Genomic DNA, 57,671 nt, shown 5'->3' with positions numbered 1-57,671 from the left:
GTTGCAGTGGTTGTACCGGAAGAATCTGGAATGTGTCTGCCAGAACCGATAATAGCCATAGATGACCGTCAAAAGCCAAAAATAACAGTAAAGTTAAGAGGTTAAAGATTCGTGCCAATATAGGCATATTGGGGCCGCCGGAGGGATCAAAAAAAGTAGCGAATGAGAGCCCCATTTGTAAACCAATCACTTCACCGGCATGACGCACTGCGGCAAAGGCAATTTGCATTGTCAGGCCAAGTGACGCCCCAATCAGGATTTGCTGGAGCGTCACCCAGAATGCCGCAACCGAGAAAATAGGCACTTGCGCAGGTTGCAGGTTTGGCATCAATAGCAGTGTTACCATCACTGCTAGTCCAATTTTGACTTTCTTAGGCGCCTGTTTTTCACTGAATAATGGCGCAGTACTGAACAGCGCAAGCACCCGAACCAGCGGCCAGAAAAATTCACTGACGAACTGGATCAGCATTTCACTGTTAAAAGAGATCATAATTAGCCAATTATCACAGGGATGCTGCTGTAGAGTTCACGCATGTAGTCCAGAAATAGGTTTAGCATCCAAGGTCCGGCGATAACGGTAGTGACAAATACCGCCAGAATTTTGGGAATAAATGAGAGTGTCATTTCGTTAACCTGTGTTGCCGCTTGCAACAAGCTCACAATTAAACCACATAATAAAGCCGCTAATAGCAACGGCGCAGCCAGCGCCAGCGCGACTTTCATGGCTTCTGTTCCCAATGCCATGACTGATTCAGGAGTCATAATGTTTGCCTCTTTTCAGGTCAACCGTAAAAACTTTGTGCCAGAGAACCCAGTAGTAATTGCCAGCCGTCAACCAGTACAAATAACATGAGTTTGAAGGGCAGTGAGATGGTGGCGGGGGGCACCATCATCATCCCCAATGCCATTAATACGCTGGCGACCACCAGGTCAATAATCAAAAATGGGATAAACAGCGTAAAACCAATCTGAAAAGCGGTTTTCAATTCGCTGGTGATAAATGCCGGCATTAATACTCGCATAGGAACAGAATCGGCAGTTTCAAATGGCGGCTGATCAGCAAGACGAGCAAACAGCGCTAAATCGTTTTCCCTTGTCTGACGCAACATAAATTGCCGTAATGGTTTAGCGCCATTTTCTAACGCGGTTTCCAAACTAATTTTATCTTCGCTGAAAGGCAGATACGCATCTTGATAAACTTTATCGAAAACCGGTGACATAATGAAAAACGTCATAAATAGCGCCAGCCCAAGTAAAACCTGATTAGGCGGCGCCGATGGCGTGCCTAAAGCATTCCGCAGTAAACCCAATACGATGATGATGCGGGTAAAACTGGTCATCATGAGTAAGGCTGCGGGAATAAAAGTCAGCGCGGTGATGAAAACTAACGTCTGAACTGGTAGTGACCAGCTTTGTCCGCCGTTTGCCAGCGGTTGACTGATGATGCCCGGCAACTGTGCCGCGGCATCCAGCGGTAAAATAAGCGCAGCGAGTATCATCCCCAGGCGGCATGACAATGCAAACTTATCCCTTGTCATAAAGAGAGAACTACTTTTTCTCATCATTCTTGCCTTGTCGCATCAGCGTGTTTTTTAAAATCTGACCAAACAGTGCCGGTTTTATAACTTGTCCTTCGGTGGTATTACGGTCGGATTCAGGTATTGGCATCTGATGTAATAAATTAATTTGCTGAGCAGTGACACCCAGTACCAGCCAGTTATCTTCAACTTCTACAATGACGACACGTTCACGCTGTCCCAGAGAACAACTGGCTTTGATACTCAATTGTTGCTGAGTTTTCCCTTTATTGGCAAACAGCCCCATGCGGCGTATTAGCCAAGTGAGGGTGAAGATTAACAGCAACACTCCCGCCAGTGCGCTGCTGACCTGCATCAGCGTCTGACCTGCGGGAAGTGGCGCGGATGTGGCGACTTGAGTAACCGTTTGGGTTTGCGCGGCAGGTTGTGCCGCGCCATTATGCAGAGAGGGCTGAAAAGCCATATTAACGACTCAGGCGACGCATACGTTCAGAAGGGGTGATAATATCGGTGATACGGATACCGTATTTGTCGGATACAACCACAACTTCACCCTGAGCAATCAGATATCCATTGATTAAAATATCCAACGGCTCCCCGGCAAGGCCATCAAGGGAAACTACTGAACCTTGAGATAATCTCAGTAGTTGTTTGATGGTCATTTTTGTCCGGCCTAATTCTACGGATAATTTGACCGGAATATCCAGGATCAGGTCGATATCCGATAAGTGGGCCAGTGTATCCTGAGGCTCCAGAGATTCAAATATTGCCGCGCTGCTGTCCGAGGTTTGTTGTTGCGCGGCCTGTTGTTCCAGAGCTTCTGCCCACATATCTTCGGCAGATCCGGTTGCAGCGGTATCTGTGGGTTGCTTAGCATCACTCATTGGGCTGTTCCTCATCCAGAGCATTTAAAACAGGGTTAATAAGATGTTCGACACGCAGGGCATATTGCCCGTTTAATGTTCCGTACTGACTGGTGAGCACCGGCACACCATCGACGTGAACGATCAGGCGTTCGGGTTTATCAATAGGTAAGATATCGCCCGGCTGAAGTTGCAGGATTTTTGACAGCCTCAGCGGGATATCAGCAAAGTTAGCGACCAATTCCAGTTCTGAATGCTGAACCTGTTTTACCAGACTTTCCCGCCACAGGCTGTCTTCTTGCCGCACATTGTCCAGCGGTGGATTGGTTAGACGTTCCCGTAGGGGTTCGATCATGGCAAACGGAATACAGATGTTAAATTCACCACTCAATGCACCAATTTCCACTTGGAACGGCGTTGTCACCACAATATCGTTCGGTGATGTCGTAATGTTGGTGAATTTCACCTGCATTTCAGAGCGAATATATTCCACTTCAATTTTGAAAATGGCGCTCCAGGCGTCACGATAGGAATCCAGCGCCATACGTAACATCCGGTTAATCACGCGTTGCTCAGTGTGGGTGAATTCACGGCCTTCTACTTTGGTCGGGAAACGTCCGTCCCCGCCAAACAGGTTGTCTACCGCGATGTAAACCAGGCTTGGTGCGAATGCAAACAGCGCTGTTCCTCTCAACGGTTTTAGATGAACCAGATTAAGGTTGGTCGGTACCGCCAGGTTACGGGCGAATTCATGATAAGGCTGAATTTTTATGGCGCCGACGGTAATGTCAGGACTACGGCGCAGCATGTTAAACAACCCCATCCTGAACTGACGGGCAAAGCGTTCATTAATAATTTCCAGTGCTTGCAGACGTTCCCGAATAACACGGCGTTGGGTATTGGGATCATAAGGGCGAACCTCATTTTCCCCGGACGCGGTATTTTCTGCATCGTCACTGGCGCTGTCGCCATTGAGCAGAGCATCAATCTCTGCCTGTGAAAGAATATTGTCACTCATGGTGATTATCGCAGAATAAACGTGGTAAACAGCACATCGGTGATGACCTGATCCGGCTCACCGGGCACCAAGGTTGGGAGAAGTGTTTGCTTGATGTCGTCCATCAGACGCAATTTACCGCTGTCATGAGCCAGTTCGGCCGATTTCTGGCGTGATAGCAGTAACAACATACGACTACGAACTTCCGGCAGATACTCGTGGAAACGCTGGCGAGTTTTTTCATCGGCTAAACGTAAAGTCACGCCAATGTAGAGCACTCGGTCAAAGTGATCTTCATTGTCGATCAGGTTGACGGTAAAAGGCTCCAGAGTCATAAAGACAGGGACTTCTATGGCTTTGGATGCTGTAGAATCACTCTCTTTTGCCTGCTTAAGCGCCCACCAACTGTATCCCCCGATGGCGGCGCCAATAACGGCAATCAGTACTAACAGTATCATCCCAAATGGGTTTTTGCGTTTATGCTCGTAGCTATAGTCAGACATGGACAGACAAGTTCCTGTTTTTGTTGCGGATAAGCGCCCTCGCGTTCCGTGGCGGACTGACTTATCCATCAATATCGATGATCATTATCCCGCGTATTTCCGTAGGCAATAGCTGGAACAAACGGGGAAAAAACTACTAACTCGTTCGTTTGTTGTGAATCTGGTTTATACCCGTTATCTTTCAAGTTGCTGTTTTGTCGGCTGCTTTCACTTACCTCAGCCATTTAGTCACCCAGTAACATAGTTATTGATGCTGCTGGGGATTCGTTCACTTGCCGCCATGCTGCAACTTGAAATTTATTGGATCTTGAAACCTATTGGATATAGTTCGTACAAATACTTTCCACTATCAGGCGAAAATATCCACACCTCCCCGAACCGATGCCAGTTGATGAGGGGTTAAACGTACGGTGGATTCAATGGCGGAATGGGTTTCTGAGGCGGTATCAGCATTGCGGCTTGCGGTTCCGCCTGAATGTTGTGAATCAGAGCGTTGTTCTTGTTGCCACGGACTGGCGTTGTCACTGCTGACACTGCTTTGGGTCAGTTGAATACCACTTTCTGCCAGTGCGTGGCGAAGTCCAGGTAATGCGGCTTCCAGTGCCGCCCGGACATGGCTGTGAGCCGATGCCAGATGTAATTGCGCTTGATTATCTTCAACCGACATACGGATTTGCAAGGCGCCTAGCTCCTGTGGATGCAGGCGCAACTCTGCCTGTTGCAGGCCGTTGCGGTTAAATAAAATAATTTGCTGGTTTAATTGCTGTTGCCACTCTTCACTACCCAACTGGACATTCAGTAAGGGGGTAGAGGCACTGGATAACTGAAACTGGGCTGTTTGGTTGTGTCCTGCGGAGAGCAGGGGAGAGGTTGTTACAGTGGCGATTTGCTGATTTTCAGTGGCGGTTGGTGCGTGCTGGATCTCAGCTTGAGCGGTGGTCTGAATCAGTGCGGATTCGCGTAGATGATTTTGCGTTGCACTTTCAGGTTGAATACCGTGTTGAATAGCTGCTGAGGCAAGCTTGGGTTTTACTGGCGAATGTTGCACCAGTCCATTTTCAGGTTTGGCTTTAAGAAGCATTTCCGCTTTTTCTGCTTCCTGTTTTAGCTGTTCTGGAATCGCTGTCAGAGGGTTTTCCTCAGTCGATAATCCCGTAGCGACTAATTCGTTAGCGCTAATTTGACGGTTTTTATCATTATGTTTGATGAGCCCGTCAGGTTGGAGGCCACTTTTCGAGTTTTCAGGTTTGATAGCTAACCCGGATAATTGTATGGGTAAACTTGCCGCCAGTTCTTCTGCTGACATAAGTTTCTCATCAATGGAAACCGGTTGTTTGTTTGCATCGGCTTTTACATCAAGGGGAATCTGCGAGGAGGTAATAGACTCCGTTGGTATTTCATGTGGAATAGATGGTTCATTGGAAATAGATAGTTCGTTGGAGATAGATAATAGTGGCGACAAACCGTTGTCTGTATCATCTGTAATCTCTTCTTCTTTGGATGACATTTTTTCTGATTTGACCCCGCCTTTTTGCGCCAGTTCGGTTTCCAGATTAAGAAACTGAGCAAAAGCCGAAAGCTGATCGGCATCAGTAAGTGAATCACTACGAGTTGGCTGATTTTCTGTCGGTTTCAGGTCGGCAGGCAAAAGAGTGAGATTCATTATTTATTTCTCCATTGTGCGCTACGTTGGGCATACTCATCCATCTGTTTCTGCTCCGTTCTGTTCTGATGTAATCTTCGGTTGTTATCTGCCCGTTGTTGCAAAGTATCGAAGGCGTTGAGGCGCCGCTGTTTTTCCCGCCACTGTGATAAAGCTGTATCAAGCCGCTGTTGCCATTGATTGAGCTGCAATTTGTGCTGTTCAATCGCTTTTTCCAGCGTTTTCATGAATTGCTGATAATTTTGCCAAGTGGTGCATGGCATACCATTACTCAATGTGTCATTCAGTCGCTCCCGGTATTCATCCTGATAGCCCATCAATGTCGCGAGTTGTTGCTCCATTTGCTGATGGTTCTGACGAACTTGTGCCAGGTGAGTGGCGGCTTTTTCCACTGCATTTTGTGCAAGGTCACGCAAGGTCATGAGAGGTGATTGTTGCTGCATCTTATTCCTCGCTTTAATGGCAACACCCAGAAAATCGTTACGTTACGTAGGTAACAACTGTTGTAATTGAATGCAGGCAGCTTCATATTCACTGCGTTCTTCAATATCTTGCTGTAGAAATTGGGCCATGTAGGGATAGAGCTCAATGGCTTTATCCAATAGCGGATCACTGCCTGCCGCGTAAGCGCCGACGTTAATCAGATCACGGTTACGTTGATAGCTTGCGAGTAGTTGCTTGAACTGCTGTACCCGCCGGTAGTGCTGCTTATCAATGAGTGAGGTCATCGCGCGACTGATAGAGGCTTCAATATCAATGGCCGGGTAATGCCCTGATTCTGCCAGCGAACGGGAGAGGACAATGTGACCATCCAGAATTGCTCGGGCAGCATCGGCTATCGGGTCTTGTTGGTCATCACCTTCGGTGAGTACGGTGTAGAACGCGGTAATCGAACCGCCGCCATTCACCCCATTTCCTGCACGTTCCACAAGCGCAGGCAGTTTGGCGAAAACCGAAGGCGGATAACCTTTGGTTGCCGGAGGTTCGCCGATTGCCAGGGCAATTTCACGTTGCGCCATACTGTAACGGGTCAATGAATCCATAATCAGTAATACATGTTTACCTCGATCACGAAAATCTTCGGCGATACGGGTGGCGTAGGAGGCGCCTTGCATGCGCAACAGCGGCGAGATATCGGCGGGTGCGGCGACAACCACTGAGCGAGCTAAGCCAGCGGCGCCAAGGATGTTTTCAATAAAGTCTTTAACTTCTCGGCCACGTTCACCGATCAAGCCGACGACAATCACATCAGCTTGTGTATAACGCGCCATCATGCCAAGCAGGACACTTTTACCTACCCCGGAACCGGCAAACAACCCCATACGTTGCCCGCGGCCTACAGTCAGCAGGGCATTAATCGCCCGCACGCCGACATCCAACACATCACTGATTGGCGTACGTTGCAGAGGATTGATTGGCGGTGTGGTGAGTGGGGCGCGATAGCCGGTATCTGGCGAAGGAAACCCATCCAGTGGACGACCGGCGCCATCCAAAACTCGTCCTAACAGTTCCGGGCCAAGGGGTAACTGGCGCCCACTGCCACAATCTTCACTGTATGGGCGGGCGTATACCCGGGCGCCGGGTACAATGCCTTCCAGATCTTCCAGTGGCATGAGAAGAAGTTTTTCGCCATTAAAACCGACAACTTCACTTTCAACTTCTTCAATATTGCTGCCATTTTGTCGCTCGATCAGACAGGTTGCCCCCAGAGGCAGATGTAAACCTGTCGCTTCCATAACCAGCCCAGTCGCTCTGGTCAGACGTCCATAACGACGAACCGGCGAGGTTTTCGCTAATTTCTTCTCAAAAGCATCCAGTGTCGCCAGCCAGCGCCCGAGTCTTGCTGTCATTACAATTCCCCCGGCGCGGCCAGTCGGCATAATTCATGCCAGCGGGTTGCCAGACTGGCATCTAAATCGCCTTCCTCTGCGCTGATTTTACAACCGCCAGGATGTAGCTTGTTATCTGCCAGTAAGCGCCAACCGTGTAGTGATAGCGTATTGCCTAGCTGTTGTTCAACCATTGGCATATCTTGTGGGTGAACCCGCAATTGGGGTTTACCGCTCAACATCGGTTCCTGTTGAATAAATTCACGGATCTGATTGAGCAGGGCAGTGCCATCACAGATCGCGGGCTGACCTAAGATCTGCTTTGCGGCGGTCAGTGCTAGTTGCATCAAGCGGGAGGCAATGATCGTGTCCAGTCCTTCCAGTGAATGTTGGAAATCCGCTAGCAGATTTTGCCACTGCTCGGTGATAGGTTGCTGTTGCTGAATAGCCTCTTTTCGTCCCTGTTCCAAACCGGCTTCTAAGCCGACCTGATAGCCTTTTTCATAACCTTGTGCTTGACCTTCGGTAAATCCCTGTTCATGGCCTGCTTGTCGGGCCTGCTCTTTCAGGTTATCCAGCATTGCCGCCTGTTCAAGGATTTCATTACGCTCCGAGTCTTCTTGCGAGTCATCAACGGGCTCTGGTTTGGCCCGTAGTTTTTCCCACTGTGTGAGTTCGTTTGGTTTCCAGGGTTGCCAGTCAGCATGGTTTAACTTATCAGACATAGCTATCGTCGCCACCATTCAGGATAATCTCGCCGCTTTCTGCCAGACGACGAACAATAAGCAGAATCGCTTTCTGTTCGCTCTCCACTTGCGACATCCGCACCGGACCACGGTTTGCCAGGTCATCGCGCATAATCTCTGCGGCACGTTGAGACATATTGTTGAGGAAATGATCACGCAGTTGCTGGTTGCAGCCTTTCAGCGCAATGAGCAGGGAATCCGTGGTGATTTCCTGCAACAGACGCTGGATACTGCGGTCATCCACATCGATAAGATTTTCGAACAGGAACATTTCATCGATGATTTTTTGTGCCAGCTCATTATCGTAGGCACGCATGGCTTCGATAACATTCTCTTCTTGCTGACTTTTCATCAGGTTGATAATTTCAGCCGCAGTACGAATACCGCCCATTTTGCTGCGCTTGAGATTCTGGCCGTCCAACAGGTTATTGAGTACTTCTGTCAGTTCAGCCAGTGCCGCCGGTTGTACGCCACCGAAAGTGGCAATACGTAGCATGATGTCGTTGCGTAATTTGTCATCAAACAGCGCCAGGATATCGGCTGCCTGTCCGCGATTTAAGTGAACCAGAATGGTGGCGATAATCTGTGGATGCTCTTCACGGATCATATCGGCTGCCATTTGAGGCTCCATAAAGTTGAGAGTCTCAATACCAGTGGTGGTTTCACGGGATTCGAGAATATCCTCAAGCAGACTGGAAGCGCGTTCTTCACCTAGCGCTTTAATTAACACTGAACGCAAATAGTCACTGGCGTTGATACTCAGGGCCGCATACTGGCCGGCATCTTCTTCAAACTCTGCCAATACATCCACCAGTTGCTGGTTAGAGATTTGGCGCATGCCTGCCATTGTGATACTGAGTTGCTGGACTTCCCTGGAGTTCAGGTGTTTAAACACCTCGGCCGCCTGATCTTCTCCCAGGGTCATTAACATGACGGCGCTTTTTTCTGTTCCGTTCAGGCTCATTGTTCGTTACTCATCCATTGACGGATCACCAGCGCCACTACGCGAGGATCTTTTTCTGCCAGCTCGCGAATGCGTTGGCTTTGAATTTCAGCACTGACTCGTTGACGTGTCAGTTTCTGGCGCGTTTTTTCATCCATTTCCGCACTAGATTCAGTCACTTGTCTCTTCTGAACTTTTTGTGCTTCGAGGGCGGCTTTTTCTGCGGCGCGTTTTTTGGCAAGTTGAGGAACCACCATTTTGCGCCACAGCAGCCATGCCACCAGAATCAATAGCAGGTAGCGGCCAAAATCGAAGGCTTTTTCTAACAGAACCGGGTTCTGCCAGACAGGAATAACCTCGATATTTTCTTTGCTTTCAGTAAATGGCGTGTTAACCACATTCAAACTGTCGCCACGCTCTTTAGAAAAGCCCATCGCTTCTCTGGTCAGCGCTTCTATTTTTGCCAATTGCTCAGGGGTTAGCGCCTGAGTTTCCGGGCCGTTTTTGCCTTCTACCGTGACATAATTGACGACAACGGCGACGGATAAGCGTTCAACACCGCCGGCTTGCTGTTGCACATGACGAATAGTCCGGTCCACTTCATAGTTTGTGGTTTCGTCACGGCGGTTATTGCGATTATTGTTCACCATGCGCTCATTACTGTTACCGGCGGATGATGTTTTCTTATCGCTCTTGTCGCTTTTATTGTTCTCTTTGGCATTCGGTTTATCAATCGGCGCACTCGGCGGCGGGCTAGGTTGATTGGAAAGCGCACCGGGAATACCGCCAACCTGAGGGCCGCCGCTCTGCTCGCTTTCACTCAACTGTTTTGAGCGAACCGCAGCCTGATTAGGGGGTTGATTAGGCTTATATTCTTCCGCCGTCTCTTCACGGCGTGAAAAATCCACCTGTGCCGTCACTTGTGCGTGAACGTTACCACGACCGACAACCGGGGTTAGAATCGCTTCGATACGATGCTGGAAACGATTTTCCACTTCCTGAATGTATTTCAGTTGACTGGTATTGAGATCGCGCCCGGTTGCATCGGCTTGGGTCAATAGACGTCCGGTCTGATCAACGATGGTGACATTGCCCGGTGGTAAGCCAGCGACACTGCTGGAAACCATATGGACGATGGCGTTTATCTGGCCTTCATCCAGAGTACGGCCTTGCAGTAATCCGACAGTAACGGAAGCTGAGGGCGATTTCTGTTCACGGACAAACAGCGAGGGTTTGGGAAGTGCTAAGTGAACACGGGCATTTTGCACCGGCCCCAACGATTCAATGGTGCGTGACAGTTCACCTTCCAATGCCCTTTGGTAGTTAACTTGCTCACTAAATTGGCTGATGCCAAACTTTTCTTTATCGAGTAGTTCGAATCCAGCAGCTCCACCCTTAGGCAACCCTTGTTGTGCCAATCTTAGCCGTGTCTCATGCACCTGTTCGGCAGGGATCATGATCGCAGCGCCATTTTCGGCAAAACGGTAAGGGATATTTAATTGGGTTAATTGGGTGACAATATCGCCACCATCTTTATCGCTCAGATTACTGTAAAGCACCCGATAATCGGGGCTGCGTAACCACAGGAAAAGGGCAATGACAATCGCAACGGCTGCGCTGCCGGCAACTAATAATGGCACTTTAGGATCAGCTTTTATCTGGTTAATGATAGCACTGAAACCTTTAGTTTGATTTTCAACGTCGGTTGTTGCGGCACTCATAGACGATCCTTGCCTTGCTGTTCAACATGAATACTAAAAGCGTGGCGTAACAAAACAGACTCCCCATACGCAAGCGAAAAAATTCTTCCTATTTTCAGTTTTGTCATTATTCGCTGTTCACTCATCTTTTAATGGCACAATAAGCCCTGACTTTTTACTTTAATTACCCGCTTTAGATCGAGAGGGCTATGTTAGGGTGGCAGTCTAAAAATATGCCGTATATTACCTTGGGTTAATATGGCATTGAATTGCGTAGGGTATAGGGTGGTTTAACACGAGGTTTTTATGTCAATTCAGGCAATTGAAGGCGTGCTGCAACAAATGCAAGCTCAGGCATTACAGGCAGCCAGTATCGCAAAACCAATACCGTTGCAGAGCGGATTTGCCAGTCAACTGATGGCGGCTGTGGGTAAAATCAATCAAACACGTTTGAATGCCACAAAGCAAACTCAGGATTTTACCCTGGGTGTACCCGGTGTTGAATTGAATGATGTGATGGTGGAGATGCAGAAATCCAGTATCGCTTTGCAAATGGGCGTCCAGGTAAGAAATAAGTTGGTGGCTTCTTATCAGGAGATTATGAATATGCAGGTGTAGGTATATTAAGCTATTGATGTCTATCGCTAATAAGAGAGATCGCGAGTGTCGTGGATAAATTCCGCGGCGCTGCAAACAGGATGTTCCATCGGTTTTATTTCTAGTCTTTTGTGTTGAGAGGCAATCCATAGCTCATACTGAGATTGCATTTCTGTCCACATTTCAGCGCTGCCCATTTTGTTATAATCAGCCCCTTTTAGCGGATGAAGTTTCCAACTCGGAGCGTTCATATCATCTGGTTTTTTAGCCGTGTTTATTGCGGTTAACTGAATTTGCAACTTTACCGTATGTTTTGGTTGAATGCTTGTTGTAGTTAGCGATTTAATTAAGTGTTGTAAAACTCATAGTCAATAAAATATTTAAGGTGTCACGGTCTCGAATAATAACTTTCAACTCTAATTTCTGAGATTAACTTTAACTTATTGATAAGTATCAAAAAACGATAAGGAGAATGAGCGGTATATCCTGTTATAATTGAATCTTAGTTTTATGCCGGTTGCATTAATTCATAAAAATTTACTGAATGTTTAATAATAGATTAAAGGTTAAATCATGTGGTTTAATTTTTAATTATTTATAGATATAAGGAAATAATATGTCTGAAGTTATGAAACCTGAAAATGAATGTCCGTTTGATCCTAAGCAATATGAATGTCATAGTGTTGTCGCTCCGGTTGGTTCTTTTTCTTGGGCTTTGATTCAATTAAAACTACGCAAACTTGTCGCTCGTTCTGTTTGGCGCGATAAAAAGATGTATTTGGCTATTGTTCCTCGTGTGAATGATTTAACAGTGGAAGAAGGCAGTGCTTACGCTGTTGATGGTGTCGCCGTTGGCACTAAATATGATTATTTGACGCATATTGATCTACGCAATGAGCACGGTAACTTTGTACCGTGGCAGCCAACGCAAGAAGATATGATGGCTTGTGATTGGAATTTTTTTGAAGATAAGGTAAAGCTTGAACCAGAGTCAGATGATATGTTGGTTTTCGATCTTAAATCAGAGTTTGGCGAAAAAGCTGGATATTATGGATATTTGAGTGAAAATAAAATAAGTGACTCTAATGCCGCTCCCATAGGCACTTTATCTATTACCCAAAATAAGACAGATATTAAAAATATTTTAATATTCCATACTGTTGAAAATCCAGGTTATATTCATTTTTCTGTATCCTTTGATGAAGTTAATTCTCAAAAGGTGAAAGAATTATTTAAGAAAAATCTTTATGTCAAAGTTGACAATATAACCTATAATCTTGGAACAAGCCCAGAATGGAGTACAGATATAACAAATTCCACATCCGGTGTTTTATATAACAATGACCCGCCCAATAATCCACATAAAGTGGATACTGAAAAACTAGGCGGAATTATAAAGCAAACAGGTGTAACTAAGCGTTTTTACTTAAGTTGGAGTGATGCATAAGAATAAATAATTCAAATCTACACCCTAAATTCAAGGCTGCGCTCCTGCGTGGTCTTTTTATTTTTCACAATCAACTTAAATCACAGAGCTACATATAACAGCTTATTAATACCTATTAGTTACGATGGGGGGAATGTGAAGGGCAATCCTGATTTGTAGATCGGAATACTACAAGGTTTTAAAGACATCCTAAACTAAGCTCACAAAACAGGTAAATAATGGTGATGAGAGTACATCACCTTTATTTCTCAATTACTTTTGTTCCGTAGAATTCATAAGGGTATTATGATAGGGTTCGACAGGGAATTGGCCGTAGCTATCATTTAATAATTGCTGTTGGCTTGTTTGTTTGATGAGTTTACTTAATTCATCAAGTCTTTTCTGTAGTAGTTTTTTAATCTCATTTTCATTATCTAAAATTGTCTGCAAAATGTTGGTCATTTTTTGCTGTAACGAAAGAGAAGTCGTCGATGATATTGAAGAGTGGCTGATCACTTCTACTGCTTTAAGGTAGGTGATTTCCATATCAACAAGTTCATCCCATTTTTCATTTTTAGCTAAATTAAGCATTTGCTCACTTAAACTTAGGATCTGTTGGTAAGCTGACAAAAGATCCATTTTATTATCCATTAAACAATATCCTGACTGGCGTTGTAATGAGGGCCAATTTGCCGCCAAGCGTCTGAAATCTCGGTGAGTAACTTTATTACTTCGGTAATGGCTGGCTCATCATTGCGTAAATTAGCGTGGAGTAAACGTTGGGTCATATAGTCGTAAAGGGAGGCTAGATTGTGTGCCAGCTCTCCACCTTTTTCATTATCTAACCCTTGTTTGAGGCCATTATCGATGATATTGATCGCTTTGGAAATAGCTGCGCCTTTTTCCGCGATATTACCTTGTTCCATCAGAATAATTGCTCGACGCAGGGCGCTAAGCGCCCCGTTGAACAAAATCTGAATCAACTGATAGGGAGAGGCGTTCATAATTTCGCTCTCCATATCTATCTGGGCATATAATTGACTTGCCGAACGTTGATACATAATTTCCTTTAATTATCTCATTTGCTGTAATAGGAAGTTACTGGTATTTCCCAAGGAAGAGACCATTTTATCCAGTTGTGAAAATTGGCGTTTATAACGTTCAATCTTTTGGTTAATATTCTCTTTCGTTCTGTCTACTTGTTTCTCAAGGGTTTTTAGACGCTTGTTAATACCATTAGTCGCGGTAACTAAGGTACCTTCATGGCTATCCAGAGCATCTTTTAATAGCTTATGTGTCTGAGTGGCAAAACCCGTTTCTTTACCGTCACCCATAAAGAACGCTTTCACATTAGCCGGTTTTTCTTTTAGATTTTTTTCCAGTTTTTCGTTATCAATTTCCAGCTTACCGTCAGGCTTTTGTTTAATGCCCAGCTTATTCAGGGTTGGAATATCATTAGCCGCCTGAGAGCTGAAAATCTGGCTTCTTAGCTGGCTTTGTATTCCGCGTAATGTACTGTCACCTAATAAAGCGCCATTATCTTTCGACGGTTCTTCACCCTGTTTTACTGGCTTAAATTTGGTCAGTGAATCAAATGTCGTTTGTAATTCATTATAAGCATCAACCCATTTTTTAATCGCCTCTTTCATCGGCTCAATATCACGGGATATGACCAGTATTTCTGGCTTATGTTCCCCTGGTTTATCTTTATCCTCAGTCGTTTTTTTCAGATCTAGCTTAACGCCTTCTGGCGCATCGGTAATATGGTTTGTCTGACGTTCAATTGGGATTTTATTAACTGTTAAGAGTGCATTCTTAGCTTCGACGGTTTGAGTGAGTTTACTCGTTGTACCCGGATAGTTTAGAAACTCGCTAAGTTTGTTATCACCTTCAACAGTGATGGTCATCACCGATTCAGTGCCTGCTTTTTTGGCCGTCAGCACTAAATAGTTTTCGCCATCTTTGGCCTTAATAATATTGGCGCTGACATTACCTTCCTGTTTCTCAATCGCATCACGAATCTCAATGATGGATGTTTGTTCGTCTGTCAGCTCGATTTTCATCGGCTTTTTTTCACCAGGCTGAGTAATAGTGATTGTCCGGGTTTTACCTTCGCCCAAAGATTCACCCATATGCTCTTTGATATTATTAACCTTTTCTGTCCGTAATGATTGTGCCTGTGCCAATTGTTTAACTTCAATACTGTAGTTACCAGGGCTGGCTTTAGAATCAGTACTGGCAACGAATGCATCATGTTTTTCGCTGGCAGTGGTTGTGTTAAGTTTATCGAATTTTTTCAGTGATTCAGACGCGGTTTCTAGTTTTTCCAAGCCACTTTTTAATGTACCAAAAGCGGTTAGCTTACCTTTATAACTGGTTTGTTGCTGTGTCAGTGGTACTAAACGTTTTTGTTCTGCTGCATGAAGCTCATTCAATTTAGAGGTTAGATCTAGCCCCGACCCGGCGCCTAATGAAGAAATACCAGCCATTTATTGACTCCTTTATTAGTAAAGCTTTATTGAACCGGTTATCGGTAAGTTTTTGGAAAAGTTTACTAATAAAAATAATTTTTCTATGGTAGGAATAGTCGTGAAGAACCGACGCTGTTTGGCTTATCAGGGCAACGTGATAAAAAAGAAAAAGTTTTTTCAAGAAAAATTAAAGGTTCTTTGAGGGGCGCCGATAAAACTGTTGGCGGTGATGAACACCGTGGGTAAACCCCAAACTTATATATCGACTTGATTTTAAAAAGGAACTCTAACTATGGCACAAGTCATCGGAACTAACATCCTCTCCCAGCTGACTCAGAATAACCTGAATAGATCCCAGGGTACTTTGGGTAGCGCTATTGAGCGTCTGTCTTCTGGCCTGCGTATCAACAGCGCGAAGGATGACGCGGCTGGTCAAGCGATCGCTAACCGTTTCACTGCAAATGTTAGAGGTTTGACTCAGGCAGCACGTAACGCTAACGACGGTATCTCTATTGCACAGACTACCGAAGGTGCGCTGAACGAAATTAACACCAACTTACAACGTATTCGTGAACTGGCTGTTCAGGCGACAAACGAAACCAACTCTGCGAGTGATACCAAATCTATCCAGGAAGAAGTTACTGAACGTTTAAAGGAAATTGATCGTATTTCTAAACAGACTCAATTTAACGGTGTTCATGTTCTAAGTGAAAAGAACGAAATGACTATTCAGGTTGGTGCTAACGATAACGAAGTTATCGAAATTAATCTGGAAAAAATTGACAGCGAGATTCTGGGACTGAATAAATTCACTGTTTCTAAGGAAGTTCCACACGGAGAAGTAATTACACAGGTTGACGATGGTGCAGGTGGGAAGAAAAACATCGATCATACTGCCGACGCTAAAGTTAAGGACCTGAAAAATGTAGAATTCTATAAAGCCGTTAATGAAAAAGGTGAAGTTGATCCTGGCAATTATGTTGTCAAAGGTACTGACGAAACAGATGGCAAAGTAAAATATTTCAAAGCCACTATTACTAAAGAGGGTAAATTAACAGCAGGTGATGACATCACTGCCAAAGCATCAGAAAAGCCTCTGGAAACTTTAGACAAGGCTCTGGCAAAAGTTGACAGCCTGCGCAGTTCTTTGGGTGCTATCCAGAACCGTCTGGAATCTACCGTTAACAACCTGAACAACACCGTTAACAACTTGAGCGCAGCTCGTAGCCGTATCGAAGATGCTGACTACGCGACCGAAGTGTCTAATATGAGCCGTGGTCAAATTCTGCAACAAGCGGGTACTGCGGTTCTGGCTCAGGCTAACCAAGTGCCTCAGAATGTAATGTCTCTGCTGCGTTAATCGTTCAGTTAGGGCAATATGTGAACCTGATTCACATAAAAATCCAAATAAAATCAAGGATCGGCTCGCCGGTCCTTCTTTTTTAGGAGTTTATCAGGAACAGCCTAAAATTTGTGATACTATTAGGCAGACAATAAATTTCGCATAGGTGAAAAAGAAGTGTTTTTACTACATTGTTCAAACGATTGCCCTTGTTAGGGGATTGGATAATGATGGTTAGTCTCTTTTTCCAAAGGTGTCTGTTGTTGTGAGCGATTTGTATACCGCCGAAGGCGTGATGGACAAAAACAGCCTCTGGAAGCGCTACGTACCATTAGTTCGCCATGAAGCGTTAAGGCTACAAGTTAGGTTACCCGCGTGTGTGGAGCTGGATGATCTACTTCAGGCCGGGGGAATCGGCTTACTAAATGCGGTGGAACGTTTTGATTCCTTACAAGGAACCGCGTTTACCACTTATGCGGTACAACGCATCAGAGGTGCAATGTTGGATGAGTTAAGGAGCCGTGATTGGGCTCCGCGTAGCGTGCGCCGTAATGCGCGCGAAGTGACGCAAATCATCCGTAAACTTGAGCAAGACTTAGGCCGTCCAGCCAGTGAGCAGGAAGTTGCTAAAGAATTAAAGATTGATCTGGTAGAATATCGGCAGATACTGTTAGATACGAATAACAGTCAGTTGTTTTCGTATGACGAATGGCATGAAATTCATGGTGAAAGCTGTGAACCTGTCATTGAAGAGGGGCATGAAACTAATCCCTTACAACAATTGCTGGAGAGTGACGTTCGTCAACGGGTAATTGAAGCTATTGATTCGTTACCTGAACGAGAAAAAATGGTTCTGACGCTGTATTATCAGGAAGAACTTAATCTGAAAGAGATTGGCGCAGTACTTGAAGTCGGGGAGTCCCGTATAAGTCAGCTACACAGCCAGGCGATTAAACGCTTGCGGGCACGCTTAAATCCGGAAAAGTAACTTTTTTGCTTATTTGTTTTTTGTTTAAGACTACACACAGGGCTTATCTCTTATGTCTGTTACAACACAAAAGAAACGGCCGCTCAGCCGTTACATTAAAGACTACAAGCATAGTCAAACTCATTGCTTGCATTGTCACAAAGCTCTTGACCGTATCTCATTGGTTTTTAATGGCCAAGTGATCAACAAAGAGTCCATCTCCGAGATGACGGAGTTGATTGATGACAAGACCTGGGATGAGCTGCAAGATAAATTTGTCGCGTTATGTCGTTTTTGCAGTGAGATTTATTGCAATAGCGAGACAGATTATTTTGACATCATGTCGTTCAAACAGTACCTGTTTGAACAGACTGAAATGAGTCATAGTACTGTTCGTGAGTATGTGGTTCGTTTACGACGTTTGGATGAATTGCTCACTTCAAGCAATTACCCTGTAAAAGAGTTCACAACAGAGAAAATTCAGGAAAAACTGAGTGAAAAGCTGTCACAGTCGGCATTCAGTAACTACAACATTGCTTTGCGCAAGTATGAACAGTATTTGAGCTGGCAACAGGGCGGTCACTAAGCTGGAAATATAAACAGCAAAGAGATGATTAATTTTGGGGGAACACATTTTGGTGTGTTCCCCTCGGATCGTTGCTGACAAAGGTCGTTAAAAATAACGGGGTTTGTTTTTTCATGATGAATCATGAGCCAACTCATTTTCCTCATTAATCCGGTTTAATCGCCCACTGGGGTGTGTAGAAGAATTTATATGTTGGGTAAATAAAAGGAAGTATCATCTCGATCGGAGAATATCTGCATACTTTTTATTTTTCAGACATGAAAATAAAAACTACACTTAGTTTCTAATAACAGCGACGATAATAGGCTTAATTGTTTGTTTATATGGGATAGTGAATTACCTGTTTATTACAGGATTTTTTTTCTGTTATTTCAATTAATTAAAAATACATAAGTGATGAAATCAATTTTTTAAATATCGCGATAGGTACCAATTTCTTTCACCTCATTATTTTTTCAATCGCCTCACCACTAATTATCGCAATATCATTCGAAATCTTATTGATTTTTGTATGTAGTAATATATGGTATATGCTAATTTCATTAATATGGTATTCGCTATGGAAAAAGAGGCATTTATTTTTAGAGAAGTTAACGTAGAAGACGCGAACAATCTCATTGTTTTTTTTAATGATTTGGATAACACATCGGAATTTATGTTGCTTGAGCCGGGAGAAAGAAAAACCAGTGTTGAAGAACAGGAGGATATAATAAAAGGATTTGGAAAAGACAGGCAGATGTTAATATGCAAAGATAACAAAAACATTGTTGGATTTATTGTTATCTCTAGAGGAGTATTCAATAGAAACAGGCATTTGGGTTCTATTGCTCTTGGAGTAAAAAAGGAGTATAGAAACAAAGGCATAGCGAGAACCCTAATCGACAAAGCACAAGATTGGTCACGGAAAAATGGAATTAGCAGACTTGAATTAACCGTTGCAATAAAAAACACATTGGCAATGAAGCGGTATTTGTCATCAGGTTTTATTTTTTCTGGTATCAGAACTGGCTCACTATTTATAAATGGTGAACTGATAGATGAATACTATATGACTAAAGAAATAATGACTAAAGAAATATCTGATGGAAATTGATGTAAATGATTACGCTATTTCAATGGGCATTAACAGAGTTTTGAGGTTGATTGTTAATCTAAGGGGAACACCTTTTTGATGAGTTCCCCTTAGCTACAACCGAAATTAACCGATAGTCATCAGGCTGGCATTGCCCCCCGCCGCTGCGGTGTTAATGCTCAGTGAGCGTTCATGTAGCAGACGTTCTAACAGCAGATTAGTTTCTCCACGAGCAAAACCTTGTACGGAGATGATAACGCCTTTACGTTGAGCGACTTGTTCGCAAACTTGACGCAATTGATCAGAGTCGCCGTGGTAAATAACCGCTTCGAATACCGTATCTTCACTCTGCCAGTCCTGAACCAAATTGATTGATTTACGGACGCTATCTGGCAATTGACGAAACAGTTGCTGATGTAGATCATCATTTTGCCATAGCAATTGACAGCCCACAGATAATGTTGCTGCCAGTTGGATCAACGTATCCTGTTGATTATCCGCCAGACACAGCACCTGACCACGAGGCAACAGGGTATAAGTATTGCGTTCGCCGGTCGGCCCCGGCAACAGACGGGTGGTGCCGCCTTGTGCCAGCAATTTATATTGTTGAACTAACTGATTTAGCTCTTCGTTGTGCTGGTTGGTTGCCCATTCTGCTAATGCATCAAAAGGAGCCATCAGCGCTGAACGGACATTAGCATCCAGTGGATATTCCGCATCTTGACGTTCCAACGTTTGGTTGATCGCGTTTTGAGGACGGCAGGAGAGCAAACGGTACAAATAGAGTGGGCCGCCTGCTTTCGGTCCGGTACCGGATAAGCCTTCACCACCGAACGGTTGCACGCCAACAACAGCGCCTACCATGTTGCGGTTAACATACAGATTGCCGACTTTCGCTTTAGCGGTAACTTGTGCAATCGTTTCATCAATACGGGTATGGACGCCAAGGGTCAAACCATAGTTGGAGTCATTAATTTGATCCAGCAATTGATCCAGTTCGTCACGTTTAAAACGGACAACATGCAGAACCGGGCCGAAAATCTCTTGCTTTAATTCATTGAAATTTTCTAATTCAATCAGTGTCGGTTTAACGAAAGTGCCTTGATCCCACTCTTGATTATCGACCACATTATCTTGTGCTGCCTGATAAATCGTGCGTCCTTTGGTACGCATTGCTTGAATATGGCGATCAATGCCAGCTTTGGCTTCCGCATCAATGACCGGGCCGATATCGGTAGACAGGCGTTCAGGATTACCCATCCGGCATTCAGACATGGCGCCTTTCAGCATGGTGAGGGTTCTCTCTGCCACATCATCTTGAATGCAGAGAATACGTAAAGCAGAGCAACGTTGACCGGCACTGTCAAAAGCAGAGGCGACCACATCAGTAACAACTTGTTCTGTCAGCGCGGAAGAGTCGACAATCATGGCGTTCAGGCCACCGGTTTCGGCAATCAGAGGAGTTGGTCGCCCTTGTGCATCAAGTCGTCCGGCAATGTTACGTTGTAATAGACTTGCCACTTCGGTGGAGCCAGTAAACATCACGCCTCGTACTCTCTCATCACCTACCAGAAGAGAACCAATGGTTTCACCTCGGCCAGGTAATAATTGCAATGCATCGTGGGGAATACCTGCTTGATGCAGTATTTTGACCGCTGTTGCCGCAATTAATGGGGTCTGTTCCGCAGGTTTTGCTAATACACTGTTACCGGCAGCCAATGCAGCCGCTATCTGCCCGGTAAAAATGGCTAATGGGAAATTCCACGGGCTGATACAGACAACCGGCCCCAAAGGGCGATGAGTATCATTAGCGAAATCATGGCGAACTTGCCCCGCGTAGTAATAGAGAAAATCGACTGCTTCGCGTACCTCAGCAATCGCATTATTAAAGGTTTTGCCGGCTTCCCGAACCAAAATGCCTAATAACGGTTGCATCTGGTTTTCCATCAATTCCGCAGCACGAACCAGAATAGCAGCCCGTTCTGATGGCGGCGTCGCAAACCAGATTGCGCCAGCTTCTGTTGCGACATCCAGCGCATGGCTGACTTCCTGTTCAGTTGTTTCACGAACATGGCCGACAATATCCGAAGGCGCCGCCGGGTTAATAACTGGTTTAGCGGCAGGTAACTCACCTTGATGGTGATAATTGCCGCCCAGTAGTGGCTCGCTATACTGCACTTCGGTAGCAGAACTTAATAGCGCACTGGAAAGAGATGCCAGACGATGTTCGTTGGCAAGATCCAGACCGGCTGAGTTTGCGCGATCTTTACCATACAGATTGTGAGGCAGAGGAATTTTCGGATGTGGAAGACCGATTTGGCCTTCGGTTTCGGCCAGCTTCTGAACCTTGTTCACCGGATCGGCAACCAGCTCATCCAGTGGTAATGTGGTATCGGCGATACGGTTGACGAAAGAGGTGTTAGCGCCGTTCTCCAACAGGCGACGGACCAGATAAGCCAACAATGTTTCGTGAGTGCCTACTGGCGCATAAATACGGCATGGGCGGTTTAATTTACCATCAGCGATTTTCCCGACCACTTGTTCATACAAGGGTTCTCCCATGCCATGCAGGCACTGGAATTCATATTGCCCAGGATAATAGTTTTGTCCGGCCATATGATAAACGGCAGCTAAAGTATGGGCATTATGGGTAGCGAACTGAGGATAAATCAGATTAGGCACTGACAATAGTTTACGGGCGCAAGCCAGATAAGAAACGTCAGTATAAACTTTGCGGGTGTAAACTGGATAACCTTCCAATCCATCAATTTGAGCACGTTTAATTTCGCTATCCCAGTAAGCGCCTTTTACCAGTCGCACCATTAACCGACGGCGGCTGCGTTGTGCTAAGTCAATGACTGCATCGATAACAAAGGGGCAGCGCTTCTGATAAGCCTGAATAACGAAACCAATGCCATTCCAGCCAGCCAGTTGTGGTTCAAAACAGAGTTTCTCCAGCAAATCGAGAGAAATTTCCAAGCGATCTGCTTCTTCGGCATCAATATTGATACCAACATCATATTGGCGTGCCTGCAATGTCAGGGAAAGCAGGCGTGGATATAGCTCGTTCATGACGCGTTCATATTGAGCACGGCTATAACGTGGGTGCAGGGCAGAAAGCTTAATGGAAATTCCAGGTCCTTCATAAATGCCGCGGCCGTTAGATGCTTTCCCGATAGCATGAATCGCTTGTTGATAGGAAACCATATAATTCTGAGCATCTTCCTCAGTTAAAGCGGCTTCACCTAGCATGTCATAGGAGTAACGGAACCCTTTTTCTTCCAGCTTACGTGCACTTGCCAGCGCTTGAGCGATGGTTTCTCCGGTGACAAACTGTTCACCCATCAGGCGCATTGCCATATCGACGCCTTTACGCACTAATGGCTCGCCGCTCTTACTGATAATGCGATTCAGCGAATTGGAGAGTTTGGCTTCGTTGTGGGTAGAAACTAATTTGCCGGTAAACAGCAGCCCCCAGGTTGCTGCATTGACAAACATGGATGAACTTTGGCCCAGATGGGAATGCCAGTTGCCGTTACTGATTTTGTCGCGGATTAGTGCGTCGCGAGTAGCTTTATCAGGAATACGGAGCAAGGCTTCCGCAAGACACATTAGCGCAACGCCTTCCTGAGATGAAAGCGAGAATTCCTGCAATAACCCTTGAACCAGACCTGAACGACCAATGCTGTTTTTCTGGTTCCGCAATTTTTCTGCAATGCTGTAAGCCAGCTTATGAGTCGCTTGTGCCTGATCTTCGGGCAATTGCGCCTGTTGCAGCAACATGGGAACTGCCTGTGTTTCTGGCAGGCGATAGGCCGCAGTAATTGCGGAACGTTTTACTGATTGAGGCAGGATATGTTCTGCGAAGTCGAGGAAAGGTTGGTGAGCAGAATCTGGTACCGTTTCTTCTGCGATGATCTTCTCTTCTTTAATATCTTGATTAGCAGAGAGTTCAGCGATCTGTTCATCATTTTCAAGACGTTCAAGGTAATTAAAAATAGCTTGTTTAATCAGCCAATGTGGAGTGCGGTCAATCCGTTGTGCCGCAGCTTTAATGCGATCGCGCGTTGCTTCATCAAGCTTCACGCCCATTGTTGTACTACCCATCCTCGCTCCTTAATAGGTAAGGTTTATCTAAAATTGCATGATAATATCTGACATGTTGCAACTTTGTGCAACCTTATGAGAAGCGCTTGTTTTATTTTTGTGAAATTAATCTAGTTATTATAATTAGGTGGATATATTTATTTTTGTGACTTTATTTGATTGATACACATTGGTTTACTATTTTATAGCGAAATATAGGGGTGTAACCCTGAAATGGTTAAAAAGTATAATTTTTAAAGCAAATAAATGTGATTCAGTAGACGTTTCTTGTAAAAAATGGCGTTAATTAGTTGTTAAATTACCTGATGCTAATCTAGGATTCACTGTAACTTTCTAATTGGTTACAAAAATAATTATTTCAATTTAGAATTATGGACCATTTTTAGGTGCAATCAGGTGCAACGTTCCTGAACCTGACAGGGAAAACTCTGTGTACCCGGGAGAACTGCGGATTTGCAAAACACAGATAACACTATGGAGAACTTGCATGACAGTAAATACACCAATGCTAATCACCTTTATTGTCTACATTACTGGTATGTTGTTGATAGGTTTTTTGGCTTATCGCTCAACCAAGAATTTTGATGACTATATTTTGGGTGGAAGGCGATTAGGTAGCGTAGTAACGGCTTTGTCTGCCGGTGCTTCGGATATGAGCGGTTGGTTATTAATGGGCTTACCTGGCGTGGTCTATTTTGCGGGGATTTCAGAAAGCTGGATAGCGATTGGCCTCTCTTTAGGCGCTTACCTGAACTGGAAATTGGTGGCAGGTAGGTTACGAATCCAGACCGAAGTCAATAATAATGCGCTAACATTGCCGGACTACTTCACCAGCCGTTTTGACGATAGCAGTAAAATCCTACGTATTATTTCTGCGCTGGTGATTTTGATCTTCTTTACTATCTATTGTGCTTCTGGCGTGGTTGCCGGAGGATTGTTGTTTGAAAGTACGTTCGGTATCAGTTATCAGAAAGCCATGTGGCTCGGCGCCGCAGCAACAATTGCTTATACTTTCCTTGGCGGCTTCCTGGCGGTCAGTTGGACCGACACGGTTCAGGCTTCATTAATGATATTTGCGCTTATTTTGACGCCGATCATCGTTATTTTCTCTGTGGGTGGCATTGATACCTCTCTGGCTCTGATAGCAGCAAAAAGCCCGGCTTATATGGATATGTTTAAAGGGTTGAACTTTATTGCCATTATCTCGCTGTTAGGTTGGGGATTGGGTTATTTTGGTCAGCCACATATTCTGGCGCGTTTTATGGCGGCAGATTCCCATCATACTATCCGCAAGGCTCGTCGTATCAGTATGACTTGGATGGTGTTATGTTTGGCAGGCACTATTGCTGTCGGTTTCTTCGGTATTGCTTATTTTGAAATGCACCCTGAACTGGCTGGTCCGGTAACAGCCAACCGTGAACGTATCTTTATGGAATTGGCGGTTATTCTGTTTAATCCGTGGGTAGCAGGCATTTTACTATCCGCTATTCTGGCCGCGGTGATGAGTACCTTAAGCTGTCAGTTGCTGGTGTGTGCAAGTGCTTTGACGGAAGATCTTTACAAACCCTTTATCCGTAAATCTGCCAGCCAGAAAGAGTTGGTGTGGGTAGGGCGTTTCATGGTGTTGCTGGTGGCAGTCATCGCAATGGTGATAGCAACCAATCCAGACAATAAAGTACTGGCTCTGGTAAGTAATGCATGGGCAGGGTTTGGCGCTGCGTTCGGTCCGGTCGTACTGATTTCTGTTATATGGAAACGTATGACACGTAATGGCGCATTAGCGGGAATGTTGGTAGGGGCTGTTACGGTATTGGTATGGATGAAGTACCAATGGTTTGCCTTGTATGAAATTATTCCTGGCTTTATCTTAGCTTCTATTGCGATCGTGGTTGTGAGTCTGTTGGGTAAAGCGCCGAGCAGAGCAGCGCAACAGCGTTTTATTGATGCTGAGGCGCAATATAAGACTAAGTGAATTGAAATAAGGTAAAAAGAAAGGTAAGAAAGCGTGAAGGCGGAATGCCTTCACCAGACTACTAACAAACCTCGTTTAAAATAGCGAGGTTTGTTTTTTCCATCATGAAAAATTATTGAATACCAGTGACTTTGAATCATTCACCAGGGGAATTATCGGCGGTCAATGTTTCATACTTTCACCTCTGGATATTCAGCAGTCAACAGAGATAAATAATCTTGATAAAGCACGTCATATAATGCGGCTGTTTCGGGAGTTGGAACGGTGCGGGTTTCTTCATCAAGATGAACAAAATGTTGGCAAAGGTGGACGAGCTGCGCTTGTTTATCTTTCTCTTCTGTCAAGGAATCACACCACATAGCTTGAATAGCAGCACCTAGGGCGGCAGCTTCTTGATTCGTGACGCAAATAACCGGCGTATTCATGACATCGGCCACAATTTGTCGCCATTTTTTGCTGCGAGCACCGCCGCCGGTCAAACGGATCTCATTAATTTCAATCCCTTGTTTGCGAAATAATTCAATACCAAAACGTAGCCCGTAAGTGGCGCTTTCAACCGCAGCCAAAATGAAATTTTGTTGATTCATATTGCTGGTATCCAGGTTATGGAGACTCGCTTTGGCGTGGGGGAGCGGCGGAACACGTTCACCGTTAAAAAACGGTAGCATCATCAAACCATTAGCTCCGGGTTTGCTCTGGTTCAATGTGTCATTAAAAGTCTGAATATCCATATTAAACAGCTTTTGAATAGTGGTGGTGGTTGAAGTTACATTCATCGTGCAGATTAATGGTAGCCATCCATTATTAGAGGAACAGAAACCGGCGATCATTTCAGAGTCAGCGACAATCGGTTTGTCAGAGTAAGTGAATAGGGTGCCAGAGGTGCCTAAACTCATGGTCGTGATGCCAGGAACGATATTGCCTGTTCCAATTGCAGCCATCATATTATCGCCCCCGCCAGACGCAACTTTGGTTGTCGGTGAAAGCCCTAATCTTCTTGCTATTGCAGGCTTTACTGTGCCAATACAGGTTTCAGCGGAAACCAATTCAGGCAGTGCATGCCAAAGACGACCATTTGGATCAATTAATTGAGCAATTTGGTTATCCCATTCGCGTTTACGAATATTCAGTAATCCGGTTCCTGAAGCATCACCATATTCGGCAACTAATCTGCCTGTTAGCCAATAATTAAGATAATCATGAGGCAATAAAACGGCATTCAGTTTTTCCCATAATTCAGGATGGTATTTTTTGAACCAAAGAATTTTAGATGCGGTATAACCTGTCTGCGGCATTAATCCGAGTTGTGTTAAAGCGGCTTGGGTACCACCGAGTGCATCAATAATTTCCTGATTTTCGACCGCAGTTTCAGTGTCACACCAGAGTTTTACCGGTGCTAAAACATGGCCTTCTGCATCCAGAGGAACAAAACCGTGCTGTTGACCTGATACGGCAAGAGCGGTAATTTTTGTACCGGAAATTCCTGCTTGTTCAATTGCTTGAGAAAAGGCACTTTCCAATGCCGCTGTCCACCAGTAAGCTTGTTGTTCACGACGGCCGTTTGAATCGCTAATTATTGGGTGAGGCGAGCTGCCTTCACCCAAAATATGCGTTTTTTGGCTATCGATAATAATGACTTTAGTACTTTGTGTACCGCAATCGATACCAGCATAGAGCGCCATGCGTTACTCCATTTCTAACATAATTTTGATATCTGTCGGGCGACCTTCCGCGGCTCGTTCATACGCCTGAATGCTGTCTTTAAATTTATAGGTTGCGGATAATAGGGGGGGTACTTTGAGCTTGCCAGAGCTAAGTAAACGGATAGTACGAGGATACATATTTGCGTAGCGGAAAATAGTTTTGAATGTGATCTCTTTAGCTTGGGCAGAGACAACATCAAATGGCGCCGGATCGATAGGCATACCGACTAGAACAGCTATTCCACCCGGTGCAATGTGCTCTGAAATAGTGGCAATGACTGGTTTTGCGCCACTGCATTCAAAAAGAATATTGACCCCATTACCATCGGTTAAGGTATTCACTTTCTCAGCAACTACTTTGCTATTAACCGGGTGAAGACCTGGATACTGTTTTGCAATTTCTAGTTTCTCATCGAACACATCACAAATAATGACATCAGAACAACCACCGGCTAATGCTGCAAGTGCAGTAACAATGCCGATCGTACCAGCACCAACAACTAATGCGATATCTCCAGGTTTAATTTCTGCTTTTGTGGCTGCTTGCATACCGATAGATAATGGTTCAACCATTGCACCTTCGGCAAAACTGACATTATCAGGTAATTTGAACGTAAATGCTGCCGGGTGAATAACCCTTTCGCGTAAGCAACCGTCAATAGGGGGCGTCGCCCAGAAACGGATTTCTGGATCTAAGTTATAAATACCCGCCCGCGATTGTGGTGATTGCAGATTAGGAATGCCAGGTTCCATACAGACACGATCGCCGATTTTTAAGTGAGTCACATTTTTACCTACTGCGGTGATGACACCTGATGCTTCGTGCCCGAGGATCATCGGCTTTTCGACAATAAATGGCCCAATACGCCCGTATTGATAATAATGCACATCGCTGCCACAAATCCCCACCGAGTGAATTTTTATTTCAACATCATTTTCACCCAATATTTCGGGGGTTTCCCAGTCTTGAATTGAAATCTGACCTGCTTTTTCTAATACTAATGCTTTCATGATCTGCCCTCTTATTTGGATATTATCGATACCATTTATTTAAGGGGATGTTAGACCGAAAATTATTATATTTATGTGATTTAAGTTAAGGTCTTATTAAATGGTGATGTTTTTGCGTTAATATTAAAAAATGAATTATCCACTTGGTTACTCTTTTAATATGTATATTGACAATATAATGATATCAATTTCAATAATAAGAATATAAGTATGAATAAACAACTTTATATTGAAAAAATAATAGTTTTTTCGAAAGTAATATTCAATTTAAGAGTAAAGTGTTTGGATATTTGAATTCGATATATATCCGTCATCTTTCAAATTGCCTCTTTGTTGGCTGCACTCGCTCACCCCGGTAACATAGTTCGCTATGTTACCGGGGATTCACTCCCTTGCCGCCGCGATGCATCTTGAAATCCATAGGGTATAAAGAATACTAATGGTTAGGGAGTCCGTAGAAAAAACGTTCAGGTCAGCCCTAAAGGGATGGCAGAAAAAGATGAAGGTGAGCACAACCGATCCGGAAAGTCGGTATCTATCACCAATACCTATGCCACTCCGGGCAGCGTACACGACAGTCAGCTTTACCTCCAGCGTCTGGCATGTCAGCTCAGTCGCTTCGTCTTCGTATCATGTTAGTCTTTCAGTTTTTTAGCGATCTTAGCTACATGCTCACCTTGATAACGAGCGATCTTCAATTCATTTTCATTGGGCATGCGTGAACCATCACCGTCAGCAATAGTACTGGCGCCGTAGGGGGTTCCTCCCTGCATCTGCGAAATATCGCCAATTTCAGGAATACCGTAACCAATTGGTACAATAATAAAGCCGTGGTGAGCGAGCGTTGTCCAGGTTGAAGTAATCGTCATCTCCTGACCACCGCCAACGCCTGTGGAAGTGAAGACGCTAGCGACTTTGCCGTACAGTTTACCTTCGGCCCACAGGCCACCGGTCTGATCTAGGAAGTTTCTCATTTGGCCGGCCATATTACCAAAGCGGGTTGGGGTGCCGATAATAATGGCATCATAATCAACTAGCTCTTGTACGGATGCAATCGGAGCAGATTGATCTACTTTACCACCTGCTTTGGTAAATGCTTCTAATGGAATGGTTTCTGGCACGCGTTTAATCGTGACTTCTACGTCAGCGACTTTTTTAGCGCCTTCTGCCACTGCGGATGCCAGCGCTTCAATATGACCATACATGGAGTAATAAAGCACAAGAATTTTAGTCATATCACTTTCTCCTATAAGGTTAAAAATTGGCTGCGAAGTTTACAATAACGGCAGCCTGTTATTTAAATTCATCAATATTATTGATGGAACGAGGTGAAATGATCACGTTTTGAAAATTGTCTAATGCTTTTGTAAGGAAGATTTTCTTAACCGATAGAGTTAAGTGTAGTGTTAATTTTTCAGCTTGCAGCAATAAAAAAGACCTGTAGAGTATTATTCCAACAGGTCATATAGATATTAAGGATTTGAATAAGTTAGCTGTACAAACGTGTTCTACGTTTTTTTACAATTTGAAAACCGATAATTAAGACCAAAAACCAAATAGGCGTGATGATGAGTGCCTGGCGGGTATCATCCCGTAAAGTGAGTAATATCAGAACAAATGCAAAAAATGCCAGACAGACCCATGACATGATAATACCCAATGGCATTTTATAGGTTGAAGCTTTATGCAATGCCGGGCGACGTTTTCGGTAAACCAGATATGAGCATAGGATCATACTCCAGATAAACATAAACAGAATGGCTGAAACGGTAGTTACCAAGGTAAATACATGCATAACATCAGGAATTAAATAAATCAGCACCACGCCACAGGATAAACATAAACAGGTGAAAATTAACCCCGATGCAGGTACAGAACGGCGTGAAAGGCGGCTGAATTGATGTGGCGCATCGCCTTCTTTTGCTAATCCGAATAGCATGCGGCTGGTGGAAAAAACACCACTGTTGGCTGAAGAGGCGGCGGAGGTTAATACCACAAAGTTCACGATACTAGCGGCAGCGGGTAAACCGATGAGAACAAACAGCTCAACAAAAGGACTTTTGTCTGCAATGATTGAACGCCAGGGTGTGACTGACATAATAATCATCAGCGCCAATACGTAGAAGGTGATAATACGAATCGGGATGGCATTAATGGCTCTGGGAAGCGATTTCATTGGATCTTTAGTTTCTGCGGCAGCAGTACCCACTAATTCAATGCCTACAAAGGCGAATATGGCTATCTGAAATCCAGCAAAAAATCCGCTTAACCCTTTGGGGAAGAATCCACCATCATTCCATATATTTGCTAGTGAAGCGGTATGACCGGCTGGAGATTGAAAATGCATGCCAATCAGAACAGCACCTGTCGCGATTAAAGCGATAATGGCAACGATCTTTATCATGGCAAACCAGAATTCCATTTCGCCAAATAATTTCACTGTAGCCAAATTAAGGGAAAGCAGCAGTAAAACACAGAGCAGAGAAGTGAGCCATTGTGGAAAATCCGGTTGCCAATAGCTGATATAGGAAGTAATCGCGACTACATCGGCGATACCGGTAATGACCCAACAGAACCAATAAGTCCAGCCGACGAAAAAGCCTGCCCAAGGGCCGAGCAAATCGGCGGAGAAATCACTGAATGATTTATAATTCAGGTTTGAAAGCAATAGTTCACCCATTGCTCGCATCACGAAGAACAGCATAAAACCGATAATCATATAAACGAATATGATCGATGGTCCGGCGAGAGAGATTGTTTTCCCTGATCCCATAAACAGACCCGTGCCAATGGCGCCGCCAATAGCGATAAGTTGTATATGCCGGTTGCTTAGATTACGTTGCAACTGCGTTTCCCCGGTTTCAGCGGAAAGTGAAGTGTGTATATTTTCTGCCATAGTATATAGTATCCAATATTTTCTTAGGTAAATTGTTACGGCTCTTTAAGTGGCCTTATATATGATGATGTTTGCGAAAAATATTGTGACACAGATTACTATAGTAATAACAGTCTGATCTCACTTTAAAAACAAATTGGTTGCAATTTAACTTGTTAATGTTCTTGGAATTGAGTATGAATTATTCGGTTAGAAAAAAATAGTCATACTATATTGACGACAGCTTTGTATCGGGGAATAATTACTCACATTGGGTTGTTAGCTCAGTCGGCAGAGCAGTTGACTCTTAATCAATTGGTCCGGGGTTCGAGCCCCCGACAACCCACCAATTAAATTAATGAGTTGTGAATATTTCACTGACAACATATTTTTCTATGTAACTTATTCGTGTCATAATCATACTAAGCTTGATTTAACATTTTCCGTATGTTCTTAAGATGATTTGATGATAAATACCCATATCTTCTGAATTTCTTTTGCAGTTACCATTTCTTGTAATACAGGTAATGGCGCTTGAAGTTTGTATAAATAATCGGTAAATTTCAATTCAGGTTTGTTCTAGTACAAATAAATAAAATTGTTAAGGCCGGGTATTATCCTGTCCCCGGCCTTTTTTGGTGATTATAATGGTAGATTTGGTCAATCAATCTCTGGTATTTTTGAATTATCAAGCCGATTTAGCATGACTCGGTATTTTTTCCAAGCCTGTAAAGTCATGCATTCCTTACCATCCAATAGCAAACCAAAAAACCCTAGCCGGTTGATCATTTGAAGCTTGATCAAGGGTTAATTTAAATCTCGCATTGTCAATAATTTTAAAATATGCGGAAATGACACCAGCTTCTATTTTATGATGATCGGGTGTCGCTACTCCGATAGCACAAGTAGAGGGAAATGCAATAGGGAAATAATAAGTATTAGATGTTTCATTAATTTCTTCAGGAGATTTTCCCCATTGATAAATTATTCCAGTATCACCACATTTCCACCAACCATTTGTAGCTACTAAAGAAGCGGTGTTTTTACTGGCATAGCGGGAATCAGACTCAGCTTTAGTATACGATTGTCCTATTGGCTGATAATTACCACGCGGTTGGTATTTCCCGTCTGATTCAGATTTATCATAACTTCCTACATCTCCGGCAGTTAGGTTGATATCGCTGGATAACACCTTCCCATTGACTTTACGAGTATTGGGTATTTTACCATTAATATTTTCATTCAATGAATTTATGATATTCTGAGCAAATTTTTGCGTAACAGCTAATGTATCATCATTACCTACAACATTTGTAAGCTGGACAACGCCTTTTTGGGTTAATGAGGCATTTGGCGTTGCTGTTGTGATTTTTTGCTCTAACGCTTTATGTAATTGTGTAGTAAGTTTAGTTATATTTCCGTCATCCAGAATATCATTGTTAGATTGTGTTGCGATAAAATTAGCCACCACGGATGATATTGAAGACGACTGTCGTAATACTTTATTTAACAGGTGTGTGGGAACATTATCTGGTTGAAACCCGGTATTCAAACTTTGGCTTTCTTCATATCTTTCTTGGCTAACTATATTAGCATTATTATCAATAGAAAAAGCTTTAAAATCATTTTTTAGGCTCATATATATTCCTTAAGTAATGTTGATTCATAATCAATATATTAAATTATTTTACAGATGGTTTCTCATCACTTGTATTAACCATAGTTTAGTTCAGATAAAGAATAATGATATGTTTTTATTAGATCAGAAGATTAACTGTTTTTATATTGTTGATGTAAATCAAAAATCAAAAATATTGTAACCAGAAATATGTTTAAATGATTTATATTCAACATTTGAAAATTACTTTTCTTTCATCCCTTCAATTTCCTTCTATGATTTTCTCTGATAATGCTTTCTAGCTTGATTAAAATGACTAGTGCACAAACACCTATAAGTTATTATTTTTTTTCTCTAAGTCCTTATTGGCTTTATTTCTTAATTGTTTGTGGTTCGTAATGGGAGAATTAAGCCGATTATCTTTAATCTTAGGTGTTTTATCGATTTTTTATTATAACTAATTATTTTTATTCAATATTTTGAAAAATCACCAAGGTTGTAAATACAATATTAAACCTTGGTGATGATACATTAATCATTGATTAAGTTAGAAACGATAGCCGACAGTTATATTAAAACCGTTAGTAGATAAGTGATCTTTCTCATTTCCGTCTTTAATACTAAAACGGCTACCTTCATAACCGGCGGTAATTGAGGTATTAGTAGTTGGGTTGATAATAAAGCCCGCTCCCCAACCTAAAGTGTTTTTGCTTACTGATTCCTTTTCGATATATCCGGTACGGTAATCGGTTGAAGGGCGATAGTGAGTGGAGGATTTTGCGTTAATCCTAGATAATCCCAGTTGACCATATAAGCTAACATAATCATTAATCCTATAGGTTGGACCCGCCATTAGGGAATAATACTTAATATCATCTTTTGAGTGGTAATTCTCTGTTCTCTCTTTTTCATCTCCTTTAGCAAAGGTAAATGATGATAATAGCCCCCATTGATCATCAAGCTCATATCGGTAACTCAATGTTGCACCATTTAGCGCGCTTACATCTTGTGGTTTCACGTAGGCGTATCCGATAGAAGCTGTATTCTGTTCAGCTTGGACAGGCAAAGTTATCGCAGATACAGAAAAGATAACTCCACAGCTTAATAACAATTTTTGCATTTCATTACACTCTATATACTTCATACTTCTGAAATAAACGACTTTATAAGGGTATATAAATCATTTAAACGATTTGCTTACTAGCAGTTGTGATGAATATCATAACTTACACCGTTAGTATATATTTTTTGATTAAGTTTAGATGTTATTTTCAAATCATTACATTATTGCTGATTTTTTAAGGATAGAAATAGTGATAAAGAAATTCCAGCAGAAATGTGGAAATAATAAATGGCTATTGCAGTCGATAGATATTATCTCTGTGGTTGAAATACTTATTCATTACCAAGGGGGTAAGATTAATTTAATAAGGCTGGACTGTTGTAGAAGATGAAGTTCAGCCTTTATCATTCTGTGTGATACTGATTCTATGCCTTACTTAGCTGGGCCAGGGAATGCATCAACGTATCTGATTGTGAAATCGGGGAATGATTCTACAAACTGAATCTTGTAATCAGGAAATGAATTAACAAATTTCCATTTTCCGGGGGCGTTAGGGAAGTTATCAACAATTTTGACTTTTAAATCGGGGAAATTATCAACAACCTTGACTTTATAGTCAGGAAATGATTCAACGATTTTAATCTTTCCAAAGATCTTTGAGACATCGACTTTATTTTTAGCAGTAGTGCTAAATGAAATAACTGCTACTAATAAAATGATTAATTTTTTCATATAAACCTCTTATTTGCTAAATTCATCATATAAATTAGGTGCAAATTAGCACTATATTAGTTTACTTGTGAAAAGTATAATTTAATTGTTTTGAGCATATAGATTTGCCAAGGAGCATTCGCTTGATATGGTCAAAAATAAGATGGTATTAAGATCGTTATGTACTAAAGGTAAAGTGGTATTTTAGTCCGTGATCGGCAATATTTTTCTGGTGCCAATAAATGATGGGATTGAAAGTGCGGTAGAGTCCGACGTAAAATTTCTGTGGCGATTCACTATCGCCACTTAAAGCTCATTATCACCACTTAAAACAAGGCAGGTTTGTTATACCCGTTAATGGTTGGCTATATTTTTATTCGTCTATAGTTGATTTTAACCATTGGACAAAGGCGTTGACTTTCTCATTCTGTTGTTGAGGCAGGGTACAGGTATAGTAATATTGTTTACATAATACTTCAGTGTTAGGAAAGGGAGCGACTAATTCATTGTTTTCAATTTTTTCCCAAATCATATTTTTTCTGCCCATTGCAACACCCGCATGGTGTATTGCGGCAACGGCAGCTAAATCGGAACGATCAAAGACAATACACTTGTGTGATGGCTCCAGTGTAATGTTAAAGTGCTCTGCCCAAGTATTCCACTCTTTGGTATCGGAATCATAGCTCCATGCTTGTTTATCATGTAATAGTGTACAGTATTGTAGATTATCGATATTTCCCATTAGGTTATGCTTTTCGGCATATTGTGGGCTACAGACCGGAGTAATATATTCACTCATCAGATATTGATGTGATAACTCGTTGGATATAATATCATCAAAGTAAATTGCAAGATCGATGCCATAACCACGGAAATTCACATTTTCGTTACCGACCAAGATGTTCAGGTTAATGGATGGATATAGCTGATTAAAATCAGCCAATTTAGGCACTAGCCAGCATTGAGTAAAGGTTGGGCGGGAGTAAATAGTCAGATTACCCGATAACTCCTGATTTTTTATTTCCAGAATTTCCTGATTTAGATGTTCCAGCGTCGATTTAATTGTCCAAAATAAACGCTTTCCTTCACAGGTTAATTCAATTTTTCTGTGAAAACGTTGGAAGAGTTTGAATCCCAACTCTTGTTCCAGAGAACTGATTCGATGGCTGACCGCACTGGCGCTGATCGCTAATTCGTCAGCGGCCAGAACAAAAGAGCAGTGGCGAGCGGCTATCTCAAATGTATGCAGTTTTGATAACTGGCTTCCATTGAGTAACTTATTTACAACCATGAAATTATCATCTGTGTACATATTTATAGTATTTCTAGTTCATCGACGACGGATAACACAACCGTATCATTAAGGCGGTGTGTTTCAGATAGTTTTAGTGATTTAAATCGCAAATAAAGTGAAAATTTTGATCGGTATCACTGAATTGGCTCAATCTGATTCATGCATGGCTATGTATTAATCATTTGTCAAAAATTGAATATTCATATTCAATAATGAAAATTCGTATGACGAATAGAGGCTAACTGTGGGGAATGATTAAGTGGATTCACAACCTTGGGTGATTGGTACATTACTCACAAGTATTGTGTTAATCGTATTCACGATAATTAAATTAAAAATTCACCCTTTTCTCGCGCTATTGTTAGCCAGTTTTTATGTCGGTGTCTTAATGGGAATGAACCCTGTTGAAATGGTGAGCGCCATTCAAGGGGGAATCGGAGATACGTTAGGTTTTTTGGCTGTAGTGATTGGTCTGGGGACTATTCTTGGTAAGATGATGGAGATATCCGGCGCCGCAGAGCGTATTGGTATCACATTGCAAAGATGCAGATGGTTGTCGCCTGACATCATTATGGTGCTCATTGGTCTGGTTTGTGGTATTACGCTGTTTGTCGAAGTTGGGGTGGTATTGTTAATTCCACTGGCATTTTCTGTTGCCAGGAAAACCAATACGTCACTGCTGAAATTAGCGATCCCATTATGTACAGCGTTGATGGCGGTTCACTGTATTGTTCCTCCACACCCGGCTGCATTATTTGTGATGAATAAACTGGGTGCAGATATTGGTTCGGTAATTGTTTATGGGCTGGTAGTTGGTCTATTTGCAGTTTTAGTGGGTGGTCCATTATTTCAGAAACTTCTCGGTAGCCGTCTGCCTTTTAAATCGGTTCCGACTGAATTTTCTGAAATTGCAGTTTGTAAAGAAGAGAATTTACCCTCTTTAGGCATGACATTGTTTACAGTGTTATTGCCGATTGGGTTAATGTTGATTAAAACGATTGCTGAATTAAATATAGAAAAAGGCACCACGTTTTATATGGTGTTGGAATTTATTGGTAATCCTATTACAGCCATGTTCGTTGCCGCGTTTGTTGCTTATTACACCTTGGGCATCAAGCAAAATATGGGAATGAGTACGCTGTTGACGAAAACAGAAGATTGTTTCTCCTCTATCGCCAATATCTTATTAATTATCGGCGCAGGCGGAGCATTTAATAGTGTTTTAAAAGTAAGCGGACTTAGTGATACGTTGGCTGTTATTTTGTCGAGTCTGGATATGCACCCAATTCTTTTGTCTTGGTTGGTTGCTATTATTTTGCATGCGGCGGTTGGTTCAGCAACAGTCGCAATGATGGGCGCAACAGCGATTGTTTCGCCTATGTTGCCGTTATATCCAGATATTAGCCCTGAAATCATTACATTAGCCATTGGTTCTGGTGCTATCGGCGGTACTATTGTGACTGATTCACTGTTTTGGTTGGTTAAGCAATATTGCGGAGCAACGCTCAGTGAAACTTTTAAGTACTACACAACTGCAACGTTTATTGCGTCTGCGGTTGCGTTGGTTGGGACGTTTCTTCTTTCTACCATTGTGTAATGGAAAGAAGTAACAGCTCAGCTTGAAAAATAAGAATAAGACGTGCGAAGTGTCAATACCAGGGAAGCCTGTAAAACAGGCAGCTTTTATAGCTAAAATAATAAACAAAATAAACATTAACGTAGTGATGAAAATAAGGGGAAGATAAAAAATAAACAAAGTATGATGTGCTGATATAATATAGGAAGTTGTAGTAAACATAACATATTGAATATAATAAAAATTATAATAATCAAGCAAGTAAGGGTTATTTTACATACCAGGGAAACACTTATCTTGGGTTAACATATACATGAAAAGTACTGAAATTCAGCAGTTACTAAATGAATATCCGTTAGTAAAAAATTTAATGGAATTAGAGGAAATCTTTTGGTTTAACCCTTGTAACACCACCTTTAAAGAGGGATTGCCTTTTGTTGGTTTGGACGCTAATGATGTTAGGGATGCTGAAGCACGCTTGTATCGTTTTGCGCCTTATTTATGTAAAGCTTTCCCGGAAACAGCGGTAACACATGGCATTATTGAATCAGAAATAGTGGCTATTCCTACGATGCAGAAAACACTAGAGCAATATTATGGTGTGAGTATCACAGGGAAAATTTTGCTTAAGAAAGACAGTCACTTGCCAATTTCAGGTTCGATTAAAGCCCGTGGTGGAATTTATGAAGTGTTAGCCCACGCGGAAAAATTGGCATTACAGGCGGGCTTGCTTTCTAAAAACGATGATTACAGCAAACTGTTTTCGGAAGAATTAAGACGGTTCTTTAATCAATACAGCATTGCTGTAGGTTCTACCGGCAATTTGGGGCTATCCATTGGTATTGTCAGTGTGAAACTAGGTTTTAATGTCAGCGTGCATATGTCTGCCGATGCTCGTGAATGGAAAAAGCAAAAGCTACGTTCGCATGGGGTCAATGTCGTGGAACATGAACTGGATTATGGAGTAGCTGTAGCCAGAGGGCGTAAAGAGTCTGAATCTGATTCTAACTGTTTCTTTATCGACGACGAAAACTCCCAAACGTTATTTCTGGGATATTCTGTCGCAGGGGAACGGGTAAAGGCGCAGTTTGAACAGATGAATATTGTGGTTGATGAAGATCATCCATTATTCGTTTATTTGCCGTGCGGCGTTGGCGGTGGCCCCGGAGGTGTTGCATTTGGACTGAAATTGGTTTTTGGTGATCATGTGCACTGTATTTTTGCTGAACCTACCCATTCTCCCAGTATGCTGTTAGGGGTATATACTGGCTTGCATGACAATATTTGTGTGCAGGACATTGGTATCGACAATATCACCGCGGCTGATGGTCTTGCGGTAGGCAGGGCTTCTGGCTTTGTTGGGCGTGCGATGGAACGTTTGCTGGATGGATTTTATACTATTCAAGATCAGGAAATGTATAATCTGTTGGGGTTGCTGAGTCGTGATGAGGGTATCCGGTTAGAGCCTTCGGCATTAGCTGGGATGGCGGGGCCTGTTCGTGTGAGTGAAAACCGTGATTACCTGAGTCATAAGAATCTTTCAGCAGAAAAGATGAAACAGGCTACGCACTTAGTTTGGGCGACCGGTGGTGGTATGGTGCCTGATGATGAAATGATAAAGTATTTGGCGATAGCCAAAATCTAATTGGCGTCTTTCACAGGGGCGATCCGGTTATCGGCATCTGGTTTATCAGGTTCAATATTCTGCTGGCCTCCAGGTTATGACTGAAAAACGCTTTGATTCGGTTTCCTATTCTGAAAGGTCATCTTCTTAATGTTTTTCAAGTTATATACCCGCCAGCAGTTGGCGGGTATATATCAGAACACTTGTTATTTACATCAAACATTCTTGTAATTAAATGAGTGTATTCCTGAATATTTCCACAACGGTTCCCAGTAGGATTCGATGAAAGTTTTCACCGCATCTTCTCCCTCAATAAGATAATTGAACTCTGAAAGATAACCCGGATAGAGATTATCAGAACCCACCACGTAGAGTTCATCGTCAATTATTGTTACTTTTGCATGATTCCCAGGAGCAGGGGGAACTTTGGGATATACCGGACCACTCGCTTTAATTAAGGAGCGGAATGGGCGTCCTATAGAACCTATCTGTGGAGGTCTTTCAGAAAGAGACGGTTCTTTTAGCGTAGCAGTGTAAGAATTTTCATCCGGGGTTGGCCATTTGTATGTAGCACCTTCAATCAAAAGATTTTCAGGTACTTTGTCTGTAAAGAAAAAAGGGGCAACCTCTATTCTTTTCAGTGCGGCTTGCCTGATTCCATCCGGATCTTCCAGCTTCTGGTCGGTATGCTCATCATGTGTCAAATAGTATTTAAATATTTCAAACGTTCTTTTGGCTCCAGAGCCAAAAGAATATTGATCACCAGCGGCGCCTGCGGCTGCATCAAGTGGCGATACAACAATTTGAACTTGCAGCTCGGGGTTGGCAAGTAATGCTTCGATCAACCATCGGCACACATGATGATCTTGCCATTGTTTTTTCCATGCACTGACAAGATCCTGTTGGGACATGCGAATTTTTTTCTTTGCATTCTTTATTATAAACTCTTTCATTATTTCAGAGCCTTTTTTATAGTCCGTTCGCATATCAGGCCCAGCCCAATATTTACCCACGGATAATATCCTGCTTGCTTTCTTATATTCTGGGTCCTTAGGTGGATTTTTTAGGCATTCTTCTTTTTTTCTGTCTATATATTCAGTAATATGCTCTTTTTTTAATGGATCTTCCGGCTTTCCCACAATACCATTTGCATTAACCCATTTATTTTCATCTATATCAAAGAATTCTTTCGTTAAGAGATCTGTATCAGCTTCCCACATGTTATTTAAAAATAATTGTGAACTTAATGATGCCGTTCCTATAACTTTAACAGAGACATCATGAACTGGAGGGTAATTCTTAAAGAGATCCATATTTAAATTATGGCCCCCGACAAATGACTCAATTCCATCAACTGCGATAATTTTTGTATGATTCCATGTCATTCTGGTATCATCTTCTGGAAACATCTCTTCTGGCAGCACCTTTTTCTGTAATGATACTTTAAGTCCGTCTACTATCCTGAAAAACCGACCAATCCATATTTCAGGTACACACTCCCAATTATCTCTCCTTTCTTGAATTAATTGAATAATATCACTCTTCAATGCCAGATATTCAGGGGTGCCTTCAAAGTATGAATTCACACCGTTTAACAAAGATGTCGGTGTTTGAGCGAATAAGAACCTTATCTGAGTTCTGTCCTTTCTGTTTATTTTTTTGGTAAATGCGCGATCAATAGCTGATAGGATAACTTTTCTCCACTCTGCATCCGGGGCATTTAAGGAGGAAATATCACAGCGATAACGCATGTTTTCCAGAATACTTACAATAGCATCCTCAAATTCCGCTTCCCTTTTAATAGCCTGTGGCATTATCTCTTTTCCAAAAGGAAATCCCCATATTTGGGGAGTATCAAATATTTTTACATAGTTGATTTCACTTGTTTTATTGAAGTAACCGTCCAGTTTTTTTTGCAAACCATCCAATAAATTCATATATGCATCCTCCGGGCAACAATTTTTTACATATCAACCAACAGCCTGCCAGCATCAGATAAGCCATTTATAATCATAATCAATTTTTGATAGGAGGAGGCTAAAAAAGATAAAACTGGGATCACGTATTTTCAAATTTAATTTATTGCATCTATTCATTAAAGAATGTTTTAAGGCTGAGTATTGTTTGGCTTTTTTGTCCCTTAATCGAGCTGGATTTCAGGCACTTAATCCCCAAAAAGGGGGGAGATAAATCAATTTTTCTGAGTCATATGTCCGAAATTCAGGCGATATCGACAATTCAATGAGGCCAGTTTTATTGAGAGTGAGAATAAAATTGGCCTTGCTGTGTTTTATTGCGTTGAGCAGGGGATTTTGAGAGGTTCCCTTTTGTATCATGGGAATAGGCATATAGAAATCAATGATTGCATAATGCGATAAAATGTTGCATTTTATACATATGCGTTTTATGTCGCATGTAGTACAAAATCCCAGAGGGGCAAACTAAGCTATGGCTATCAGTGTACGTTTGGATGATGATTTCGTGAATGATGTAAAAATTCATGCAGAAGCTTCAAGCAGAAGTGTACCTAAGCAAATTGAGCATTGGGCTAAGATTGGCCGCATTGCGGAGGATAACCCTGATTTGCCGTACTCTTTTATCCTTGATTCTTTACTGGCAAAAAGCGAAGTCAATAGCGGTAAGGTGTCGCGTTATGTCAGAAGGACAAAAAGATCCAAAGATTGATGTTTATGAAACAAGACGTTTTTCTAAGGCATTATCTAGATTATCTGAGGATCTTCTTGCGATAGTAGAAGATGAGATTGATAAAATAATTGATAACCCTGAAATCGGTGAGCAGAAGAAAGGTGATTTAAGTTTTCTTCGAGTTCATAAATTTCAGTTAAATAACCAGTTAACATTGCTTGGTTATTGTTGGGTTGAAGGGAAAATAGAGTTATATCTGCTGAACTTTGGCTCTCATGAAAATTTTTATCAGGAACAAAAGCGATACAGAAAATCGGATTTAAAACTCATTGGATAGGGGTTCTATCCATTTCAAGGCTGCGTATTGCGTGGCCTTTTTTATGCCAGATCCCTATTCACTCAAATCAAAGGCTATAAGCAGCTTATATCATTCTCAGGTAAAGTCATTGTTGTGTTATCGCATTATCATTTTGCAGATATTCTGGCATCTGATGTTTTATCCTGTTGCATTGTGTAACTGTGTAAGTTACATTGATTCATGTCAGAGAAGCAGCTTGCTACTAAAGACTCGGGAATAGAATCAAGAGAAATAGTTCACACTCCCTAAATTAACGCTGTTTGTTTCTGGTATGACCTGGCTATGCACCTATTGATGATTTGCAACGAAGTGCATTTATTAATCTATATGAGAGAAAAGATATGCCTACACTTTTTGACCCAATTCGCATTGGTGATCTCGACTTGCCAAATCGCATCATTATGGCTCCTTTGACACGTAACCGTGCAGAAGGAGAGGGACGTGTCCCTAATGCGCTGATGGCGGAATACTATGCTCAGCGCGCTTCTGCTGGTTTGATTATCAGTGAAGCGACCTCAGTAACTCCGCAGGGAGTTGGCTACGAGAATACGCCGGGTATTTGGTCAGATGAACAAGTTGCTGGTTGGCGGTTGATCACGGATGCCGTGCATGCTGCTGGTGGGCGTATTTTTATACAGCTTTGGCATGTGGGGCGGATATCGGACCCTATTTTCCTTAATGGAGAACGGCCTGTGGCGCCAAGTGCAATTGCGGCTGATGGTCATGTCAGCTTATTACGCCCAAAACGTCCTTTCGTGGTTCCGCGGGAGCTTGAGTCTGAGGAAATTTCCTGCATTGTCGAAGCATTCAGACGCGGAGCGGAAAATGCGAAAATGGCAGGGTTTGACGGAGTGGAAATACATGGCGCCAATGGATATTTGCTCGATCAGTTCTTGCAAGATAATGCTAATCTGCGCACAGATAAGTACGGAGGTTCAGTCGAAAATCGGGCTCGATTACTGCTGGAAGTGACAGACGCTTGTATTTCAGTTTGGGGATCATCACGTGTCGGCATGCATTTATCCCCACGTGGTGGATATTACTCTATGGCGGACTCTAATCCTGTGGCGACGTTTGGATATGTAGCACGTGAACTCGGTAGACGTGGTATTGCTTTTATCTTCTCGCGTGATGCTGTCGTTGATGGTGACTTAAGTAAGGTGATAAAAGAGGCTTTTGGATCAACTTATATTGCTAACGAGGAACTTACTAAAGAAAGTGCCGAGCAAGTTCTTGCTGATGGCCGGGCTGATGCAGTGGCTTTTGGTCAATTATTCATCGCCAACCCAGATTTACCTCACCGGTTTTTAGTTAAAGCGCCATTTAATGAACAACAACCGGAAACTTTTATGGTTCCTGGTGCTATCGGCTATACTGATTATCCAGCGCTTACCTAGGTAAGGGGATATCTTACCCGCAATGGATAGCCTAACATGAAAGATGTTCGAATTGTTTTCCGGAGATGTTAATTTAAAGCGCCAATGGCGTTTTTTGGTTGAACGTCCCAAGATATCCGACCGGCTCATTTTATAAGAGCCGGTCATATTTCATTGCAGGATAGTTTGAAGGAGAATGATAATGTCAGATTCATTAAATGTATCTATTGTTCGCCGTTTTTATGACTCTATGGCGGATATTGATGTTCTTCGCCAGATCATGGCAAGTGATGTTATTTGGGATATTACCGAAGGTTCCCGATATGGCGGGATTTATGAAGGAATAGAAGATATATTAAATAATTTCTTTGTGCCATTTTTAAATGATATTGATGATTTTGTTGTGGACAGTTCTGAATATTTTGAATCAGATGATCATGTCATTGTTCTGGGTAATTATTTGGGGCGAGTGAAGAGTGGTAAGCGGTTCATTTCTCGTTTCGTTCATATATGGACAGTGCGGGATGGACGGTTAGTTAAATTACAACAAACTGCTGATACGCTTCAGATTGAGCGTGCTCATGCAGATTATTCCATTAGGTAGCATCGGTTGCCATGCTTGTAATATTAACTAAGCCGAACAATAGCATACGGCGGCAAAACGGAAGGAGTAGGAATGTTAATCAGACAAGTTAACATTCTGAATTTCATTTCTTGTTATGTGACGAAATTAGTGACATACTACGCGGCCTTTTTGCTCATATTTTGCTATTCTTCCGTCACATCCTTAAGGTATACAGGATCTTCCAGTGCCAACATCTACCCGTTTTGCCGTTGCTATCCATATTCTCACCGATATCGCGCTTCACCACGGACAAGCCGTGCGTTCTGAAGATATTGCAAAAAGCGTGAATACTAACCCGACTGTTGTTCGCCGGCTCTTAGGCGCCCTTGCGGAGGCTGGTCTGACTTATTCGCAAATGGGACAGGGTGGGGGAGCGTTACTCGCCCGGCCGTCGAAGCAAATCTCATTGTTGGACATTTATCGCGCAGTTGAAGATCCGCTGTACTTTACCTTGCACCGTTCTAAACCTAATCCCAAGTGTTATATTGGACACAATATCACCCCAGTATTGGAAGATGAATTCTCGCGTGTCACCTGTGTACTAGAAACCGCTTTGGCCGAAACGACAGTGGCTGACATAGTAAATAAAGTTGAGGATTGCGCGGGTTTTCCTTTCACGCCGCCTGACCTAAGTCAACAGGTAAAATAGTTATCACGGTTACAGGCTTTAACCACAATTGATGTCTTATTATGGCGTTATCATTTTGTTAAGCACTTTGCCTGGGCTCGAACTTATACGAAAATAGGTGATATTGTTTGTTTTGATGTTTTGCTTCATCTTTACCTTGTTGATTGAGTAATTTTATCAGTAACTTTCCGGTGTCCCTACCTATTTGGGGATAATCAATGCGAATTGATGTCAGTGTTGGTTGTGTGTGGTCACAGTTATCTGAACCTTCCAGACAAGCAATAGCCAAATCCGCAGGTATTTTAAGTAGACGCCGCTGACATTCAAATATGACACCTAGGGCAATCACTTCATGGCTGCAAATTACACCTTCCAGTTCAGGTTGACGTAATAACATCTCAGTAACTGCCTGTCGACCAAATTGCATGCTGGCAGTTTCCGAAGTAGTGATATTTTGGTCAGCATTCTGATAGTGATGCAGCATGGCTTTATGCCAGCCATTAATTTGCTGATTGCGTAAACGGTTGTCCATTTGGGCGCCAATATAACCGATATGCTTGCGGCCATTATTTAACATATGTTTAGTCAACGTATAGGCGGCTGCGGAAAAATCGGTTGCTATATTAATTGCCGTCTGCTGTTGATGAGAGCCTGCAACATTAATAATTGGAATATTGATATGAGAAATATTGCTGTAGGTTTTATCTGCCAGTTGCGAACTGAAAATTACCAGTGCTGCTGCATTGCTTTGCAGTAGTGTCATGATAATTTCGGCTTCTTTATTATGGTCATATTCATGACATCCAAGTAAAACTTGAAAGGCATGTTTATTCAGCACTTGTTGCAATGACTGTATAAATGTAGCGCTGGCTTTATCTGTCAGTGAGGGCACAAGCACCGCGATAATATTACTTTGACCTGAAGCAAGTACGCCGGCAGCGCCATTTGGGATATATCCCAATTCCTGTATGGCTTGTTCAATTTTTTCTCGTAATTTATCCGATACCATTTCTGGTGTTCTCAATGCGCGTGAAACTGTCATTGAACCGACACCGGCATACTTAGCAACATCTTGTAATGTTACTCGCCCTGTATTACGGCGTTTTCGTGTCTTTTTCATCAAAATATTTTTCTGTTTTTTTAATTAACGGCTATGAATTTGACGATGGGATTCTACCTGATCTCAGGCAATTCGTGGGAAAAAACCATGAATGTACTTTCGCTTTTTGGTGAATTAATCCGATCACAAATGATAGCGCTATCACAATAATGAATTACGATCATAGATAGCGCTATCATTTGTGACTAATATCACTAGCAGAGGACAGAAGGCAGGGGGAGTGAGATTTTTATCAGGGGAAATTGATGCTAAAGACGTTACTTACCCAAGATGTGATCCAAGTGATCTCAGATGTTGAAAATTGGCGCGAAGCGATCGCGGTTGCTTGTCTGCCTTTGGTGGAAAATGGCGCTATTTCTTCTCGCTATATTGATGCTATTTATCGTTCGCATGAGGCAATTGGCCCCTATTATGTTGTCGGTCCGGGAATTGCTATGCCACATGCCAGACCGGAAGAAGGGGTCAACAAATTAGCTTTAGCATTAACCGTGATTAGCAAAGGAGTGGAGTTTGGATCTGAAGAAAATGATCCGATCAAGTTGTTGATGGTCTTAGCAGCAACTGACAGCCATAGTCATATTGAGGTGATCGCCCAGCTTGCGGAGCTGTTTGATAATCAACAAGATGTCGCATTGCTGATGAGCGCCAAAAGTAAAGAAGAGATTCTCGCCGTGATTAACCAGTATTAAATCGTTGTTTTTTGCTATGGGGAAACAGTATGAAAATCACCGTCGTTTGCGGACATGGGCTAGGTACCAGTTTGATGATGGAAATGAGTATCAAAAGTATTCTGAGAGAGATGGGAATCGATGCCAGTGTTGATCACGTCGATCTGGGGTCGGCAAAAGCAACTCAAAGCGACATTTTTGTCGGTACTAAAGATATTACGGAACAGCTAGTTGTTCAGGCAGTCGATGGCAAAATTGTTGCGCTGGACAATATGGTGGATAAATCGGCAATGAAAGTGCGTCTGTCCGCGGCATTAGCAGAACTTGGCGCACTGTAACCGGGAGGACGTCATGGAATTTTTCCATTTTCTGATGAGGGATGTCCTGTCAGAACCTGCGATTTTGGTTGGTTTTATTGCGCTTATTGGTTTGATCGTGCAAAAGAAACCGGTGACTGAATGTATCAAAGGCACCCTAAAAACCATTATGGGGTTTGTGATCTTGGGGGCGGGAGCGGGATTAGTTGTCTCTTCATTGGCCGGTTTTGCTGAAATTTTCCAACACGCTTTTGGTATCCAGGGGGTAGTGCCAAATAACGAAGCGATTGTTTCTATTGCGCAAAAAAGTTTTGGTAAAGAAATGGCAATGATCATGTTCTTTGCTATGGTAATCAATATCTTGATCGCACGTTTTACCCCGTGGAAATTTATCTTTCTGACTGGGCACCACACATTGTTTATGTCCATGATGGTCGCGGTGATTCTGGCGACAGCAGGGATCAAAGGCACGATGCTGGTGGCTATTGGTTCTGTGGTTGTCGGTGTTGCTATGGTTTTTTTCCCGGCGATTGCTCATCCGTATATGAAAAAAGTAACAGGCTCTGACGACGTTGCCATTGGGCATTTTTCCACGCTTTCTTATGTTCTATCTGGTTTTATTGGCAGCAAATTGGGAAATAAAGCGTACTCAACAGAAGAAATGAATGTCCCTAAAAGTTTGCTGTTTCTGCGTGATACACCGGTTGCCATCTCTTTTACGATGGCGATTATTTTCATGATCAGTTGCTTATTTGCTGGTGGTGATTTTGTGAGAGAAGTCAGTGGTGGGAAAAATGGATTGATGTTCTCGCTAATGCAATCTATTACCTTTGCCGCTGGTGTATACATTATTCTGCAAGGTGTGAGGATGGTCATTGCAGAGATCGTTCCTGCGTTTAAAGGAATTTCTGACAAATTGGTACCAAATGCTAAACCCGCGTTAGATTGTCCGGTTGTCTTCCCTTACGCGCCTAATGCAGTATTGGTAGGGTTTTTGAGCAGTTTTGTGGCCGGTGTTATCGGTATGTTTATACTGTATGCACTCGGTATGACGGTCATTATTCCCGGTGTTGTGCCACACTTCTTTGTTGGTGCCGCGGCTGGAGTTTTTGGTAATGCGACAGGGGGGCGTAGAGGCGCTATTCTCGGGGCTTTTGCTCAGGGCTTTCTGATCACCTTCTTACCCGTATTCCTGTTACCCGTTTTGGGGGATATTGGCATTGCCAACACGACATTCAGTGATGCTGATTTTGGCGCATTGGGCATTCTGTTAGGGATTATTGTTCGTTGATTGTGGAGTATCTGGATCTTGGCATCGAAACAGGGTCATAAGCACCCTGTCTCTTGCCAAAATGTTGATGTAAACCATTTGACCATGATAAGGCATCGATCAATGCTCATGAGAATCTCTTGGTTCCATCGTTTTTTATATAAAGTCTTCAACAGAAATAAGAAAGTAAATTTTCAAAAAAATGATTATTTAGTCACGTTTTTAGCCCTTTATTTTAGTTTGTCAAATTGTTGTCCATATATCAGTTAGGGGAATTTAAGCAAAATTCAGGTTAATTAAACAGGTCAGAGAGAAATATGTATCAATGAAATCGATTACTTATAGCAAAATATGGCCTATGGATTGAAGGTATTTGGGGGGAATATAAAGATCATAATTATTCTCTTTGCAAAGTGTTCTTAGTTCAATTGCTGAATTAACTGATAGTTTCTCATAGATACTTTCGAAATATTTTTCCACAGTGCGATATGAAATTTTCATTTCGTCAGCGATATGTCTATTGCTAACGCCACGGCAGAATAAAAAAATGATTATCCATTCTTTCTCTTTTAATAGATTGTTAGGTTGCTGGAATCGGATTGATATAGGAATATTGTTCTCCATATAGTGAGATACGGTAAAATTATGTATTTCTCTGGCATGAGCAATGATGCCAATACACTGTTTATTTTCATCCATTAATGGATATTTATCACAGAAATAGGATGTAGCTTGCTCATTTTTGGTATGAGGGAAAGTGCTAAGGGATGATATTCGTTGCATACCCTGCAATACCTTATGATCGTGTTCCTCAAAAAGATGAGCAAATTGCTTAACGGGTGAAGGCAATTCTTTATCGGTATACCCAATAATATCAAAATTTTCAGGTAGCTTATTAGCCTTAATGAACATTTTATTTGCATAAATAAATCGGAACTCCTTATCTTTTACAAACCACGGTTCTGAGCTTTTATCCCACATATTAGTTAATTGAGGAGTAATAAAAGGGACTTTTTTACATCCTGATTGACTCATATTTGACCTTTATAACATTATTACCTTATAAAAAATTTGAATAAATAGACGATATTTATAAGTAAGACAATAAGAACCTTTTTGGCGCATAGAGATCAAAACTGTTTAGTCGGCAATATTCCTCCAATTGTGAGTCTGAGTTAACGTTCAATTTATTATAAATCTTTCTTATATATTCCTCTATGGTTTTATCTGAGATTTTGAGTAATTGACAGATTTGTGTCCTACTATGTTTTTGCAGAAAAAGAAAAACAATTTCCCATTCTTGTTCAGTAAGAAGATGGGTTGGCGATTGAAATATAATAGAAGCTGGCAGTTTATTGTGAAATAGCTGAGTCGGTGAATTATTCTGAACTTTCCAGGCATGGAAAAGAATACCGATGCATTCACCTTTATCATCATAGAGTGGAAATTTTTCCTGTAAATAAGATGATAAAACTTTATCACGGCCAAATACATGTGTCTGTAATGATAAAATACTTTCTTTATTTTTTATTACCTGTAAATCATGTGTAATAAAATTTTTGGCAAATTTATTGCCCTGCCAGGGAATGTCACTATCGTATTTACCTTCATAATCATAGTTGGCATTTATATTTTGGAGTTCAATTAATGCATCATTACCATAGAGAAAGCAGGAAGATTTATCTTTTATTCCCCACGGTTCATTGCTTACTTCCAAGGTATTGATTATTTGTAGCGAAGTAGTCGAGTTTTTTCTAGTCATATTCATGTAATAATTTTGATTTAGGAAAACATCATGCTTTCTTGTGGCAAAAATTTTTCTAGTGCGTTGAGCTCAAGGTCGTCGAGACAACGATATCCCTCTAGTTTTTGGATAGTGTATTTTTGTAAAAATAGGGAAATAATAGCATGCTTAACTTGAGTAAAAAGTGCATATGGTGTTTGGCACATAACGGATGCTAGTAATTTTCCATAAAACAGACAGGTTAGAGAAAAAACTTTTGCTTTATTTACATGAAAGAGCGTACCAATACCGTGCTGTGAATCTTTATCTTCTGTAATAGGTGTAGGTAATTCACTTGCTGAAAGTTCGTTAATGTCAGAGTCTTTAGATAAGTTGAGTTGTTGACAAAAAAACGGATTGGCATAGATAGATTTTGGCTGGCAATATTTAGCTTCCCAAAGATTATAGTTTTTTTTCCAAGGGTAAACTAATTGCGGAGTGATATTATTTTGTTTGTTTTTTATATTTAACATGACAACTCCTTAATGAGTATTTAAATCATTATCTGAAGAGTTTTTCTATTGATTTCGTTTAAAATAACCTGATTATATAACAGATTGCAATAATTAATTCGTATAAAAATAAAATTTATCAAATTTTACCTAAATCTGTTAATCAAACAGTTTATTATTTTATGTAAAAATACCTTTATGTGAGAAAATATAAACATCATTATTATTTAGTGCTAAAATTATTTAATCGTTTTATGCCGGTTTGATTTAATAGTTAATGCCTCTTTCTCTGTTTCTTAGCTGTCAAAATCGTATCGTTTGTGTTCAGTGGATTAAGATGTTGCCTGTAATAATAATAAATCAATGAGCATGATCAGATTAGACTCGAATGAAGTGATTTCGTTGATTTCCGCATCGAAATAAATTGCTTCGTCATACAGGGCAAAGTGCACATCAGCCAGTGAAGCCAATGGATTAGCAGATGAGCGGGTGAATGCAATGACTGTCATGCCAATATTATGAGCAATGCGTACTTTATCCAACACTTGTTCTGTCTGACCGCTGCGAGAGATAGCAATAAAAACTTCATATTTCATTGCATTACTTAGGAAGATCTTACGGCTATCCCCTGGGCCGGATCTAAAAGCTGTTTTCCCTAGCACTTGCAATTTCTGTGTCAAATAATTGACAAATAGCCGGGAAAAACCGGCGCCATAGAGAAAAAAGTTTTCTTTCTCACGTAACAGAGTGCTAAAATAAGACATTTTCTCTGGTGTGACTAAAGCAAAAGTTTTACGATAATTAGTCACGAAGTGTTCAAATGTATCAGGAATGATCTCATTATGTTGGGATTGAGCATTCTCGAAAATAGACGTTCCACTGGATAGCAATTGTTTGCAATACCAAATAAATTCACTATAACCACTGAACCCTAGTTTCTGGCATAAACGCATAATAGTGGCGGGAGAGATGAACGTGGCTTTTGCCAGTTCACGTACCGTAATCTGCCCAATCAACAATGGATGTGCGGTCAAATGGGATAACACGCGGTATTCCGCGCGAGTTATTCTTTCGCTGCGCTGTAATAGAGGTGCTAACCGATTATCCATTATTTATCCAGTGATAACAGGCAGGTAAACTGCCATATCCATATAATAAGTGTTTTTGATCTTGCTGATTCTTATAGCATCAATAACTTAAAAATTGATTTTGCCGATCAATTAAAGGTAATAGAGAGGCTTATCAAATATCTCCGCTATTGTTTGGTAATCGAATTGTGGTGAATTTTCTTAATCTCCTCAAGATAGTGATTGCCGGACAGTGAGCCGGCTCGCATAAAAATCTTCTTTTTTCTGCAAGAAAGGCAGATTATAGGTTAAATATAAGTTAAATTGCTTCACCGTGGTGCCAAGCTTGGTTAAGTGTAGGCCAATAACCTTGGTTAGCTTCGATCATTTCATCCAGAATCGCTTTAGCTTGTTGCATGGTAGGCACAGTACGATTCAGAGTGAATGCTTGCAGCACTTTCTCATAGCTACCTTCTAATGCCGCTTCCACTAACAACTGTTCTGAAGCCAGTTGTTGCGCTAGCAGCGCTTGATGAAACTGTGGCACGTTCCCTATACGTACCGGCTCAGGGCCTTGAGCGGTAATGTAAGCGGGTATTTCCACCATTGCATCATAAGGTAAGTTAGCGATAGCGCCTCTGTTCTCGGTAATTACCAGATGGCGCTGACGCAAATCAAAAGCCAGTGAACATGCCACATCAACAATAAAAACGCCGTGTACCCCGACATGGAAAGCGTCGGGTAAAATGCCTGTGCGTTTAAACTCTGCCGCTGCTTTAAACAACTTCTTTTCGCGACCGTCCACCACTTCATTGGCTCGGGTATAGTCAGGATTTTGGTGCTCAACAATGTGGTTTGGCATCAGATAGTATTGTAAATAGGGATTAGGCACATAATCAGGAAAATTGTCCATGATCGGCTTGATATTACGCCAGGTTTTAACCCATGACGGATCAGCATGTTGCGGGTCTGTCTGTGCTGCATCCGCAGTTAGTAGACCATGCTGAGCGATATGACGACGCAATTCAGGTAAATGATCTTTTCCGTTCACCCATACCTTGGTAAACCAGCCGAAATGGTTCAGGCCAAAATAATCGACGGTAATATCGTGGCGATCCACACCTAAAATCGCTGCCATATTACGCATAGCGGCCACTGGCATATCACAAATATTGAGTACTCTTGCTTGTGGGCGTAGACGGCGTATTCCTTCAGCAACGATAGAGGCAGGGTTAGAGTAATTTACGATCCAAGCGTTGTCTGCATAGCGCTCCACCAAATCGATCAATTTCACCATTGGCATGATAGTGCGTAGACCGTAAGCCAATCCGCCAAGGCCACAGGTTTCCTGACCAATTACGCTGTGGCGTAAGGGGATCTTTTCATCCTGTTCTCGCATTTTGTACTGACCAACGCGTATTTGGGCAAAGACAAAGTGGGCGCCACTAAAGGCTGCTTTGGCCTCGTTTGTTACGACAAAGCGAATCGTCTGGCTATGCTCACGTATCACTTTTTCCACTACCGGCGCAATGGTGTCTTGCCGGTGAGTATCGATGTCGTATAAACGAATTTCCGCTAGTGGGAAGTCGTTTAGCCGTACCATCAGGCTTTTTACGATACCTGGCGTATAGGTACTACCGCCGCCGGCGATAGTTAAAATGAAAGGGGCGTTAGCCATATTTATGCTCCTGTTAAAGTGCTTCTTCTACGGCTTCACGCATCTTTTTGACGTGCAGACCGTAAATTACCTGAACATTATTTCCCTGACAGATGACACCTTTTGCGCCAGTCGATTTAAGCCTGTTTTCGTTAATGAGTGTGGTGTCATGTACCGTTATGCGCAGTCGGGTGTAGCAGTTGTCGATAGTGACAATATTCGCTGTACCGCCTAACCCGCAGATGATTTGTTGCCCCGGTTTGTCATCATTGGCAACTTGATACGGTTCCTTGCTATAGAGACGTGTTTCCTGATCGTCATTCTCTCGTCCAGGGGTTTTCAGGTCGTAATGTAAAATGAGGAAACGGAATGTGAAGAAATAAATCACTGACATGATTAGCCCTACGGCGATATATATTGGCCAGTTAGATTTTTCGGTGCCGAGCGGTAGGTTGTACAGTATGAAGTCGATTATGCCATTCGCGCCGATAGCATGTACGCCGAGTAGATAGAACAGCATAAAACCTAAACCGGTTAACACGGCATGAACGCCAAATAGTAGCGGAGCAACAAACAGGAAAGAAAATTCAAGTGGTTCGGTTACGCCTAACAAAAAAGTGGTCATAGCGGCAGGGATGAGAACAGCTTTTGCCGTACTTTTCTTTTCTGGGCGGGCAGTGACGTACATTGCCAGTGCGGCGGCAGTCAGGCCAAACATTTTGCTGATCCCTCGTGCATCCCATACCACACTGTTACTGAGTTGATGTACAGTCGGGCAGGCCATTTCAGCGAAATAGATATTGCGTGCTCCTTGATGTACAGTGCCGCATACCTCTGCAATGCCCCCTAATTCAGTATATAAAAAGGGCGTATAAACCAGATGATGTAAGCCTAAGGGGATCAGGATGCGTTCCAGAAAGCCGTATATGGCGACGCCAAATGGTCCAGACTCATGAATACCGTGAGCAAGGGCGCTGATGCCTCGTTGTGCATAGGGCCAAATATCGCTCATTAAGTAACCCGATATAACGGCCAGAGGGATCATCAGAATGGCGACAAAACAGTGCCCGGAATAAATTGCCATCACACCATTAAACTGTTTTGATGAATATCGGTTATAGCAATAACCAGCCAATGCGCCGATCAGTATCCCGGCAAAAGCGCCCATTTCCAACACTTGTACACCCAGCACCATGCCTTGGCCAACATTGCGCATTTGCGTTTCTGTCGCCAATTTTCCCTGTAATGCTAAAGTGATGTGCATGGCGTTGATAAAAATGACGAAAGTGACCAGACCGATCAATGCGGCATAACCTTTATTGCGTTTTGCCAGCCCGATAGGGATTCCAACGGCAAAAATCAACGCCAGATTGCTCAATATTGAAATAGCAGATTGGGAGATCAATTTCCCAGATTGCTGAATTAACCAATGGCTTAAAAATGGAAGATATTCTGCAAGGTTGCCGTTTCCCAATACATTGCCAAAAGCAATAAATAGCCCGACGATAGGGAGAATTAACACCGGGCCATACAAAGATTTGCCAAGGTCTTGCAACGCATTAATGATCCTTTTCATTAAACTTCTGTTCCTTGCTATAAAATATATAAAACTAAAGATACAGATTAAGAATAATAGTTCAGCAAGATAAAATGACACTTATCTGATTGTTTTAAATAACAAATAACTGAAAAAGTAACATGTAACTTTTAAACGTGTGAGTACACTCGCAAATCAATTTTTGTTGCAAAGGATTGGCGTAATAGGGCAATAATGAGTCATAATGTTTGGGGTTTGGGGAGTAAATTGCATCACAGTGGTGACATAGCTAAAATCTGGTGATAATTTGAAAAGCTGAATGTTGTATCTAGCTGTATATCAGCTCACTCTGCATAGATTCGTTTACTGGTGTTAACAGTTTGTTAGATTTGCTGCCTGCCGAGTCTCTCCGGCAAGATAGAGAGATTGAATGTTTATCGGAAGCCGACAAAACATTGCTGCATCAACATCCTTCCTTAGTGATTTGAGCCAGAAATTAATCGACTGACGCGTCCTTTTGTTGAAATGGTTATTAAATTTATTGCAGCGATTTTGTTGGTAATTCTAGCCAAAAAGCCTTGTTTGGTGGGAGTCGGTTAATTGAATCACTATTTTTCTTTTGGCCGGGTGATGGTAAGAATAGGGGGGATTACCGGAGAACAGACATTGAATATCTATCCGTTACGCAGCTTGAACATAGATCAAGTACAGAAACAGAGGTTTCATACAGTCATCTGCCGCCATTCCGGCGCAGGTTTATTTATTATGGGGGATTTAGGGTTGGTTCTGGGTCTCAATCAGTTACAGATAACGCAGTGTGTTACATGCGTTAAAATAAAGAATATTTGGGATAGACCATAATGGGTCAACGAAGACATCTAACGCAATACGAAGTGGAAAGAATACTGGAAGTGGCGAAAAAGAGTCCTAATGGGGCGCGCGACTATTGTCTGGTATACATGAGCTTTGTTCATGGCTTACGTGTTAGTGAAGCCAGGTATCTACGGATATCTGATCTGGATTTGGATGATGGCAGTTTGTATATTCGGCGTTTAAAAGGCGGATTTTCTACTATTCATCCTCTTTTGGGTTATGAAATCCAGGCGATCAAAGAGTGGCTAAAAGTCCGTAAAACTTTCCGAGGGGCAGAAAGTGATTGGTTGTTTCTGTCACGTAGCGGAAACCCACTGACTCGCCAGCGCGTTTATCAACTTATTAACCAATTTGGACGATTGGCTAAGATTTCCATAGATTCGCATCCGCACATGTTGCGCCATGCCTGTGGTTTTGCGCTTGCGGATAGAGGGATAGATACTCGGTTGATACAAGATTATCTTGGGCACAGTAATATTCGCCATACGGTGCGATATACCGCCAGTAATGCGGAGCGTTTCCACGGTGTTTGGGGTGTAAAAAGGAATCGGCAACGAGAATTACACTTTGATTATGTCCCACAGGAAAATGCTTGTTCAACTGAATAAGCGATTCTGATGTATGCGCCTGTTAAGGCGCATACATAAAAAACCGTCTTAAGCAAAGTGACTTTCAATATTTTCATACGGATAGTGCCTTACCATCGCTGTAGGTTCTGTAGGCTAGCCTCCTTTTTTCTTGTTGTTGACTGACAGACAATGACTTTATTAATGCTGGTCCATTTCCAGAAAATAGAGATTACGGTAGTAAATAACGTTTGGAATAAACGTGCATTTTTTTCCTTAAGGTGTTTATGAACATTTTTTCATATTTATCATGGTCAGTTATCCTGATGAATTACTTTGTATATCTGTAATTGATATCTCGGGGATCAGTTTCAATGTGCTCATCAGGATATTCAACCCATTCGTTTTCTACATTAGTAATGGTGATTTTAGGTATCTTGGTTTCATCTAACTTAGGCTTTAAAGATAACTTTCCATTCCGCTCCCGGAGTTAATTTCAATCGGAAGAAACGCGGACCTACTTCACCGCGTAAAAATAAGCATTTCGGAAATCCTTCAACTATTTTCCAGAATAGGGTAAATAACCGGTCTAAAATCTAGGGTATTCAATACCGCAGTTTCACTGAGACTTATTTGGGGTGCATCATTGATAAATGCGGTCGGAGGGTTGGTGAATGGCAAAATTATTGGTTTACCAAATCTTTTGGGGGCGGTGGGCAAAAAATGATGGCAGGAAAAATGTGAGTAGTCTCAAAAAATTGCGATTTTATTTCACATAAGTATTGAATGAAAATTAGTCATGTTTCACACTCGTTGAAACGTTTCAGTTTTTTATCTCTTTTTCTTTTTATTGGACTTAATGCTTTTTTCTCTGCGTAAACTGAAACGATTCTATTTTGGTAATAGGGAGAAAATTATGTTCCAGTTGGCTCTGCAAAATATCCATACTGACGCAATTGCAACCAGTAAAGAGGATGCTATTCGTCAGGTAGCGGCTATGCTAGCCGCTAATGGTAATGTCAGTGATGCCTATGTTGACGGCATGTTGCAACGTGAAAAGCAAATTTCCACCTACCTTGGCAACGGTATCGCTATTCCACATGGCACGCTAGATACTCGCGATCTGGTCATGAAAACCGATGTACAAGTATTTCACTTTTCACAGGGTATTGAATGGGATCAAGGGGCGATGTGTTATGTGGTTATTGGTATCGCTGCACGTTCCGATGAGCATTTGGCACTACTGCGTCAGTTAACACACCTACTGAGTGATGATCGTATCGCCGAGCAGTTAAAAACTGTTAATTCAGCGCAGGCACTGCATCGCTTGCTAATGGGTGAAGTTCAGCAAGCTGAGTTTAAATTCGATACCAGCCTGATTACGCTAGATGTTAATGCCCGCGATTTGATGACGCTACAGGCATTAAATGCCGGGCGGTTACAGCAAGTGGGGGCGGTGGATACGACCTTTGTCAGCAAAGTGATTAACAGTAAGCCATTGGATCTTGGGCAGGGCATTTGGCTAAGTGATAGTCCCGACGGCAATTTAACCAGCGCTGTGGCAGTGAGCCGATTGTTCACGCGGGACAACGAACCGGTGGTGATGTTATTGACCGTTGCGGTTGCTGACGACCAGCCATTAAACGTGTTGCATCACCTGGGTAACTTGTTATTAGCACAAAAAGCGGAATGTTTGCTGAAAGCTGATGCATCGACAGTGCTGGCATTACTGACCAGTGATGTACAGACGCAGAGCATGATATCCAGTGGAGAATTTGTCCTGTGCAACGAACATGGCTTACATACTCGCCCTGGCGCTGTGTTAGTTAATGTTATCCGGCAATTTTCCAGTGAAGTTACCATCATCAATCTTGATGGTGCTGGTCAACCGGTAAACGGCCGTAGTCTGATGAAAATCATGGCGTTGGGCG

Annotated in this window: 56 protein-coding genes and 1 tRNA gene (2 of these 57 running past the window's edge); 21 read left to right on the top strand and 36 right to left on the bottom strand. The window is 42.3% G+C overall.

The genetic code is table 11. The features are described from left to right. The 14 genes from fliR to fliF all read right to left on the bottom strand — a co-directional run. On the bottom strand, nucleotides 1-490 hold the 5' portion of the coding sequence (fliR, locus tag EAE90_RS09415; protein ID WP_214053270.1) for a flagellar biosynthetic protein FliR. It extends 293 nt beyond the left edge of the window; the window shows 490 of its 783 coding nt (coding positions 1-490); it begins with the start codon at nucleotides 488-490; its stop codon lies beyond the left edge, outside the window. A 2-nt stretch (nucleotides 491-492) separates the two neighbouring features. Further along, nucleotides 493-762 carry a flagellar biosynthesis protein FliQ gene (fliQ, locus tag EAE90_RS09410; RefSeq protein ID WP_011146199.1) on the bottom strand — a complete coding sequence of 90 codons (270 nt, stop codon included), beginning with the start codon at nucleotides 760-762 and terminating at the stop codon, nucleotides 493-495. A gap of 20 nt (nucleotides 763-782) precedes the next feature. Next, nucleotides 783-1,499: a flagellar type III secretion system pore protein FliP gene (gene fliP / locus EAE90_RS09405; RefSeq protein WP_214053280.1), complete on the bottom strand. Its 717-nt coding sequence runs from the start codon at nucleotides 1,497-1,499 to the stop codon at nucleotides 783-785. 49 nt (nucleotides 1,500-1,548) lie between these two features. Next, a complete protein-coding gene (gene fliO / locus EAE90_RS09400) occupies nucleotides 1,549-2,001 on the bottom strand; it encodes a flagellar biosynthetic protein FliO (protein ID WP_246550548.1) in 453 nt (150 codons plus the stop codon). Nucleotide 2,002: 1 nt separating this feature from the next. Next, nucleotides 2,003-2,422, bottom strand: a complete 420-nt coding sequence (gene fliN / locus EAE90_RS09395; RefSeq protein WP_036807499.1) for a flagellar motor switch protein FliN — start codon at nucleotides 2,420-2,422, stop codon at nucleotides 2,003-2,005. Continuing rightward, nucleotides 2,415-3,419, bottom strand: coding sequence for a flagellar motor switch protein FliM (gene fliM / locus EAE90_RS09390; RefSeq protein WP_036783293.1), 1,005 nt, complete (start codon nucleotides 3,417-3,419; stop codon nucleotides 2,415-2,417). Before fliM ends, fliN begins: the two co-directional genes overlap by 8 nt. 5 nt (nucleotides 3,420-3,424) lie before the next feature. Beyond that, the gene (gene fliL, locus EAE90_RS09385; RefSeq protein ID WP_036783291.1) at nucleotides 3,425-3,901 is read right to left on the bottom strand and encodes a flagellar basal body-associated protein FliL; all 477 of its coding nucleotides are present in this window, start codon (nucleotides 3,899-3,901) and stop codon (nucleotides 3,425-3,427) included. 68 nt (nucleotides 3,902-3,969) lie between these two features. After that, nucleotides 3,970-4,125 carry a hypothetical protein gene (locus tag EAE90_RS09380; protein WP_160170027.1) on the bottom strand — a complete coding sequence of 52 codons (156 nt, stop codon included), beginning with the start codon at nucleotides 4,123-4,125 and terminating at the stop codon, nucleotides 3,970-3,972. Between the two features lie 125 nt (nucleotides 4,126-4,250). Next, complete coding sequence (locus tag EAE90_RS09375) at nucleotides 4,251-5,564, bottom strand: flagellar hook-length control protein FliK (protein ID WP_214053269.1); 1,314 nt, start codon at nucleotides 5,562-5,564, stop codon at nucleotides 4,251-4,253. Continuing rightward, a complete protein-coding gene (gene fliJ / locus EAE90_RS09370) occupies nucleotides 5,564-6,007 on the bottom strand; it encodes a flagellar export protein FliJ (protein ID WP_214053268.1) in 444 nt (147 codons plus the stop codon). Before fliJ ends, EAE90_RS09375 begins: the two co-directional genes overlap by 1 nt. 42 nt (nucleotides 6,008-6,049) lie before the next feature. Continuing rightward, nucleotides 6,050-7,414, bottom strand: coding sequence for a flagellar protein export ATPase FliI (gene fliI / locus EAE90_RS09365; protein WP_036783283.1), 1,365 nt, complete (start codon nucleotides 7,412-7,414; stop codon nucleotides 6,050-6,052). Further along, nucleotides 7,414-8,118 (bottom strand): flagellar assembly protein FliH, encoded by a 705-nt coding sequence (fliH, locus tag EAE90_RS09360; protein WP_214053267.1) that lies wholly within the window; start codon nucleotides 8,116-8,118, stop codon nucleotides 7,414-7,416. The genes fliI and fliH overlap by 1 nt, the downstream gene beginning before the upstream one ends. Further along, nucleotides 8,111-9,103, bottom strand: a complete 993-nt coding sequence (gene fliG, locus EAE90_RS09355) for a flagellar motor switch protein FliG (protein ID WP_036783277.1) — start codon at nucleotides 9,101-9,103, stop codon at nucleotides 8,111-8,113. The genes fliH and fliG overlap by 8 nt, the downstream gene beginning before the upstream one ends. Beyond that, nucleotides 9,100-10,803 (bottom strand): flagellar basal-body MS-ring/collar protein FliF, encoded by a 1,704-nt coding sequence (gene fliF / locus EAE90_RS09350; protein WP_036783274.1) that lies wholly within the window; start codon nucleotides 10,801-10,803, stop codon nucleotides 9,100-9,102. The genes fliG and fliF overlap by 4 nt, the downstream gene beginning before the upstream one ends. A gap of 285 nt (nucleotides 10,804-11,088) precedes the next feature. Here fliF and fliE point away from each other — a divergent pair, with 285 nt between their 5' ends. Next, entirely contained in the window at nucleotides 11,089-11,400 is a 312-nt protein-coding gene (gene fliE / locus EAE90_RS09345; protein ID WP_036783271.1) for a flagellar hook-basal body complex protein FliE, read from the top strand. A 26-nt stretch (nucleotides 11,401-11,426) separates the two neighbouring features. Here the strand turns inward: fliE and EAE90_RS09340 are convergent, their stop codons facing one another. Further along, on the bottom strand, nucleotides 11,427-11,630 hold the full coding sequence (locus EAE90_RS09340; RefSeq protein ID WP_422615985.1) for a helix-turn-helix domain-containing protein: 204 nt from the start codon (nucleotides 11,628-11,630) through the stop codon (nucleotides 11,427-11,429). A 365-nt stretch (nucleotides 11,631-11,995) separates the two neighbouring features. Between EAE90_RS09340 and EAE90_RS09335 the strand changes: the two genes are divergently transcribed. After that, the gene (locus EAE90_RS09335) at nucleotides 11,996-12,826 is read left to right on the top strand and encodes a DUF2829 domain-containing protein (RefSeq protein ID WP_214053266.1); all 831 of its coding nucleotides are present in this window, start codon (nucleotides 11,996-11,998) and stop codon (nucleotides 12,824-12,826) included. A gap of 252 nt (nucleotides 12,827-13,078) precedes the next feature. Here the strand turns inward: EAE90_RS09335 and fliT are convergent, their stop codons facing one another. From fliT to fliD, 3 genes are read right to left on the bottom strand one after another with little or no spacing between them, the layout of a single operon-like run. Beyond that, the gene (gene fliT, locus EAE90_RS09330) at nucleotides 13,079-13,456 is read right to left on the bottom strand and encodes a flagella biosynthesis regulatory protein FliT (RefSeq protein WP_036775506.1); all 378 of its coding nucleotides are present in this window, start codon (nucleotides 13,454-13,456) and stop codon (nucleotides 13,079-13,081) included. Next, nucleotides 13,456-13,866: a flagellar export chaperone FliS gene (gene fliS, locus EAE90_RS09325; RefSeq protein ID WP_036807537.1), complete on the bottom strand. Its 411-nt coding sequence runs from the start codon at nucleotides 13,864-13,866 to the stop codon at nucleotides 13,456-13,458. Before fliS ends, fliT begins: the two co-directional genes overlap by 1 nt. Nucleotides 13,867-13,878: 12 nt before the next feature. Then, nucleotides 13,879-15,294 (bottom strand): flagellar filament capping protein FliD, encoded by a 1,416-nt coding sequence (gene fliD / locus EAE90_RS09320; RefSeq protein WP_214053265.1) that lies wholly within the window; start codon nucleotides 15,292-15,294, stop codon nucleotides 13,879-13,881. A 274-nt stretch (nucleotides 15,295-15,568) separates the two neighbouring features. Between fliD and EAE90_RS09315 the strand changes: the two genes are divergently transcribed. The 4 genes from EAE90_RS09315 to EAE90_RS09300 all read left to right on the top strand — a co-directional run bounded on the left by EAE90_RS09315 (nucleotide 15,569) and on the right by EAE90_RS09300 (nucleotide 19,264). After that, complete coding sequence (locus tag EAE90_RS09315) at nucleotides 15,569-16,636, top strand: flagellin FliC (protein ID WP_036775503.1); 1,068 nt, start codon at nucleotides 15,569-15,571, stop codon at nucleotides 16,634-16,636. 247 nt (nucleotides 16,637-16,883) lie between these two features. After that, the gene (locus EAE90_RS09310; protein WP_036775524.1) at nucleotides 16,884-17,606 is read left to right on the top strand and encodes an RNA polymerase sigma factor FliA; all 723 of its coding nucleotides are present in this window, start codon (nucleotides 16,884-16,886) and stop codon (nucleotides 17,604-17,606) included. Nucleotides 17,607-17,658: 52 nt separating this feature from the next. After that, nucleotides 17,659-18,171: a flagella biosynthesis regulatory protein FliZ gene (gene fliZ / locus EAE90_RS09305; protein ID WP_011146218.1), complete on the top strand. Its 513-nt coding sequence runs from the start codon at nucleotides 17,659-17,661 to the stop codon at nucleotides 18,169-18,171. Between the two features lie 559 nt (nucleotides 18,172-18,730). Next, a complete protein-coding gene (locus EAE90_RS09300) occupies nucleotides 18,731-19,264 on the top strand; it encodes a GNAT family N-acetyltransferase (RefSeq protein WP_214053264.1) in 534 nt (177 codons plus the stop codon). 105 nt (nucleotides 19,265-19,369) lie between these two features. On the opposite strand, the gene putA is transcribed toward EAE90_RS09300, so the two are convergent. Further along, complete coding sequence (gene putA, locus EAE90_RS09295) at nucleotides 19,370-23,350, bottom strand: trifunctional transcriptional regulator/proline dehydrogenase/L-glutamate gamma-semialdehyde dehydrogenase (protein ID WP_214053263.1); 3,981 nt, start codon at nucleotides 23,348-23,350, stop codon at nucleotides 19,370-19,372. 487 nt (nucleotides 23,351-23,837) lie between these two features. Between putA and putP the strand changes: the two genes are divergently transcribed. Further along, nucleotides 23,838-25,322: a sodium/proline symporter PutP gene (gene putP, locus EAE90_RS09290; RefSeq protein WP_214053262.1), complete on the top strand. Its 1,485-nt coding sequence runs from the start codon at nucleotides 23,838-23,840 to the stop codon at nucleotides 25,320-25,322. A 170-nt stretch (nucleotides 25,323-25,492) separates the two neighbouring features. Here putP and xylB read toward each other — a convergent pair whose 3' ends face one another. The 4 genes from xylB to cycA form a co-directional block, all read right to left on the bottom strand. Next, nucleotides 25,493-27,004, bottom strand: a complete 1,512-nt coding sequence (gene xylB, locus EAE90_RS09285; protein WP_214053261.1) for a xylulokinase — start codon at nucleotides 27,002-27,004, stop codon at nucleotides 25,493-25,495. A 3-nt stretch (nucleotides 27,005-27,007) separates the two neighbouring features. Next, on the bottom strand, nucleotides 27,008-28,036 hold the full coding sequence (locus EAE90_RS09280; protein ID WP_214053260.1) for an NAD(P)-dependent alcohol dehydrogenase: 1,029 nt from the start codon (nucleotides 28,034-28,036) through the stop codon (nucleotides 27,008-27,010). Nucleotides 28,037-28,671: 635 nt separating this feature from the next. After that, on the bottom strand, nucleotides 28,672-29,271 hold the full coding sequence (gene wrbA, locus EAE90_RS09275) for an NAD(P)H:quinone oxidoreductase (protein WP_214053259.1): 600 nt from the start codon (nucleotides 29,269-29,271) through the stop codon (nucleotides 28,672-28,674). A 254-nt stretch (nucleotides 29,272-29,525) separates the two neighbouring features. Further along, complete coding sequence (gene cycA, locus EAE90_RS09270; protein WP_214053258.1) at nucleotides 29,526-30,932, bottom strand: D-serine/D-alanine/glycine transporter; 1,407 nt, start codon at nucleotides 30,930-30,932, stop codon at nucleotides 29,526-29,528. A 252-nt stretch (nucleotides 30,933-31,184) separates the two neighbouring features. On the opposite strand from cycA, the gene EAE90_RS09265 reads away from it, so the two are divergent. Continuing rightward, a tRNA-Lys gene (locus EAE90_RS09265) sits at nucleotides 31,185-31,260 on the top strand. Between the two features lie 311 nt (nucleotides 31,261-31,571). Here the strand turns inward: EAE90_RS09265 and EAE90_RS23765 are convergent. From EAE90_RS23765 to dsdC, 5 genes are all read right to left on the bottom strand, one after another. Beyond that, entirely contained in the window at nucleotides 31,572-31,649 is a 78-nt protein-coding gene (locus EAE90_RS23765) for a tail fiber assembly protein (protein ID WP_246550552.1), read from the bottom strand. Nucleotides 31,650-31,656: 7 nt separating this feature from the next. Next, nucleotides 31,657-32,550, bottom strand: coding sequence for a gp53-like domain-containing protein (locus EAE90_RS09255; RefSeq protein ID WP_214053256.1), 894 nt, complete (start codon nucleotides 32,548-32,550; stop codon nucleotides 31,657-31,659). Nucleotides 32,551-33,076: 526 nt separating this feature from the next. Next, a complete protein-coding gene (locus EAE90_RS09250; protein ID WP_214053255.1) occupies nucleotides 33,077-33,649 on the bottom strand; it encodes an Ail/Lom family outer membrane beta-barrel protein in 573 nt (190 codons plus the stop codon). Nucleotides 33,650-34,024: 375 nt separating this feature from the next. Continuing rightward, nucleotides 34,025-34,324 carry a 7(1) septoil knot domain-containing protein gene (locus EAE90_RS09245; protein ID WP_214053254.1) on the bottom strand — a complete coding sequence of 100 codons (300 nt, stop codon included), beginning with the start codon at nucleotides 34,322-34,324 and terminating at the stop codon, nucleotides 34,025-34,027. A 352-nt stretch (nucleotides 34,325-34,676) separates the two neighbouring features. Then, entirely contained in the window at nucleotides 34,677-35,615 is a 939-nt protein-coding gene (gene dsdC, locus EAE90_RS09240) for a DNA-binding transcriptional regulator DsdC (RefSeq protein WP_214053253.1), read from the bottom strand. A gap of 241 nt (nucleotides 35,616-35,856) precedes the next feature. Here dsdC and dsdX point away from each other — a divergent pair, with 241 nt between their 5' ends. Together dsdX and dsdA are read left to right on the top strand one after the other, a co-directional pair. Next, nucleotides 35,857-37,194: a D-serine transporter DsdX gene (gene dsdX / locus EAE90_RS09235; RefSeq protein ID WP_214053252.1), complete on the top strand. Its 1,338-nt coding sequence runs from the start codon at nucleotides 35,857-35,859 to the stop codon at nucleotides 37,192-37,194. A gap of 292 nt (nucleotides 37,195-37,486) precedes the next feature. After that, nucleotides 37,487-38,818 (top strand): D-serine ammonia-lyase, encoded by a 1,332-nt coding sequence (gene dsdA, locus EAE90_RS09230; protein WP_214053251.1) that lies wholly within the window; start codon nucleotides 37,487-37,489, stop codon nucleotides 38,816-38,818. Nucleotides 38,819-39,012: 194 nt separating this feature from the next. Here the strand turns inward: dsdA and EAE90_RS09225 are convergent, their stop codons facing one another. Continuing rightward, nucleotides 39,013-40,734, bottom strand: coding sequence for a phospholipase D-like domain-containing protein (locus tag EAE90_RS09225; protein WP_214053250.1), 1,722 nt, complete (start codon nucleotides 40,732-40,734; stop codon nucleotides 39,013-39,015). Nucleotides 40,735-41,245: 511 nt separating this feature from the next. Between EAE90_RS09225 and EAE90_RS09220 the strand changes: the two genes are divergently transcribed. The 5 genes from EAE90_RS09220 (at nucleotide 41,246) to EAE90_RS09200 (ending at nucleotide 44,451) form a co-directional block, all read left to right on the top strand. Further along, on the top strand, nucleotides 41,246-41,482 hold the full coding sequence (locus tag EAE90_RS09220; RefSeq protein ID WP_214053249.1) for a ParD-like family protein: 237 nt from the start codon (nucleotides 41,246-41,248) through the stop codon (nucleotides 41,480-41,482). Continuing rightward, nucleotides 41,451-41,780 (top strand): type II toxin-antitoxin system RelE/ParE family toxin, encoded by a 330-nt coding sequence (locus tag EAE90_RS09215; protein WP_214053248.1) that lies wholly within the window; start codon nucleotides 41,451-41,453, stop codon nucleotides 41,778-41,780. Before EAE90_RS09220 ends, EAE90_RS09215 begins: the two co-directional genes overlap by 32 nt. 362 nt (nucleotides 41,781-42,142) lie before the next feature. Further along, a complete protein-coding gene (locus tag EAE90_RS09210) occupies nucleotides 42,143-43,198 on the top strand; it encodes an alkene reductase (RefSeq protein WP_214053247.1) in 1,056 nt (351 codons plus the stop codon). Nucleotides 43,199-43,379: 181 nt separating this feature from the next. Beyond that, nucleotides 43,380-43,781 carry a nuclear transport factor 2 family protein gene (locus EAE90_RS09205; protein WP_214053246.1) on the top strand — a complete coding sequence of 134 codons (402 nt, stop codon included), beginning with the start codon at nucleotides 43,380-43,382 and terminating at the stop codon, nucleotides 43,779-43,781. Nucleotides 43,782-43,986: 205 nt separating this feature from the next. Beyond that, nucleotides 43,987-44,451 (top strand): Rrf2 family transcriptional regulator, encoded by a 465-nt coding sequence (locus tag EAE90_RS09200; RefSeq protein ID WP_214053245.1) that lies wholly within the window; start codon nucleotides 43,987-43,989, stop codon nucleotides 44,449-44,451. A gap of 58 nt (nucleotides 44,452-44,509) precedes the next feature. Here the strand turns inward: EAE90_RS09200 and EAE90_RS09195 are convergent, their stop codons facing one another. Beyond that, nucleotides 44,510-45,550, bottom strand: coding sequence for a LacI family DNA-binding transcriptional regulator (locus tag EAE90_RS09195; RefSeq protein ID WP_214053244.1), 1,041 nt, complete (start codon nucleotides 45,548-45,550; stop codon nucleotides 44,510-44,512). A gap of 245 nt (nucleotides 45,551-45,795) precedes the next feature. On the opposite strand from EAE90_RS09195, the gene EAE90_RS09190 reads away from it, so the two are divergent. The 3 genes from EAE90_RS09190 to ulaA are packed head-to-tail and all read left to right on the top strand — an operon-like array spanning nucleotide 45,796 to nucleotide 47,826. After that, the gene (locus EAE90_RS09190; RefSeq protein WP_214053277.1) at nucleotides 45,796-46,239 is read left to right on the top strand and encodes a PTS sugar transporter subunit IIA; all 444 of its coding nucleotides are present in this window, start codon (nucleotides 45,796-45,798) and stop codon (nucleotides 46,237-46,239) included. Between the two features lie 29 nt (nucleotides 46,240-46,268). Next, nucleotides 46,269-46,556 (top strand): PTS sugar transporter subunit IIB, encoded by a 288-nt coding sequence (locus tag EAE90_RS09185; protein WP_214053243.1) that lies wholly within the window; start codon nucleotides 46,269-46,271, stop codon nucleotides 46,554-46,556. 13 nt (nucleotides 46,557-46,569) lie between these two features. Continuing rightward, on the top strand, nucleotides 46,570-47,826 hold the full coding sequence (ulaA, locus tag EAE90_RS09180; protein ID WP_214053242.1) for a PTS ascorbate transporter subunit IIC: 1,257 nt from the start codon (nucleotides 46,570-46,572) through the stop codon (nucleotides 47,824-47,826). Nucleotides 47,827-48,144: 318 nt separating this feature from the next. Here the strand turns inward: ulaA and EAE90_RS09175 are convergent, their stop codons facing one another. From EAE90_RS09175 to EAE90_RS09150, 6 genes are all read right to left on the bottom strand, one after another. Beyond that, nucleotides 48,145-48,840, bottom strand: coding sequence for a helix-turn-helix transcriptional regulator (locus tag EAE90_RS09175; RefSeq protein WP_214053241.1), 696 nt, complete (start codon nucleotides 48,838-48,840; stop codon nucleotides 48,145-48,147). Nucleotides 48,841-48,895: 55 nt separating this feature from the next. Continuing rightward, on the bottom strand, nucleotides 48,896-49,567 hold the full coding sequence (locus EAE90_RS09170) for a helix-turn-helix transcriptional regulator (RefSeq protein WP_214053240.1): 672 nt from the start codon (nucleotides 49,565-49,567) through the stop codon (nucleotides 48,896-48,898). Between the two features lie 20 nt (nucleotides 49,568-49,587). Further along, nucleotides 49,588-50,061: a hypothetical protein gene (locus EAE90_RS09165; protein WP_214053239.1), complete on the bottom strand. Its 474-nt coding sequence runs from the start codon at nucleotides 50,059-50,061 to the stop codon at nucleotides 49,588-49,590. A 311-nt stretch (nucleotides 50,062-50,372) separates the two neighbouring features. Next, nucleotides 50,373-51,149: a MurR/RpiR family transcriptional regulator gene (locus tag EAE90_RS09160; RefSeq protein ID WP_214053238.1), complete on the bottom strand. Its 777-nt coding sequence runs from the start codon at nucleotides 51,147-51,149 to the stop codon at nucleotides 50,373-50,375. Between the two features lie 277 nt (nucleotides 51,150-51,426). After that, nucleotides 51,427-52,785 (bottom strand): 6-phospho-alpha-glucosidase, encoded by a 1,359-nt coding sequence (locus EAE90_RS09155; RefSeq protein ID WP_214053237.1) that lies wholly within the window; start codon nucleotides 52,783-52,785, stop codon nucleotides 51,427-51,429. Nucleotides 52,786-52,798: 13 nt separating this feature from the next. Next, complete coding sequence (locus EAE90_RS09150) at nucleotides 52,799-54,340, bottom strand: PTS transporter subunit EIIC (protein WP_214053236.1); 1,542 nt, start codon at nucleotides 54,338-54,340, stop codon at nucleotides 52,799-52,801. Nucleotides 54,341-54,901: 561 nt separating this feature from the next. Between EAE90_RS09150 and EAE90_RS09145 the strand changes: the two genes are divergently transcribed. From EAE90_RS09145 to fruB, 3 genes are all read left to right on the top strand, one after another. Next, a complete protein-coding gene (locus EAE90_RS09145; RefSeq protein WP_214053235.1) occupies nucleotides 54,902-55,162 on the top strand; it encodes a hypothetical protein in 261 nt (86 codons plus the stop codon). Further along, complete coding sequence (locus EAE90_RS09140; protein ID WP_214053234.1) at nucleotides 55,162-55,782, top strand: tyrosine-type DNA invertase; 621 nt, start codon at nucleotides 55,162-55,164, stop codon at nucleotides 55,780-55,782. Before EAE90_RS09145 ends, EAE90_RS09140 begins: the two co-directional genes overlap by 1 nt. A gap of 874 nt (nucleotides 55,783-56,656) precedes the next feature. After that, nucleotides 56,657-57,671 carry the 5' portion of a fused PTS fructose transporter subunit IIA/HPr protein gene (gene fruB / locus EAE90_RS09135; protein ID WP_214053233.1) on the top strand. The gene runs 113 nt beyond the window's last position, so only the first 1,015 of its 1,128 coding nucleotides appear in the window; its start codon is at nucleotides 56,657-56,659; the stop codon falls past the right edge of the window.

The sequence above is a fragment of the Photorhabdus caribbeanensis genome (assembly GCF_018448885.1).
Lineage (GTDB): Bacteria > Pseudomonadota > Gammaproteobacteria > Enterobacterales > Enterobacteriaceae > Photorhabdus > Photorhabdus caribbeanensis.
The sequence above is the reverse complement of the archived record's forward strand: the minus strand, read 5'-3'. Positions and strand labels throughout refer to the sequence as shown.

Bases quoted from the DNA above. Each gene is read 5' to 3' on its own strand.
- EAE90_RS09280 (WP_214053260.1), bottom strand. From the start codon at position 28,036: ATGAAAGCATTAGTATTAGAAAAAGCAGGTCAGATTTCAATTCAAGAC.
- fliS (WP_036807537.1), bottom strand. From the start codon at position 13,866: ATGTATCAACGTTCGGCAAGTCAATTATATGCCCAGATAGATATGGAG.
- EAE90_RS09165 (WP_214053239.1), bottom strand. From the start codon at position 50,061: ATGTTAAATATAAAAAACAAACAAAATAATATCACTCCGCAATTAGTT.
- fliO (WP_246550548.1), bottom strand. From the start codon at position 2,001: ATGGCTTTTCAGCCCTCTCTGCATAATGGCGCGGCACAACCTGCCGCG.
- EAE90_RS09185 (WP_214053243.1), top strand. From the start codon at position 46,269: ATGAAAATCACCGTCGTTTGCGGACATGGGCTAGGTACCAGTTTGATG.
- fliF (WP_036783274.1), bottom strand. From the start codon at position 10,803: ATGAGTGCCGCAACAACCGACGTTGAAAATCAAACTAAAGGTTTCAGT.
- wrbA (WP_214053259.1), bottom strand. From the start codon at position 29,271: ATGACTAAAATTCTTGTGCTTTATTACTCCATGTATGGTCATATTGAA.
- EAE90_RS23765 (WP_246550552.1), bottom strand. From the start codon at position 31,649: ATGACTTTACAGGCTTGGAAAAAATACCGAGTCATGCTAAATCGGCTT.
- EAE90_RS09190 (WP_214053277.1), top strand. From the start codon at position 45,796: ATGCTAAAGACGTTACTTACCCAAGATGTGATCCAAGTGATCTCAGAT.
- dsdA (WP_214053251.1), top strand. From the start codon at position 37,487: ATGAAAAGTACTGAAATTCAGCAGTTACTAAATGAATATCCGTTAGTA.
- EAE90_RS09250 (WP_214053255.1), bottom strand. From the start codon at position 33,649: ATGCAAAAATTGTTATTAAGCTGTGGAGTTATCTTTTCTGTATCTGCG.
- EAE90_RS09195 (WP_214053244.1), bottom strand. From the start codon at position 45,550: ATGAAAAAGACACGAAAACGCCGTAATACAGGGCGAGTAACATTACAA.
- ulaA (WP_214053242.1), top strand. From the start codon at position 46,570: ATGGAATTTTTCCATTTTCTGATGAGGGATGTCCTGTCAGAACCTGCG.
- fliG (WP_036783277.1), bottom strand. From the start codon at position 9,103: ATGAGCCTGAACGGAACAGAAAAAAGCGCCGTCATGTTAATGACCCTG.
- EAE90_RS09315 (WP_036775503.1), top strand. From the start codon at position 15,569: ATGGCACAAGTCATCGGAACTAACATCCTCTCCCAGCTGACTCAGAAT.
- putP (WP_214053262.1), top strand. From the start codon at position 23,838: ATGACAGTAAATACACCAATGCTAATCACCTTTATTGTCTACATTACT.
- fliH (WP_214053267.1), bottom strand. From the start codon at position 8,118: ATGTCTGATAAGTTAAACCATGCTGACTGGCAACCCTGGAAACCAAAC.
- dsdC (WP_214053253.1), bottom strand. From the start codon at position 35,615: ATGTACACAGATGATAATTTCATGGTTGTAAATAAGTTACTCAATGGA.
- fliT (WP_036775506.1), bottom strand. From the start codon at position 13,456: ATGGATAATAAAATGGATCTTTTGTCAGCTTACCAACAGATCCTAAGT.
- fliI (WP_036783283.1), bottom strand. From the start codon at position 7,414: ATGACAGCAAGACTCGGGCGCTGGCTGGCGACACTGGATGCTTTTGAG.
- cycA (WP_214053258.1), bottom strand. From the start codon at position 30,932: ATGGCAGAAAATATACACACTTCACTTTCCGCTGAAACCGGGGAAACG.
- EAE90_RS09255 (WP_214053256.1), bottom strand. From the start codon at position 32,550: ATGAGCCTAAAAAATGATTTTAAAGCTTTTTCTATTGATAATAATGCT.
- EAE90_RS09245 (WP_214053254.1), bottom strand. From the start codon at position 34,324: ATGAAAAAATTAATCATTTTATTAGTAGCAGTTATTTCATTTAGCACT.
- EAE90_RS09155 (WP_214053237.1), bottom strand. From the start codon at position 52,785: ATGGCTAACGCCCCTTTCATTTTAACTATCGCCGGCGGCGGTAGTACC.
- fliJ (WP_214053268.1), bottom strand. From the start codon at position 6,007: ATGCAGCAACAATCACCTCTCATGACCTTGCGTGACCTTGCACAAAAT.
- EAE90_RS09225 (WP_214053250.1), bottom strand. From the start codon at position 40,734: ATGAATTTATTGGATGGTTTGCAAAAAAAACTGGACGGTTACTTCAAT.
- EAE90_RS09170 (WP_214053240.1), bottom strand. From the start codon at position 49,567: ATGACTAGAAAAAACTCGACTACTTCGCTACAAATAATCAATACCTTG.
- fliD (WP_214053265.1), bottom strand. From the start codon at position 15,294: ATGGCTGGTATTTCTTCATTAGGCGCCGGGTCGGGGCTAGATCTAACC.
- EAE90_RS09210 (WP_214053247.1), top strand. From the start codon at position 42,143: ATGCCTACACTTTTTGACCCAATTCGCATTGGTGATCTCGACTTGCCA.
- EAE90_RS09220 (WP_214053249.1), top strand. From the start codon at position 41,246: ATGGCTATCAGTGTACGTTTGGATGATGATTTCGTGAATGATGTAAAA.
- EAE90_RS09340 (WP_422615985.1), bottom strand. From the start codon at position 11,630: ATGAACGCTCCGAGTTGGAAACTTCATCCGCTAAAAGGGGCTGATTAT.
- fliL (WP_036783291.1), bottom strand. From the start codon at position 3,901: ATGTCTGACTATAGCTACGAGCATAAACGCAAAAACCCATTTGGGATG.
- EAE90_RS09160 (WP_214053238.1), bottom strand. From the start codon at position 51,149: ATGGATAATCGGTTAGCACCTCTATTACAGCGCAGCGAAAGAATAACT.
- EAE90_RS09205 (WP_214053246.1), top strand. From the start codon at position 43,380: ATGTCAGATTCATTAAATGTATCTATTGTTCGCCGTTTTTATGACTCT.
- EAE90_RS09140 (WP_214053234.1), top strand. From the start codon at position 55,162: ATGGGTCAACGAAGACATCTAACGCAATACGAAGTGGAAAGAATACTG.
- EAE90_RS09150 (WP_214053236.1), bottom strand. From the start codon at position 54,340: ATGAAAAGGATCATTAATGCGTTGCAAGACCTTGGCAAATCTTTGTAT.
- fliM (WP_036783293.1), bottom strand. From the start codon at position 3,419: ATGAGTGACAATATTCTTTCACAGGCAGAGATTGATGCTCTGCTCAAT.
- EAE90_RS09300 (WP_214053264.1), top strand. From the start codon at position 18,731: ATGGAAAAAGAGGCATTTATTTTTAGAGAAGTTAACGTAGAAGACGCG.
- EAE90_RS09380 (WP_160170027.1), bottom strand. From the start codon at position 4,125: ATGGCTGAGGTAAGTGAAAGCAGCCGACAAAACAGCAACTTGAAAGAT.
- EAE90_RS09375 (WP_214053269.1), bottom strand. From the start codon at position 5,564: ATGAATCTCACTCTTTTGCCTGCCGACCTGAAACCGACAGAAAATCAG.
- EAE90_RS09215 (WP_214053248.1), top strand. From the start codon at position 41,451: ATGTCAGAAGGACAAAAAGATCCAAAGATTGATGTTTATGAAACAAGA.
- fliP (WP_214053280.1), bottom strand. From the start codon at position 1,499: ATGATACTCGCTGCGCTTATTTTACCGCTGGATGCCGCGGCACAGTTG.
- putA (WP_214053263.1), bottom strand. From the start codon at position 23,350: ATGGGTAGTACAACAATGGGCGTGAAGCTTGATGAAGCAACGCGCGAT.
- fliQ (WP_011146199.1), bottom strand. From the start codon at position 762: ATGACTCCTGAATCAGTCATGGCATTGGGAACAGAAGCCATGAAAGTC.
- xylB (WP_214053261.1), bottom strand. From the start codon at position 27,004: ATGGCGCTCTATGCTGGTATCGATTGCGGTACACAAAGTACTAAAGTC.
- fliZ (WP_011146218.1), top strand. From the start codon at position 17,659: ATGTCTGTTACAACACAAAAGAAACGGCCGCTCAGCCGTTACATTAAA.
- EAE90_RS09175 (WP_214053241.1), bottom strand. From the start codon at position 48,840: ATGAGTCAATCAGGATGTAAAAAAGTCCCTTTTATTACTCCTCAATTA.
- fliN (WP_036807499.1), bottom strand. From the start codon at position 2,422: ATGAGTGATGCTAAGCAACCCACAGATACCGCTGCAACCGGATCTGCC.
- fliE (WP_036783271.1), top strand. From the start codon at position 11,089: ATGTCAATTCAGGCAATTGAAGGCGTGCTGCAACAAATGCAAGCTCAG.
- EAE90_RS09335 (WP_214053266.1), top strand. From the start codon at position 11,996: ATGTCTGAAGTTATGAAACCTGAAAATGAATGTCCGTTTGATCCTAAG.